The sequence below is a fragment of the Streptomyces sp. NPDC001832 genome, from assembly GCF_040297265.1.
GTDB lineage: Bacteria > Actinomycetota > Actinomycetes > Streptomycetales > Streptomycetaceae > Streptomyces.
Map to the genome: position 1 here is coordinate 1 of NZ_JBEOYU010000048.1, position 44,344 is coordinate 44,344.

A 44,344-nucleotide genomic window follows, 5' to 3' on the forward strand; every position below is an offset into this window, starting at 1 on the left:
AACACTTCGAGCATCACAGGCGGCCGCGCCTGCTGTCCGGCGCATGACGAACCCCGACAAGACATGATCTTGCCGGGGTTAAACGTCAAGCTGAGGCGGGACGCCATTCAGGGAGATTCGAGCCACCCGTCGTACTCCGCGACGAACGCATCGAGCGCCGAGGAGTCCAGCCGCCCCGACGGGTCCTCCACGACCACCAGCCACTGGGCGTCCTCGGCATCGTCCTCGCCGGCCAGTGCATCGCGTACGAGCTGGGGTTCCTCGGCGACCCCGAAACGGTCGCCGAGTTCTGCGGCCACCTCCTCCGCGGCATCGCGGTCGGGCAGCACCAGCACATGTCTCACATCGCTCACCTGCCCATTCTTCCGTACGGCGTACGCCGTTGCTCCGGCGACGGGGTTGTCAGTGGCGCGTGGGATGCTGGACGGCGATGGCCACCAGAAAGAATTCCAACGACGATCCGCTCGCCCCCGTCACGCTCGCTGTGGGTCAGGAGGACCTGCTTCTCGACCGTGCCGTGCAACAGGTGGTGGCGGCGGCCCGTGCCTTGGACCCCGACACGGATGTCCGCGACCTCACCTCCGACCAGCTTCAGCCCGGCACTCTTGCCGAGCTGACGAGCCCGTCGCTCTTCGCCGAGCGCAAGGTGGTGATTGTGCGCAATGCGCAGGATCTCTCCGCCGACACGATCAAGGACGTCAAGGCGTACCTCGGCGATCCGGTCGAGGAGATCACCCTTGTTCTGCTGCATGCGGGCGGAGCCAAGGGCAAGGGGCTGCTGGACGCGGCGCGCAAGGCCGGGGCGCGGGAGGTCGCGTGTCCGAAGACGACCAAGCCGGCCGAGCGGCTCTCGTTCGTGCGGTCGGAGTTCCGGACGCTGGGGCGCTCGGCGACGCCCGAGGCGTGCCAGGCGCTGGTCGAGTCCATCGGCAGCGATCTGCGGGAGCTGGCGAGTGCGGCATCGCAGCTTGTCGCGGATGTCGAGGGCACGATCGATGAGGCGGTCGTCGCCCGTTACTACACGGGCCGCGCAGAGGCGTCGAGTTTCACGGTCGCCGACCGCGCGGTGGAGGGGCGGGCCGCGGAGGCGCTCGAGGCGTTGCGCTGGTCGCTGTCGACCGGGGTGGCGCCTGTGCTGATCACCAGTGCGCTGGCGCAGGGCGTACGGGCGATCGGGAAGCTGTCCTCGGCGCGCGGAGGACGGCCTGCGGACCTCGCCCGTGAGCTGGGTATGCCGCCATGGAAGATCGACCGGGTGCGCCAGCAGATGCGTGGGTGGACGCCGGACGGGGTGGCCGTGGCGCTGCGGGCGGTCGCGGATGCGGACGCGGGCGTCAAGGGGGGCGGCGACGACCCGGAATACGCGTTGGAGAAGGCCGTGGTCGCGGTGGCGCGGGCGGCACGGTCAGGGCGGTAGCCGGGCGGAGTGAGGGTGCCGGGTTCGTCCGGCGATCGCTCCGTCCTCAATCTCCCCCATAGCCTCAAGGGCACTAGCCTCAAGGGCACGGCGGATCCCCTCGACAGGCTGAACAGGGAACGCCGAAGGCCCCGGGTCACGCTCTGGGGAGAGCGAGACCCGGGGCCTTCGGTTCACACTTGGTGCGCCGCACCCGCGTGGCGAACGCAGGTTCGGTGTGCGGCACGGGGGCCGGGCAGGGGCGGGAGAGAGGGCCCGCTGGTCCGTTCCGGCGGTTACATCAGAAAGCTCAGCCCTGGAGGGAGGCAACCTTGGAGGCCAGCGCCGACTTCTTGTTGGCGGCGGCGTTCTTGTGGATGACACCCTTCGAGACGGCCTTGTCGAGCGCGCGGGAGGCGTCGCGAGCGGCCGTGGTGGCCTTCTCGACATCACCCGCGGCGGCAGCCTCACGAGCCTTGCGGATAGCGGTCTTGAGCGAGGACTTGACGGCCTTGTTACGCAGGCGCGCCTTCTCGTTCGTCTTGTTCCGCTTGATCTGGGACTTGATGTTCGCCACGAAAGAGCCTTTTCAGGTTCGATGGATCTTCGATGTGCGCCGTACGACCCGAGAGAGTCGCGAGACACAGCTGTCAACGGTACCAGCCCCACTCCGACCGGCCCAAACCGGTCTCAGCCCCGCAACCATGGGACGATGGAGGCTACGTATCGATCCGACCGAACCGACATCGACCCGAGACACGGCGTTCGGCGTCTCAAGAATCAGGACCCTGCGTGCCCGCGACTCCTACCAACGTGCCCGAGCCGAGCCGTACCGACCCGGCGCTGATCCGCAACTTCTGCATCATCGCGCACATCGACCACGGCAAGTCGACCCTTGCCGACCGGATGCTTCAGCTCACGGGCGTGGTCGACCAGCGGCAGATGCGCGCTCAGTACCTCGACCGAATGGACATCGAGCGCGAGCGCGGCATCACCATCAAGTCCCAGGCGGTGCGTCTGCCCTGGGCGCCCACCACGGGCGAGGACCAGGGGCGCACCCACGTCCTCAACATGATCGACACCCCGGGCCACGTGGACTTCACCTACGAGGTCTCCCGCTCGCTCGCCGCCTGCGAGGGCACGATCCTGCTGGTCGACGCCGCGCAGGGCATCGAGGCCCAGACGCTGGCCAACCTCTACCTGGCGATGGAGAACGACCTCACCATCGTCCCGGTGCTGAACAAGATCGACCTGCCGGCCGCGCAGCCCGAGAAGTTCTCCGAGGAACTGGCCAACCTCATCGGCTGCCGGCCGGAGGACGTACTCAAGGTCTCCGCGAAGACCGGTGTCGGCGTGGACGCGCTGCTCGACCGGGTGGTCAAGGATGTCCCGGCCCCGATCGGCGAGGCCGACGCCCCCGCCCGCGCGATGATCTTCGACTCGGTCTACGACTCGTACCGCGGCGTCGTCACGTACGTCCGTGTCGTCGACGGTCAGCTCAACAAGCGCGAGCGCATCAAGATGATGTCCACCGGCGCCACCCATGAACTGCTGGAGATCGGGGTCTCCTCTCCGGAGATGACCCCGGCCGACGGGCTCGGTGTGGGCGAAGTGGGCTACATCATCACCGGTGTGAAGGACGTCCGGCAGTCCAAGGTCGGTGACACCATCACCTCCCTGAGCAAGGGTGCGACCGAGGCGCTGGGCGGCTACAAGGACCCCAAGCCGATGGTGTTCTCGGGCCTGTACCCGCTGGACGGCTCGGACTACCCGGACCTGCGCGAGGCGCTCGACAAGCTCCAGCTCAACGACGCCGCCCTGGTGTACGAGCCGGAGACCTCCGCCGCGCTCGGCTTCGGCTTCCGCGTCGGCTTCCTCGGCCTGCTCCACCTCGATGTGATCCGCGAGCGACTGGAGCGCGAGTTCGGTCTCGAACTCATCGCCACCGCGCCCAACGTGGTCTACCGCGTCGAGATGGAGGACGGCACCGAGCACACCGTCACCAACCCGAGCGAATTCCCCGAGGGCAAGATCGACAAGGTGCACGAGCCCGTCGTGCGCGCCACGGTCCTGGCCCCCAGCGAGTTCATCGGCGCGATCATGGAGCTCTGCCAGAACCGGCGCGGCACCCTGCTCGGCATGGACTACCTCTCCGAGGACCGGGTCGAGATCCGCTACACACTGCCGCTCGCCGAGATCGTTTTCGACTTCTTCGACCAGCTGAAGTCCAAGACGCGCGGTTACGCCTCGCTCGACTACGAGCCCACCGGCGAGCAGTCCGCCCAGCTCGTCAAGGTCGACATCCTGCTGCACGGCGACAAGGTCGATGCGTTCTCGGCGGTCACGCACAAGGACAAGGCGTACGCGTACGGCGTGCGGCTCGTCGCCAAGCTGCGCGAGCTGATCCCGCGGCAGAACTTCGAGGTGCCGATCCAGGCCGCCATCGGCTCCCGGGTCATCGCCCGTGAGACCGTCCGTGCCATCCGCAAGGATGTCCTCGCCAAGTGCTACGGCGGTGACATCTCCCGTAAGCGGAAGCTGCTGGAGAAGCAGAAGGAAGGCAAGAAGCGGATGAAGATGGTCGGCAATGTGGAGGTGCCGCAGGAGGCCTTCATCGCCGTGCTGTCGACGGACGAGTCGGGCGGGGACGGCAAGTCCAAGAAGTAGCTTCCGCCGCAAGGCCGAGAAGCAACTCCCACCCCGGCTCCGTCTGCCCCTGCACGGTGGCAGCCCGACGGGCCCCTGTGCCGCAGCGCGCTGTGGCACAGGGGCCCGTTTGTTATGAAGCGGCGGTCCATTGCCCCTTACGCGGCGGACGCGGGCGCTCTACCCTGATCAGGCCTGTAGTTACTCGCCAGTTAATCAAGCGGGGTGCGCGCCGCAGGACAAGCAACAGGACAAGCACCGCAGGACCAAGCGCACAGAGTGTGCGGGAACACCCGTAGGAACAAGCAGCAGCCAACAATCGGTCGTGAAGCACTGCCGCAGGCCCGGAGGATGTCGTGAGCGACACACAGACCTTGATCGATAACCGACCGCCCTCCGTGGCGAACCTCTTCATCGACCGCGTCGAGGCCACCCCGGACAGGGAGGCCTACCGCTATCCGGTCCCTGCGGCCGCCGGCGACGGACCGGATGAGTGGAAGTCGCTGAGCTGGGCACAGGCCGCCGAGCGCGTATACGCCGTCGCGGCAGGGCTGATCGATCTGGGTGTGCAGCCGGAGGAGCGGATCGCGCTCGCCGCCGGCACGCGAGTGGAGTGGATCCTCACCGACCTCGGCGTGATGTGCGCGGGCGCCGCCACCACGACGATCTACCCGTCGACCAACGCCGAGGAGTCGGCGTTCATCCTCTCCGACTCCGAGAGCCGGGTCCTGATCGCCGAGGACGCCGGCCAACTGGCCAAGGCCCGCGAACGCCGCGCCGAGCTGCCGAACCTCGCCCATGTCGTCGTCATCGACCCCGAGGACGCAGCGCCCGCCGAGGGCGACCCCGAGGGCTGGGTCCTCACGCTCGCAGATCTTGAGGCCCGCGGGGCCGAGCACCTGGCGAAGAACCCCGACACGATCAAGAAACGAGTCGCCGCCATCACGGCGGACCAGCTGGCCACCCTGATCTACACCTCGGGCACCACCGGACGCCCCAAGGGTGTACGCCTGCCGCACGACAACTGGTCGTACATGGCCAAGGCCACCGTGGCGACCGGCCTGATCACCAAGGACGACGTCCAGTACCTCTGGCTGCCGCTCGCACACGTCTTCGGCAAGGTCCTCACCTCCGGCCAGATCGAGGTCGGCCACGTCACCGCCGTCGACGGCCGGGTCGACAAGATCATCGAGAATCTGCCGGTCGTCCAGCCGACGTACATGGCCGCCGTCCCGCGTATCTTCGAAAAGGTCTACAACGGCGTCGCCGCCAAGGCACGGGCCGGTGGCGGGGCCAAGTACAAGATCTTCCAGTGGGCGGCCGGGGTCGCCCGCGAGTACGCGAAGGTCTCGCAGGACAACTTCCGGCGCACCGGCACGGCCGCCGTCCCGTTCGCTCTCGGTGCCAAGCACAAGGTCGCCGACGCCCTCGTCTTCGCCAAGATCCGCGAGGCCTTCGGCGGCCGGCTGCGCGCCTGTATCTCCGGCTCCGCGGCGCTCGCCCCCGACATCGGCTACTTCTTCGCGGGCGTCGGCATTCACATCCTGGAGGGCTACGGCCTCACTGAGACCAGCGCCGCCTCCTTCGTCAACCCGGGCGAGGCCTACCGCACCGGCACCGTGGGCAAGCCGCTCCCCGGCACCGAGGTGCGGATCGCCGACGACGGCGAGATCCTGTTGCGCGGCCCCGGCCTGATGGAGGGCTACCAGGGGCTCCCGGAGAAGACCGCCGAGGTGCTGGAGGCGGACGGCTGGTTCCACACCGGCGACATCGGCGAGCTGTCCGTGGACGGCTATCTCCGGATCACCGACCGCAAGAAGGACCTGATCAAGACGTCCGGCGGCAAATACATCGCCCCGGCGGAAATCGAGGGACAGTTCAAGGCGGTCTGCCCGTTCGTCTCCAACATCCTGGTGCACGGCGCGGACCGCAACTACTGCACCGCCCTGATCGCACTCGACGAGCCGACCATCCTCGGCTGGGCCGCCGAGAACGGTCTCGGCGGGAAGCCGTACGCCGAAGTGGTGGCGTCCCCGCAGGCCGTGCAGCTCATCGAGGGCTATGTGAAGCGGCTCAACAACGGACTGCAACGCTGGCAGACCATCAAGAAGTTCCGGCTGCTGCCCCGCGACCTCGACATCGAGCACGGCGAGCTGACGCCCAGTCTCAAGCTGAAGCGGCCGGTCGTCGAGCGTGAGTACAAGGCCCTCATCGACGACATGTACGTGGGGACCCGCGAGGTTTAGAAGCTGTTTCCCACCCCCCCCGAGCCCAGCGGGGGTTGGGCAACAGTTTCTTGGACCAACCGGCCCTATGGTGCGGCTGCTTCCGCTTTCTCTGCTCACTTTCTCGGCTCACTTTCTCTGCTCACTTCGGCAACTCGTCGCTTATGAGCGTGGTCCATCTGTCACTCTGTCGGTGTTGTCAGCGGCGCCCAGCGAGAACAGAACGAGAACAGACAGACAGAGCGAGAACAGGTCAGGAGCTGCACCGTGGGGCCCATTCCCTTGCAGCGGGACATCGTCCAGCGTCCCGGTATCACCATCGGCCATGCGGATGCGCGGCCGGCCGCCCGTACGTCCCTGCCCGGAAACCTCCTCGCGCCCTCCGCTGCCCGCCGGTTCGTCCTGGCAGCGCTCACCGACTGGACCGGGCTGGGACTGCCGGCGGCCGTGGGCTTCAGCGAACGTCTCGCCGATGACGCGGCGGTCGTCGTCAGCGAGCTGGTCACCAACGCGGTCGTGCATGCCGGAACCAATGTCGAGCTGATCTGCCGGCTCGAGGAGGCCGCCGAGGACGAGGCCGCGGCCCTGGTGCTGGAGGTCTCCGACCACCACCCGGCGCGTGCCGTACGCAGCGAACGCCCGGAGGCCGGCAGCGCGGCGGACGCGGTGGAGGGCGATGCCCCCACCGGCCCCGAGGAGCCCGCCGAGTACGGTCGCGGGCTCCAGCTCGTCGGCACCCTCGCCGAGCGCTGGGGCATCACCTACCGCACCGGCCTCAAGACCGTATGGGCCCGTCTTCCCGTCGACGACTGGAATCCGTTCCCCGAACCGTCGGCCGAGCCCGGATTCCAGCAGGGACTGCGTGCCGCCGAGCTGCTCGCCCCCAGTGCCCGACGGGCCCTGCGCGACGGCGCGGACTGGGCCGGCCGCGGCGCGCTCTCGTTCCTCGCCGAGGCCTCGGACCTGCTCGCAGGCCAGCTCGACGAGGACATTGTCGCGGCGCTCGCCGGACAGTTACTGGTGCCCAGACTCGCCGACTGGTGCGCGATCTGGCTGGAGCCCGAGAACGGCGGCCACGCCGCCGTTCCCCGGCTCGCCAGCGCCTGGCACCGGGACGAGGCCGAGACCGGGCAGTTGCGTACGGTGCTGGAGCAGGACCCGATCCGGTTGCCCGAGCGGGTGGGCACCGGACCCGTCTCCATGCCCTGGCCCGGGGGCGAGGAAGACGGCGAGGAATCCGACGGGTGCGCCGGATCCGCTCTCGCCTACCGGATCACATCGGGCGGCCGGACACTCGGCGCCGTACTCCTCGGCCGGGAGGGCATGGCACGCGTTCCCGACGAAGTGACCGCCCTGATCGAGGACTTCGTACGCCGTGTCGGCCTCGCCGTCGGTGCCGCCCGCGCCTACACCCGGCAGGCCACCATCAGCCGCATCCTGCAACGCGCACTGCTGCCCAGCAAGGTAGCCGACATACCCGGCGTCACCAGCTCACTGGTGTACGAACCCAGCGACGACGGGGTCGTCGGCGGCGACTTCTACGATGTCTTCCCGTGCCCCGGCGACCGCTGGTGCTTCGTCCTCGGCGATGTACAGGGCAGCGGCCCCGAAGCCGCCGTCGTCACCGGCCTCGCCCGGCCCTGGCTGCGGCTGCTGGCCCGTGAGGGTTTCGGGGTCGGCGAAGTGCTGGACCGGCTCAACCGGCTGCTCCTCGACGATGCCATGGAGGCTGCCGAGGCAGCCGCGCTCATGGTGGCCGCGGCGGGCGGCCAGCAGACGGCGGACACCGGGCAGTCCCGCTTCCTCTCCCTGCTGTACGGGGAACTCGTGCCGCTGCCCGGCGGCGGCGTGCGCTGCACCCTCGCCAGCGCCGGTCACCCGCTGCCGCTGCTGCTGCGCCCCGACGGCGAGGTGTGCCCGGCCGCAGAACCGCAGATGCTGCTCGGGATCTTCGACGACGTCGCGTACGAGAGCCAGAGCTTCGAGCTGGCGCCCGGCGACAGCCTGCTGTGTGTCACGGACGGCGTGACGGAGCGGCGCTCCGGGGTGTTGATGTTCGACGACGGGGACGGTCTGGCCCGGGCGCTGGCCGACTGTGCCGGGCTGTCGGCGGACGGGATCGCAGACCGGATCAAACGGGCCGTGCACGAATTCGCCGAACGGCCGCCCGATGACGATCTGGCGCTGCTGGTGCTGCAGGCGGGGTGAGGGCGCGGCAGGGCGGCAGGGGGTGCTTACCGCGGTTCGGGTCCGGCGGGGCGGCCCGTGGGTGCGAGGCCTTGATCGCGGACGTGGCTCGGAGGTCCCCGGCGGCGAGTCACAATGGGCGGTATGCCTTCCGTACTGCCCGATGGTGAACCCGTACCCGACGACGGGGCGCTGCCCCGCCACGCCCTGGAAGGCGCCGCCGACCGGCCGCTCGGCTTCTATCTGCATGTGCCGTACTGCGCGACCCGCTGCGGCTACTGCGACTTCAACACATACACCGCGACCGAGCTGCGCGGCTCCGGCGGTGTGCTGGCCTCCCGGGACAACTACGCCGCCCACCTGATCGGCGAGGTCCGCCAGGCCCGCAAGGTCCTCGGCGACGACCCGCGGCCGGTCCGAACGGTCTTCGTCGGCGGCGGCACTCCCACGCTGCTTGCTGCCGGGGATCTTGTACGGATGCTGGCGGCGATCCGTGACGAGTTCGGGCTCGCCGATGACGCGGAGATCACGACGGAGGCGAATCCGGAGTCCGTCGGCCCGGCGTATCTGTCGGAGCTGCGGGAAGGCGGCTTCAACCGGATCTCGTTCGGGATGCAGAGTGCGCGGCAGCACGTGCTGAAGATCCTGGAGCGTACGCATACGCCGGGGCGGCCCGAGGCGTGTGTCGCGGAGGCGAGGGCCGCGGGGTTCGAGCACGTCAACCTCGACCTGATCTACGGCACTCCCGGGGAATCCGACGACGACTGGCGGGCCTCGCTGGACGCTGCGATCGGTGCGGGGCCGGACCATGTGTCCGCGTACGCGCTGATCGTCGAGGAGGGCACCCGGCTGGCCCGGCGGATCCGGCGCGGCGAGATCCCGATGACCGATGACGACGCCCATGCGGACCGGTACCTGATCGCGGACGAGGCGATGGCCGCGGCGGGCTTCTCCTGGTACGAGGTGTCGAACTGGGCCCGTACGCCCGAGGGCCGGTGCCTGCACAACGAGCTGTACTGGCGCGGCGCCGACTGGTGGGGCGCCGGTCCCGGGGCGCACAGCCATGTCGGCGGGGTGCGCTGGTGGAACGTGAAGCATCCGGGGGCGTACGCACAGGCGCTGGCCGAGGGGCGGTCGCCGGGGGCCGGGCGCGAGATCCTTTCCGCGGAGGACCGGCGGGTCGAGCGGATTCTGCTGGAGCTGCGGCTCGCGGACGGGTGTCCGTTGTCGCTGCTGGCACCGGCGGGGCTGGCCGCGGCGGGGCGGGCGGTGCAGGACGGACTGCTGGAGCCGGTGCCGTATGGGGAGGGGCGGGCGGTGCTTACGTTGCGGGGGCGGTTGTTGGCGGATGCGGTGGTGCGGGATCTGGTGGACTGAGAGAGGCTGTCGGGTGGCCTCCGACCGGAACGCGTGCGTGCCAGGGCGTGGCTGCCCGGTCAGAGGTAACCCGAAAGCCAGCGGGGCGGGGGGCCGACGGAGAGGCTACTGAGGCGGCGCTGTCACGAAGTCGATCAGGTGTTCCACGGAGCCCAGCAGCGCCGGTTCCAGATCCCGGTACGAGCGCACCGCGGACAGGATTCGCTGCCAGGCCGCGCCCGTGCTCTCCGGCCAGCCCAGCGCGCGGCACACGCCCGTCTTCCAGTCCTCGCCACGCGGGACCACCGGCCAGGCGGCGATGCTCACGGACGACGGCTTCACCGCCTCCCACACGTCGATGTACGGGTGGCCGACCACCAGCACGTTCGCGTCCGAGACCTGGGACGCGATCCGGGACTCCTTGGAGCCCGGGACCAAGTGGTCGACCAGGACGCCCAGCCTGGCGTCCGGGCCGGGGGAGAACTCGCGCACGATGGCCGGGAGGTCGTCGATGCCCTCCAGGTATTCGACGACCACGCCCTCGATCCGCAGGTCGTCGCCCCAGACCCGCTCGACCAGCTCCGCGTCGTGGCGGCCCTCCACGTAGATCCGGCCCGCCCGCGCGACCCGGGCGCGCGCCCCGGGGACCGCGACCGAACCCGAGGCTGTGCGCGTGGGGCGTACCGGGCCGGCCGCCGACGGGCGTACGAGTGTGACCACCCGGCCCTCCAGCAGGAAGCCGCGCGGCTCCATCGGAAACACCCGGTGCTTGCCGAAGCGGTCCTCCAGGGTCACCGTCGGACCCTGGGCCGTCTTCTCGCAGCGGATCACCGCACCGCAGAATCCGGTGGAGACCTCTTCCACGACCAGATCGGGCTCGGCGGGGACTTCGGGAACGGGGGTGGACTTCTTCCACGGCGGGGTCAGGTCCGGCTGGTAGCTGCGCATTGGATGACGATAGGAGGGCAACACATCACGACACGCCGGAGGGGGCACCACCGATGCCTTCAGGGTCATGGAGGACGGCCAGTTGGTCGCGCTGGTGCCTGACGAACGCCGCGTCCACCACCGCGCCGTGCCCCGGAACGTACACCGCGTCCTCGCCGCCCAGCGCCAGCAGCCGGTCCAGCGCGGCCGGCCAGCGGGACGGGACGGCGTCCCGTCCCGCCTGCGGTTCGCCGGACTCCTCGACCAGGTCGCCGCAGAGCACCACCGCTGGGGAGCCGGGGACGAGCACCGCCAGATCGTGGCTGCTGTGGGCGGGGCCCACATTCACCAGCACCACCTGACGGCCGCCGCCCAGATCGAGCGTGCACTCGCCGCACACCTCGTGGTGCGGCGCCACCAGCGCATCAACAGCCTCGGCCGCATCGTGTTCGGACACTCCGTGGCGCACCGCGGAGGCGCGCAGATCGTCCGCCCCGAGCTTCAGCAGCCCGGCCATGCCGACCGCTCCGTACACCTGGGTGCCACAGAACGCGGCAGTGCCCAGTACATGGTCGAAATGGGGGTGGCTGAGTGCGATATGCGTCACCCTCCGGCCGAGCAGGGCCTGCGCCTGGGCCCGTACTTCCGCGCCTTCGCGAAGTGTTGATCCGGTGTCGTAGAGCAGCACTCCATCCGCTCCGGCCACCAGCGCGACTGTCGCATCCCATCCGGGAAGGCGGCGTCGGCCCACTCCGTGACCGAGTCGCTCCCAGCCGAACTCTTCCCAAGAGGCGTTCATACCGCGACGCTATCGGCAACGACCTGCGCAGTCCCGCGGTAACCCTTGCTAGGCCCCCACTCGACCGCCGTACACTGGGCGGGAGATTGCTGGCACTCGCGAGGACAGAGTGCCAGGGGGGTTCCTGGGAATGAAGCAGGAACGGCCCGAGAACCACCGAGGAAACACAGCTGGAGGTGTGCGCGATGCTCAGCGAACGCAGACTCGAAGTGCTGCGCGCCATCGTCCAGGACTATGTCGGCACGGAGGAGCCCGTGGGCTCCAAGGCGCTCACCGAGCGGCACAAGCTGGGGGTCTCCCCGGCCACTGTCCGCAACGACATGGCGGTGCTGGAGGACGAGGGCTTCATCGCCCAGCCCCACACCAGTGCGGGACGCATCCCGACGGACAAGGGCTACCGGCTCTTCGTCGACAAGCTTGCGGGCGTCAAGCCCCTCTCGTCGCCGGAACGTCGTGCCATTCATAATTTCCTCGACGGCGCGGTCGACCTCGACGATGTCGTGGGCCGCACCGTACGGCTGCTCGCGCAGCTGACCCGGCAGGTCGCCATCGTGCAGTACCCCTCGCTGACCCGGTCGACGGTTCGGCATGTGGAGCTGCTGTCACTGGCAGCCGCCCGGCTGATGCTCGTGCTGATCACGGACACCGGCCGGGTTGAGCAGCGCATGATCGACTGCCCCGCTCCGTTCGGTGAGACATCTCTCGCCGATCTGCGGGCCCGGCTCAACAGCCGGGTCGTCGGACGCCGTTTCACGGATGTTCCGCAGCTGGTGCAGGATCTGCCGGAATCCTTCGAGAGCGAGGACCGGGGAACCGTGTCCACCGTGCTCTCCACCCTGCTCGAAACCCTCGTCGAGGAGACGGAGGAGCGGCTGATGATCGGCGGCACCTCCAACCTCACCCGCTTCGGGCACGACTTCCCTGTGATGATCCGGCCGGTGCTGGAGGCACTGGAGGAACAGGTCGTGCTGCTGAAGCTGCTCGGCGAGGCCAAGGACTCAGGCATGACCGTACGGATCGGGCACGAGAACGCCCACGAGGGGCTCAACTCCACATCCGTCGTCGCGGTCGGCTACGGTTCGGGCGACGAGGCAGTCGCCAAACTCGGCGTGGTCGGACCGACCCGCATGGACTACCCCGGAACGATGGGAGCGGTACGCGCAGTGGCACGTTACGTCGGACAGATCCTGGCGGAGTCGTAAGTGGCCACGGACTACTACGCCGTACTCGGCGTGCGCCGCGACGCATCTCAGGACGAGATCAAGAAGGCATTCCGGCGGCTCGCTCGCGAGCTGCATCCGGATGTGAACCCCGATCCGAAGACCCAGGAGCGGTTCAAGGAGATCAACGCCGCCTACGAGGTGCTGTCGGACCCGCAGAAGAAGCAGGTCTACGACCTCGGCGGCGACCCGCTGTCCGCCTCGGGCGGCGGCGGCGCGGGCGGATTCGGGCAGGGTGGCTTCGGCAACTTCTCCGACATCATGGACGCGTTCTTCGGTACGTCGTCGCAGCGCGGACCCCGCTCGCGCACCCGGCGCGGCCAGGACGCGATGATCCGGCTGGAGATCGACCTCGCCGAGGCCGCGTTCGGCACCACCAAGGACATCCAGGTCGACACGGCCGTCGTCTGTACGACCTGCAGCGGCGAGGGCGCCGCACCCGGCACCTCCGCCCAGACCTGTGACATGTGCCGCGGCCGCGGCGAGGTCTCCCAGGTCACCCGGTCCTTCCTGGGCCAGGTCATGACCTCGCGGCCCTGCCCGCAGTGCCAGGGCTTCGGTACGGTCGTGCCGAGCCCGTGCCAGGAGTGCGCCGGTGACGGCCGCATCCGGTCGAGGCGCACGCTCACCGTGAAGATCCCCGCCGGTGTCGACAACGGCACCCGCATCCAGCTCGCGGGCGAGGGCGAGGTCGGCCCCGGCGGCGGCCCGGCCGGCGATCTGTACGTGGAGATTCATGAGCTGCCGCACTCGGTGTTCCAGCGCCGCGGTGACGATCTGCACTGCACGGTCACCATCCCCATGACGGCGGGCGCGCTCGGCACCAAGGTGCCGCTGGAGACGCTCGACGGCCTGGAGGAGGTCGACATCCGGCCCGGCACCCAGTCCGGCCAGTCGGTCCCGCTGCACGGCCGCGGCATCACGCATCTGCGGGGCGGCGGGCGTGGCGATCTGATCGTGCACGTCGAGGTGATGACCCCGACGAAGCTGGACCCGGAGCAGGAGCGACTGCTGCGGGACCTGGCGAAGGTGCGCGGCGAGGAGCGGCCCACCGGCCAGTTCCAGCCAGGGCAGCAGGGGCTGTTCTCCCGGCTGAAGGATGCCTTCAACGGCCGCTGACGGCCCTGCACACGGCCTCCGGACGGGCGCGCCTGCCGAGCCCGTCCGGAGTTTGAGCACGAATTGGACCGCAGGCCCCGCACGCCGAGGCACGCAGGACGTGACACGATGCGGTCATGTCATCCGTATTGACCGATCTCTGCCGGTATCCGATCGTGCAGGCCCCGATGGCGGGTGGTGCGTCCTCTCCGCAGCTCGTCGCGGCCGTCGCCGAAGCGGGCGGGCTGGGCTTCCTGGCCGCCGGGTACAAGACGGTGGACGGCATGTACAACGAGATCAAACAGCTGCGCGGGCTGACCGATCAGCCCTTCGGCGTCAATCTCTTCATGCCGCAGCCTGCTCTCGCCGACCCGAGCGCCGTCGAGGTGTACCGGCATCAGCTCGCCGGTGAGGCCGCCTGGTACGAGACCCCGCTCGGCGACCCGGACTCCAGTGCAGGCGACGACGGCTACGAGGCCAAGCTCGCCATCCTCCTGGAGGACCCGGTCCCGGCAGTCTCGTTCACCTTCGGCTGCCCGGCCCGCGACACCCTCGACGCGTTCGCCGCCGTCGGCACGTACACCGTAGTGACGGTCACCACACCCGAGGAGGCCCAGGCCGCCCAGCGGGCGGGCGCCGACGCGGTCTGTGTCCAGGGCATCGAGGCGGGCGGCCACCAGTCCACCCACCGCGACGACCCGCAGACCGACGGCACCGGGATCGGGCTGCTCTCCCTGGTGGCCCAGGTCCGCGAGACCGTGCAGGTGCCGATCATCGCCGCGGGCGGGCTGATGCGCGGGTCCCAGATCGCCGCGGTGCTCGCCGCGGGCGCGGAGGCGGCGCAGCTCGGCACGGCGTTCCTCATCTGCCCCGAGTCCGGGGCGAATCCGCTGCACAAGCAGGCACTGACCAACCCGCTGTTCGTACGGACCGCCCTGACCCGGGCGTTTTCCGGCCGCCCGGCCCGAGGTCTGGTCAACCGCTTCATGCTCGAACACGGCCCGTACGCCCCCGCCGCCTACCCGCAGGTCCACTGTCTGACGGCCGGGCTGCGCAAGGCGGCGGCAAAGGCCGGGGACGCCCAGGGCATGGCACTGTGGGCGGGGCAGGGGCATCGGATGGCACGCGAGCTGCCGGCCGGTCGGCTGATCGGACTGCTCGCCGAAGAACTGGACGCCGCACGGGCGGCAGTGAGCACAGGGAGTATGCAGTGACCGCACCGGTCTTCGTCGTCGAACAGGTCCCCGACGGGCCAGAGTTCGTCCTGGAAGGACCCGAGGGACGGCACGCCGTATCGGTGAAGCGGCTGCACGCCGGTGAGGACGTCGTGCTGACGGACGGCCACGGCCGTTGGACGGAAGGCATCGTCAGGGCCACCGAGGGCAAGGACCGGCTCGTGGTCGCCGGTCTGGCGACGGCCCATGAGGAGCAGTGGCCCACACCTCGTATCACCGTCGTCCAGGCCCTGCCCAAGGGTGACCGCGGCGAAGTCGCCGTCGAGACGATGACGGAGACCGGTGTCGACGCGATCGTGCCCTGGCAGGCATCGCGCTGCATCACGCAGTGGAAAGGCGATCGCGGACTCAAGTCCCTCGCGAAATGGCGCAGCACCGCCCGGGAAGCGGGCAAGCAGTCGCGCCGGGTGCGCTTCCCCGAGGTGGCGGACACACTGACGACCAAACAGGTCGCCGCACTTCTGGCCGCGGCGGACTTCGCCGCCGTCCTGCACGAGGACCGGGGCCACGACAGCGAGCCGCTGGCCACCGTTCAGCTCCCCACCCAGGGCGAGATCGTGCTGGTCGTCGGCCCCGAGGGCGGTGTGTCGCCGGACGAACTGGCGACCTTCGCCGCGGCGGGCGCCCGTACCTGCCGGCTCGGAATGTCAGTCCTGCGCACCTCGACGGCGGGCACGGCGGCGACGGCACTGCTGCTGGGGCGCACCGGCCGCTGGGCGTGAGCTCCCTTTGACGCGCCTGCGCCGCCCGTTGTGACCGCAAGCCGTCTACCGTCCCATGGGGGATCGATGGGAAGCTGCCCGTATGGGGACATCAAGGACATGTGGACATCAAGGGTCATGGGGGCAGGGAAGAACCCGTCGCTTTCTGGCCGCGTCCGCACTCGCGGGCGCGGCGGTCGCGGGCGCCGTGGCCTGTGAGCCGACGGGCAGCCTGAACTCGGCATCCATCGCAGTGACAACCGACCTGACCGGTACCAGCGCCCTGGAGCGCAACGGGGTCGATGTGCGGTGGCTGAACTGCACGGCCGACATCCACGGGAACCAGGTCGTGGGCGCGTTACCGTCCGCCTCCGCCTCCGCCTCCGCCTCCGCCTCCGCCTCCGCGCACGGCACCGCGGGCGTCGACTGCACCGGAAGGACCGGGAGCGGCAAGGACATCACGATCACCGGCGAGGTGACCCAGGCCCTGGACGGGCGGTGTGTGCGGGGTGACCTGACCGCCAGAACCGGCGGGAAGGCCGTCTTCCGGGCAGATGTGCTCGGCGACTGCAACGCCGCCCCGTCGACCATCGGGGCGAATCCTCCCCAGGGCGGCAGCAGCGGCAGCGCCCGGCCGGCGGTCACCGTGACGGTCACGGTGACCGAATCGCTCCGGGGCAAGTAGGACCGACCGGCAATTGGTGGGCGGCGTCGCGGCCCATTTGCCGGTCGGCCCAAGTGTGTCCGGCACCGGGCCACCCGGCGGACTCCGGCCAACCCAGTTCCGCGGAGCACGCCGGAAGCCTAGGGTGATCGGTGTGACACAGCCTGCCTACCTCCGATACCCCCATGTCCAGGGCGATTTGATCGCCTTCACCGCCGAGGACGACGTCTGGCTGGCGCCGCTGGACGGCGGCCGAGCCTGGCGCGTCAGCGCCGACAACCGGCCTGTCACCAACCCGCGTATATCTCCCGACGGAACCCGCGTCGCATGGACGTCCACCCGGGACGGGGCGCCCGAAGTGCACATCGCACCGGTCGACGGCGGCCCCTCCAAGCGGCTCACATACTGGGGCGACGCACGGACCTCCGTACGCGGCTGGACGCCCGACGGCGACGTACTGGTCATCAGCACCCAGGGCCAGGCATCGCTGCGGCGCAGCTGGGCCAGGGCCGTCCCGGTCGACGGCGGGCCCGCGCGGATCCTGCCATACGGGCCGGTCGGCGCCCTCGCGTACGGGCCCGGCGGACGGGTCCTGCTGCTCTCGGCCACCATGGGGCGCGAGGCCGCCGCCTGGAAGCGCTACCGGGGCGGCACCGCAGGCAAGTTGTGGATCGCGGAAGAGGGAACGACCGACGGCCCGGCGGAGTTCGTACGGCTCCACGAGGACCTCGACGGGAACATCGAATCCCCGATGTGGGTGGGCAGTGCGGACTCCCCTGCTCGAACGGAGTCGAGAGCTCAAAGACGAGTCGCCTTCCTCTCCGACCATGAAGGCGTGGGCGCGCTCTACTCCTCGCTCCCCGACGGCTCGGACCTGCGCCGGCACACCGGCATCGAAAGTTTCTACGCCCGCCACGCGACCACCGACGGCACCCGCGTCGCCTACGCCTCGGCCGGTGAACTCTGGCTGCTGGACGACCTCGAAGGCTCCGAGCCCCGCCGCATCGACATCCAGCTCGGCGGCCAGCGAGCCGACCTGCAGCCCCACCCCGTGCACGCCGGCAACCACCTCGACACCGCGTCCCCGGACCGTACGGGCCGCGGCAGCGCCGTCGCGACGCGCGGTGCCGTCCACTGGGTCACCCACCGCGAGGGACCGGCCCGCGCGCTCGCCGTCGAACCGGGCGTACGGGCCAGGATGCCCCGCACCTTCCAGGCCGACGGCGACCAGCACGTCGTCTGGGTCACCGACGCCGAGGGCGACGACGCCCTGGAGTGCGCCCCCGCCACCGGCACCGCACCGGGCGCCGTACCGCGCCGCCTCGCCGCGGGCCGTATCGGCAGGGTTCTCGACCTGGCAGCGGCCCCGGACGGCAGCCGGTTCGCCGTCGCCGCGCACGACGGGCGGGTACTGATCGTCGAGCGGGAGAGCGGCGAGGTCCACGAGGTGGACCGCAGCGAGCACGGCGACGTCTCCGGCCTCGTCTTCTCGCCCGACTCCGCCTGGCTTGCCTGGTCGCACCCCGGGCCCGATCCGCTCAGGCAGCTCAAGCTCGCGCATCTCGCCGATCTGTCGGTCGCCGAGGCCACTCCGCTGCGCTTCCGGGACTTCGCACCCGCGTTCACCACCGACGGCAAGCACCTCGCGTTCCTCTCCGAGCGGTCCTTCGACCCGGTCTACGACGCCCATGTCTTCGATCTGGCCTTCATCGGCGCCTGCCGTCCGCATCTGCTGACGCTCGCCGCCACCACGCCCTCCCCGTTCGGGCCGCAGCGCCACGGCCGCCCGACCGAGAAGGAGAAGAGCGGCGAGGGCGAGGACAACCCGACCGCGCTGCCCGTCACCCGGATCGACCTCGACGGACTCGCCGACCGGATCGTGCCGCTGCCCGTCGAGGCTGCCAGCTACTCCACGCTGCGCGCCGCGAAGGACGGGCTGCTGTGGCTGAGCCACCCGGTAACCGGAGTGCTCGGTACGAGCGGCGCCACGCCCGACTCCCGCCGACCCGAGACCGTCCTCGAACGGTACGACCTGGAGAAGCTGCGCTGCGAGGAACTCGCCTCGGACATCGGCGGCTTCGCGGTCAGCGGCGACGGCAAGCGGATCGTCCTGCACACCCGGGGCAAGCTGCGTGTCGTGCCGTCCGACAGCCGCGTCCCGGCCGGCGACGACGACCACGACGGGGGCAGCGACAGCAGCGTCACGGTCGACCTCTCCCGGATCCGCCGGACCCTCGACCCGGCCGCCGAGTGGCGCCAGATGTACGACGAGGCCGGGCGCATCATGCGGGACAACTTCTGGCGTCCCGACATGGGCGGCATCGACTGGGACGGAGTCCTGAACCGCTACCGGCCGGTGCTGGAGCGCGTCGCCACCCACGATGACCTGATGGACCTGCTGTGGGAGGTGCAGGGTGAGCTGGGCACCTCGCACGCCTATGTGACGCCGCCCGGCGGATGGCGCGACGACTCGGCCCTGCAGGGGCTGCTCGGCGCCGACATCTCCCGTACGGGTGAAGGGAGTTGGCGCATCGACCGGATCCTGCCGTCCGAGACCTCCGACCCGGCGGCCCGCTCGCCGCTCGCCGCACCCGGGGTGGCGGTGCGCGTCGGGGACGCGATCCTCGCCGTCGACGGGCACCCGGTCGACCCGGTGGCCGGGCCCGGACCGCTGCTCACCGGCTCGGCCGGCAAACCGGTCGAGCTGACCGTCTCACCCGTGGACGGCGGCGACCCGCGCCATGTGGTGGTCGTACCGGTCGCCGACGAGGAGGCGCTGCGCTACCACGCGTGGGTCGCCGACCGCCGAGCCTACGTCCACGAGCACTCCGGCGGACGCCTCGGCTATCTCCATGTCCCCGACATGGTCGGCTCGGGCTGGGCGCAGCTCCACCGCGACCTGCGGATCGAAGTGGCCCGCGAGGGGCTGGTCGTGGACGTCCGGGAGAACCGGGGCGGCCACACCTCGCAGCTGATCGTGGAGAAGCTCGCCCGCCGCATCGTCGGCTGGGACCTGCCGCGCGGCATGCAGCCGTACAGCTACCCGGAGGACGCGCCGCGCGGCCCCGTGGTCGCCGTCGCCAACGAGTTCTCCGGCTCGGACGGCGACATCGTGAACGCGGCGATCAAGGCGCTGCGCATCGGGCCGGTGGTCGGCACGCGTACCTGGGGCGGGGTGGTCGGCATCGACAGCCGGTACAAGCTCGTGGACGGGACGTCCGTCACCCAGCCCAAGTACGCGTTCTGGTTCGAGGGTTACGGCTGGGGTGTGGAGAACCACGGGGTCGATCCCGATGTAGAGGTCGTGATGGCGCCGCAGGACCATGCGGCGGGGCGGGATCCGCAGCTGGACGAGGCGATCCGGATCGCGCTCGCGTCGCTGGCGCAGACGCCGGCGAAGCGGGCACCGGAGCGGCCGGGGGCGTAGCGGGGCGGCGGGCCGGGTGCCTGTGCGGCGGGTACAAGGCCCGCCGCAGGGGCACCCGCACGTACATCGGGTGCCCCCCACCCCACCTCCGACCGCCCCGATACCATGCCGTACAACGATCATCACCGGACAACGATCACCACCGACCGAGGAGCCGACCCATGGCGGGAGAACCGCAGCCCGACTGCCTGTTCTGCAAGATCGTCTCGGGTGACATCCCGGCAACCATCGTCCGGGAGACCGAAACCACCGTCGCCTTCCGGGACATCAACCCGCAGGCCCCCACGCACGTACTCGTCATCCCTCGCGTCCACCACCGGGACGCCGCCGCCCTCGCCGCCGCCGAGCCGGGGATCGCTGCCGACATACTGCGCGAGGCCGGCCACGTAGCCGCCGACGAGAAGATCGTGGACAGCGGCTACCGGGTCGTCTTCAACACCGGCTCCGGCGCCGGCCAGACCGTCTTCCACGCGCACGCCCACGTTCTGGGCGGCCGCGGACTGCAGTGGCCCCCCGGCTAGAACGGTCGATCGCACACCGTGTCCGTACGCGAACTCGTGGTCCTCGGCACCGCCAGCCAGGTCCCGACCAGGCACCGCAATCACAACGGCTATCTCCTGCGCTGGGACGGCGAGGGCATCCTCTTCGACCCGGGTGAGGGCACCCAGCGCCAGATGCTGCGGGCAGGTGTCGCCGCGCACGACATCGACCGGATCTGTGTCACGCACTTCCACGGCGACCACTCGCTCGGCCTGGCCGGGGTGATCCAGCGGATCAACCTCGACCAGGTCCCGCACCCGGTCACCGCGCACTACCCGGCGAGCGGGCAGCGCTTCTTCGAGCGGCTGCGGTATGCGACCGCCTACCGCGAGACCGTCCAGCTGACCGAGGCCCCGGTCGCCGCCGACGGGGTGCTCGCCACCACGGACGCGTACACGCTCAGCAGCCACCGCCTCTCGCACCCCGTCGAGTCGTACGGCTACCGGCTCGTCGAGCCCGACAGGCGCCGCATGCTGCCCGCGAAGCTCGCCGAGCATGGCATCACGGGGCCGGACGTCGGCCGGATCCAGCGCGAGGGCGCCCTCGGCGGCGTCACGCTCGACGACGTCTCCGAGCGCAGGCGCGGGCAGCGGTTCGCGTTCATCATGGACACAAGGCTCTGCGACGGCGTGCACGTGCTCGCCGAGGGATGCGATTTGCTGGTCATCGAGTCGACCTTCCTCGACGAGGACGAGCGACTCGCCACCGACCACGGCCATCTGACCGCCGGGCAGGCAGCCCGGGTGGCCCGGGACGCGGGCGTACGGCACCTCGTGCTGACGCACTTCTCGCAGCGGTACGACGACCCGGCCGTCTTCGAAGCCCAGGCCCGCGCCGCGGGGTTCGAGGGCGAACTGACCGTCGCCCGGGACCTCAGCCGGATTCCCGTCCCCACCCGGCACCTCTGAAACACATCAGCACCACCATTTGTGAGCGTGAAAATCCCGTGCACCTCCCCAAGGCCGAACTCCACCTCCACATCGAAGGAACCCTCGAACCCGAGCTGGCCTTCGCGCTCGCCGAACGCAACGGCGTGCAGCTGCCCTACGCGAACACCGAAGAGCTCCGCACCGCCTACCTCTTCGACGATCTGCAGACCTTCCTCGATCTGTACTACGCCCTGATGGCGGTGCTCCGGACCGAGGAAGACTTCGAGGAGCTCGCCGACGCGTATCTCACCCGCGCCGCCGCCCAGGGCGTCCGGCACGCGGAGATCTTCTTCGACCCGCAGGCGCACACCGCCCGCGGCGTCCCGATCGGCACCGTCATCAAGGGGCTCGGCCGGGCGCTGGACCGCAGCGAGGAGAGGCACGGCATCTCCACCCAGCTGATCATGTGCTTCCTGCGCGACCAGTCCGCCGAATCGGCGCTGGAGACCCTTCAGGCCGCGAGGCCGTATCTGAACCGGATCAGCGCCGTGGGCCTGGACTCGGCGGAGGTCGGGCATCCGCCCGTCAAGTTCCGTGAGGTGTACGAGGCGGCCGGGGCGCTCGGGCTGCGCAAGGTCGCCCACGCCGGCGAGGAGGGCCCGCCCGAGTACATCCGGGAGGCCCTGGACGTCCTCGGGGTCGAGCGCATCGACCACGGCCTGCGCTGCATGGAGGACGCGGACCTGGTGAAGCGGCTGGCCGCCGCCCGTGTGCCGCTCACCCTCTGCCCACTGTCCAACGTACGGCTGCGCGCCATCGACACCCTGGAGCAGCACCCGCTGCCGGCCATGATGGCCGCCGGACTGCTCTGCACGGTGAACTCCGACGACCCCGCCTACTTCGGCGGATACGTCGGGGACACCTTCCACGCCGTCCACGAGGCGCTCGGCCTGGACCACGAGCAGCTGCGCACGCTGGCCCGCAACTCCTTCGAGGCGGCCTTCCTCGACCACGACGAGGAGCGCAGGGCGCGCTATCTGGCCGAGGTCGAGGCGTACGAGTTCGACTGACCGGCCCCACCCGACGGACCGGCCGTCCGGAACGCGTTCCTGCCCAGCCGCCTGCGACGCAGCGCGGGCAGGCTGATCTCCGTGACGGCCTGCTCCGGCGCGCCCAGCTCGGGCACGGCACCGGGCACCGCTCCGGTGGTGACAGCGAGCAGCGCGGCCGGGGCACCGCCCCTGCGGCGCACCGATCCCGGCACCAGCGGACGGCCACCGGTGTGCAGGGCGACGGCCGTGACCGGGACCGCGACCAGGAGCGTGACGGCGCCCAGGATCAGGCCCATGGCCGGGTAACCGGCCTGCTCGGACAGCACACTGCCGAGAACCGGTCCGCAGGCCACCCCGACGGATGAGGCGGAGCCCGCGAGTACCGCCCAGCGGCCGCGTACGTCCAGGGAAGCGGCCAGGCCGATCAGATACGACAGGACCACCGGGTAGACGGTGTTCCACAGGATCTCACCGGTCGCGAACGAACCGAGATTCCCGGCCGACGAGCTGAGCACGATGCTCGCCGCGATGATCACGGTGCCCAGGCCGATCGGCACCGCCCGGCCGAGCCTGGCGCCCAGCACCCCGGCGCCCATCACCCCGAGCAGACCCGCACCGAGCGCCGCGGCGAACACCGCACCGACGGCGACCTCGGAGAGGCCCGCCTGGACCACACCGATCCGGCCGCTGACGCCCCACAGCGCGTTCTGGGCCATGGACCAGACGAGCATTCCGCCCGCCAGCACCAGACCGGAACGGTGGTGCGGCAGCCGACGGGCGACGGGAGCGGCGCCGCCGCCGGGCGTGGTGCCGCCGAGCCGTGCGGTGGCAGGCCAGACGAGCAGGGCGGCCAGGGCGATCGAGGCGAACGGCAGCCGGTGGCCGCCGCCGAGGTGCGGGATCGTCAGATAGAGGGCGCCCGCCGTCGCGGAGACGCTGAGCAGACCGAGCGACGAGGTCCGGTGCGGATCGCGCTGGGCGGCGATGCCCGCCGCGGCCACCGCGGTCGCCGTGCCGGAGCCGAAGCCGCCGATCATCGCGCCGATGACCACCAGCGGCACGGAGCCCGCCAGCGCTGCGCAGCCGTATCCGGCCATGGCCAGCACCAGCCCGATCCGGGCCGACCTTCGCGGTCCGTACGTCTCGACCCGGCCAGCCAGCGTGAACCCGGCGGTGGCCGAGCTCAGCAGAAGGACGCTGCCCACCAGACCGGCCTGGGTCGTACTGAGGCCCAGACAGGCGGAGAGACGCCCGACGATGGTGGGGAGCAGATAGGCGGCGAGGTAACCGGCGGTGAACACGGCGACCAGGGGCCACGCGGCGCGAGGGCGCGAGGACATGGGCGTTCCTGAAGACATGCCGAAGAAGGCAGAGAAGGCAGGGGAGGGCAATGCGGGAAATACGGGGGGACGGGGCACACATCGGCGACTGTCGCCTACGGGGCTCGCGGGCCAATTTGTATCAACTGCTTCCCACTGTTCGAAAGGCTCCCCTGTGTGATCTGAGGCATATATGGGTTTGCTCTCCGGCTGTGCGGGTAGCAGCGATCGTTTATGCAGGTCGGCGCCTGTATGCGCGGGGCGTTCGCCGACCCTCCTGAAATGGCGGCGCGGACCCTGCGGTTACGGGCGGTGGATCGGGCACACTGGCCAGATCTGCCACGACCGGGGAGTGCAAGGTGAGCACAGACATTCCAGGCATCGACCCACTGGACGGGCTGCGCGCCCCGCAGGACCCGGACTGCGACGTCTTCCTCACCGGCACGGTCTTTCTCGACATCATCTTCACCGGCCTGGACAGCGCCCCGGTGCGCGGCACCGAGTCCTGGGCGCGCGGCATGGGTTCCAGCCCCGGCGGGGTCGCCAACATGGCCACCGCGCTGGCCCGGCTGGGACTGCACACCTCGCTGGCGGCGGCGTTCGGCGACGACCACTACGGGGAGTACTGCTGGGACGCCCTGGAACAGGGCGAGGGCATCGACCTGTCCATGTCGCACACCGTCCCCGGCTGGCACTCGCCGGTGACCGTCTCGATGGCATACGAGGGCGAGCGGACGATGGTCTCGCACGGCCACGAGGCCCCGGGCCCCGCGGGCACCCCCGGCCTCGCGATCCCCGCCGAGGAGCCCGCGTTCCCGAGCTGCCCGCCCCGCGCCCGGGCCGCCATCGCCTCGCTCGTCCCCGGCCGCAGCGAGCCCTGGGTCGCCGAGGCGGCCAGGCACGGCGCCCGGATCTTCGCCGGCGTCGGCTGGGACGAGACCGGCCGCTGGGATCTGGACGCCCTCGTCGACCTGGAGCACTGCCAGGCATTCCTTCCCAACGCTGAGGAGGCGATGCGCTACACCCGCACCGACTGCCCGCGCGCCGCTGCCCACGCCCTGGTCGAGCGGGTGCCGCTCGCCGTGGTCACCCTGGGCGCGGAGGGCGCGTACGCGGTGGACGCGGTGACAGGGGCGAGCGCCGAGGTACCCGCGATCGAGGTCGAGGCGCTGGATCCGACCGGGGCGGGCGATGTCTTCGTCGCCGGGTTCGTCACGGGCACCCTGGCCAACTGGCCGCTGGCCGACCGGCTGGCCTTCGCCGGACTCACCGCGGCGCTCTCGGTGCAGGAGTTCGGTGGATCGCTGTCGGCGCCGGACTGGGAGGAGATCGCCGCCTGGTGGCAGCAGGTCCGCACCTTCGCCGACCAGGACCCGGCGGCGCTCCAGCGGTACGCGTTCCTGGAGAAACTGCTGCCCGCCGCCGCCCGGCCGTGGCCGCTGCGCCGGGCCGTCCCGACGATCGGCTTCCGCCGCCCGGCGTAAACCTCGCCCACGATTGTCAGCGGCTGCCGATGGTGGGCGAGGTCGTTAGAAGCTGTTGTCCAACCCTGGGCACATGTGTTCGCAGCGCGTGCGAAAAAGGGCTCGGTGTTGTCGGCGCGGAGTCGTAGGCTTGGAAACCCAGAGGTTGTCGATCGGCGAGAACCTTGCAACGGGAGGTATGTGCAGGCCACAGAGCCGGCCCATGACTCAGACACCCACAGCCCAGACCCCTGCGCCGGGGCAGGCGCGAGCCCAGTTCACCGTTCCGGCCAAGCATCCGATGGTGACTGTCCTGGGCTCAGGAGACGCGCTGCTGCGCGTGATCGAGACGGCCTTCCCGGCGGCCGACATCCATGTCCGCGGAAATGAGGTCAGCGCTGCCGGAGACGCGACGGAAGTCGCCCTGATCCAGCGCCTGTTCGACGAGATGATGCTGGTGCTCCGCACCGGTCAGCCGATGACGGAGGACGCAGTGGAACGCTCGATCGCCATGCTCAGGGCGAGTGAGAGCGGCGAGGGGGACGGCCTGGAGACACCGGCCGAAGTGCTCACCCAGAACATCCTCTCCAGCCGCGGTCGCACGATCCGCCCCAAGACGCTCAACCAGAAGCGATACGTCGACGCCATCGACAGGCACACGGTCGTGTTCGGCATCGGCCCCGCAGGCACCGGCAAGACCTATCTCGCCATGGCGAAGGCGGTCCAGGCCCTGCAGTCCAAGCAGGTCAACCGGATCATCCTGACCCGTCCCGCCGTCGAGGCGGGTGAGCGGCTCGGATTCCTGCCGGGCACGCTCTACGAGAAGATCGACCCGTATCTGCGCCCGCTCTACGACGCGCTGCACGACATGCTCGACCCCGACTCGATCCCGCGGCTGATGGCGGCGGGCACGATCGAGGTCGCCCCCCTGGCATACATGCGCGGACGCACGCTCAATGACGCTTTCATCATTCTCGACGAGGCGCAGAACACCAGCGCCGAGCAGATGAAGATGTTCCTGACCCGGCTCGGCTTCGACTCGAAGATCGTCGTCACCGGTGACGTCACCCAGGTCGACCTGCCGAACGGGACCAGCAGCGGCCTGCGCCAGGTCCAGGAGATCCTGGACGGTGTCGAGGACGTGCACTTCTCCCGGCTCACCTCCCAGGATGTCGTCCGGCACAAGCTGGTCGGCCGTATCGTCGACGCGTACGAAAAATACGACAACCGAGACGGTCGCACCGGCCGGAACAGCCACAACGGGAAGTAGTCGCACCGCACCATGTCGATCGACGTCAACAACGAGTCCGGAACCGAGGTCGACGAGCAGGCGATCCTCGACATCGCCCGCTACGCGCTCGCGCGGATGCGGATCCACCCGCTCTCCGAACTCTCGGTGATCGTGGTGGACACCGACGCCATGGAGCAGCTCCACATCCAGTGGATGGACCTGCCGGGTCCCACCGATGTCATGTCCTTCCCGATGGACGAACTCCGTCCGCCGTCCAAGGATGACGAGGAGCCCCCGCAGGGGCTCCTCGGTGACATCGTGCTCTGCCCGGAGGTCGCCAAGAAGCAGGGGGAGGACGCGGAGACCCAGCACTCCATGGACGAGGAACTCCAGCTCCTCACCGTCCACGGAGTGCTGCATCTGCTCGGGTACGACCACGAGGAGCCGGACGAGAAGGTCGAGATGTTCGGCCTCCAGGCCGCGATCGTCGACGGCTGGCGCGCCGAGCACGGCCTGACCGGCCCGTCGCCCGCCCCCACCGTCTCATGAGCGTTCCCCTCGTCCTGGGTGCCGTCCTGCTGGTCGTCGTCGGCTGGCTGGCGGCCTGTGCGGAAGCGGGCATCGCCCGCACGTCGAGCTTCCGGGCCGCCGAGGCGGTCCGTTCCGGTCGGCGCGGCAGCCAGAAGCTGGAACAGGTCGCGGCGGATCCGACCCGCTATCTCAATGTCGCCCTGCTGGTGCGGGTCGCCTGCGAGATGTCGGCCGGTGTGCTCGTCACGTACGTCTGCCTGGAGGAGTTCCCGGAGACCTGGGAGGCGCTGGCCGTCGCCATGGCCGTGATGGTCCTCGTCTCCTATGTCGCCATCGGTGTGTCACCGCGCACCATCGGCCGTCAGCACCCCCTGAACACGGCCACGGCAGCGGCATACGTCCTGCTGCCGCTGGCCAGGGTCATGGGCCCGGTCCCGCAGCTGCTGATCCTCATCGGCAATGCGCTGACGCCGGGCAAGGGATTCCGCAAGGGTCCGTTCGCCAGCGAGGCGGAACTGCGGGCGATGGTCGACCTCGCCGAGCAGGAGTCGCTGATCGAGGACGAGGAGCGCCGCATGGTGCACTCGGTCTTCGAGCTCGGTGACACGCTCGCACGCGAAGTCATGGTGCCGCGGACCGATCTGGTCTGCATCGAGCGCTACAAGACGATCCGGCAGGCGCTGACCCTGGCGCTGCGCTCCGGCTTCTCGCGGATCCCCGTCACCGGGGAGAACGAGGACGACATCGTCGGCATCGTGTACCTCAAGGACCTGGTCCGCAAGACGCACATCAACCGCGGGTCGGAGGCCGACCCGGTCTCCACGGCGATGCGGCCGGCGGCGTTCGTGCCCGACACGAAGAACGCCGGCGATCTGCTGCGCGAGATGCAGCAGGACCGCAGCCATGTCGCGGTCGTGATCGACGAGTACGGCGGCACGGCAGGCATCGTCACCATCGAGGACATCCTCGAAGAGATCGTCGGCGAGATCACCGACGAGTACGACCGAGAACTCCCTCCCGTCCAGGAGCTGGAGAACGGCTGCTTCCGGGTGACCGCGCGCCTCGACATCGGCGACCTAGGGGAGCTGTTCGGCCTCGACGAGTACGACGACGAGGATGTGGAAACGGTCGGCGGACTGCTCGCGAAGGCGCTGGGTCGGGTGCCGATCGCCGGCGCGTCGTCGGTCGTCGACCTGCCGGACGGCCGCCGGCTGCGGCTGACGGCGGAGTCCCCGGCGGGCCGCCGGAACAAGATCGTCACGGTGCTGGTGGAGCCCTCTCCAGGGGTGGACGCGGGGTGACTCCGCAGCAGCTGAGGGTGTTCTGCCTGGAGTTCAACGCGAGCGTCGAGGAGTTCCCGTTCGGACCGGAGACGTCCGTCTTCAAGGTGCTCGGCAAGATGTTCGCGCTCAGCACGCTGGATGCGCGTCCGCTCACGGTGAACCTCAAGTGCGATCCGGACGAGGCGGTGCGGCTGCGGGAGGTGTACGACGCGGTGGTGCCGGGCTGGCACATGAACAAGCGGCACTGGAACACGGTGACGGTCTCCGGCGTCCCGGACCGAGTACTCCGCGAACTGATCGAGGACTCCTACGACCTGGTGGTGGCGGGGCTGCCGAAGGCGGAGCGGTTGCGGCTGGACCGGGCGTAGGCGGTACACGGGTGGGTGCGACCGTATGCTCGCCACATGACTGAGAGCACCGACCTCGGCCCCGAGGACCGCAAGATCGTCACGCTGGCGCGCAGCGCCCGCGCCCGCAACGGTGTCCCGGAGGGCGCGGCCGTACGGGACGAGACCGGACGTACGTACGTGGCGGGCACTGTGCAGCTGGAGTCACTGAAGCTCAGCGCGCTGCAGACCGCCGTGGCGATGGCCGTGGCCAGCGGCGCCACCTCGCTGGAGGCGGCCGCGGTCGTCTCCGAGGCGCAGACCCCGTCGGACGCGGACCGCGCCGCCGTACGGGACCTGGGCGGCCCGGACACACCGGTACTGCTCGCCGGACCCGACGGCACGCTGCGGGTCAGCGTGACGGCGGGCTGACGCCGACAGAAGCCACACACTGTGTGCGAACGCCCCGCACCCCACCGGCGCGGGGCGTTCGCACACCATGTGCGGGGATGAGGATCTTGACAGCATCTGATGGCCCATCAGTCGGCGCGTTTCGCTTCCATTGACTTCTCTTCGGCCGGAGTCGTCAATGGCCCCCCGTCGGCGCAGAAGAGCCGCTGCGCCGCATCCGGCAGGAGGGGGCTCCATGCGTCCGACCGTTCGAAGATTCAGTCTGCGAAGATCCGATGCCCGAAAAAGTCTCCCGCGTGGCCGCCGCTGGGCCGCCGTGCTGGGCGTGGGCGCGCTCGTCGTCGCCGGGGGAGGGGGGCTCGCAGGCCCCGCGCAGGCCATGGTCACGGCCTCCGTGCCGGTGGACTTCCCCACCCACTGCATTCCGCCGGCCATCGCGGGCATCCCGCCGATCGACGGGACCACCAAGGCCGAGATCACCGTCGACAACGCCGCCCCGATGGTGGGCGACACGGTCACCGTCACGTACACCGTGGTCAAGCCGGCCGCGAGCAACCCGGTCGATCTGGCGCTGCCCGCCGACATCATGACGCCGACCGGCAAGGTCACCGTCGGCGGTGCGCAGTCCGCGAGTGTCACCGTCGCGGGTCCGAAGAAGAACGACCCCGTACCCGGCAAGGGCGAATTCCCGCAGTTCTCGATGACCGGCACCTTCACGGTCACCGCGCCCGGTCAGATCACGCTGTCGCCCGGCGACTACAACATCCACACCAGTTACATCATGGAGCTGGACACTCCCTGCACCGTGACGAACCCGCCCGCCCCCGTCTCCGAGACGATCATCGCCACGGACGGCGGCGGCCAGGTCAACGAGCGTGCCATCCAGCTCGGGTCCGCATCCGGCAAGGCGGGCGACGCGGTCACCGTGACCGGGTCCGAATTCACCGCGGGCGCGGACATCACACTCGCGGGCCGGGCCGGTGACACCCAGACCGCCGACACGGCCACCGTCAAGGCGGACGGCTCCGGCGGCTTCAGCGGCCGGCTCACCGTCAACGATCCGGCGACCACCGGCATCGTCGCCTACGAGGGCGGCAGCTGGGACGCGGCCAAGGGCGCAGGCCCGCAGGCCTACACCGTCACCGGCGGTGGCGAGATCCCGGACGGCAGCCAGCGGCTCAACTCGTCCGTCAAGGCGGGCACGCTGTCCATGGTCCAGGCCGGGGACACCGTCGAGATGTCGGCGGTCGACTTCGGGAGGGGCGGCGCCTCCCGTGGCTCCCTGCAGACGGTGACGGTCGAGGACTACCGAGGCGGCCCCGCCGGCTGGTCGCTGACCGGCAAGGTCACCGACTTCAAGGGACCCGGTGGCGCGACGATCGGCGCATCCGCACTCGGCTGGACCCCGGTCTGTGCGACGAAGGCCGGCAGCCCCAGCACGTGTGCGGCCGGTTCTCCGGGACCTGTCGGCAGCGCGGGCGCCACGCTGGCGTCCACGCCGAACGGGACCTTCACCGGCGGTGAGTTCACCGTCGACGCCCGGCTCGCACTGAACATACCGGCCTACACCGCCCCCGGCGCGTACTCCGGCGTGCTCACCCTCACTCTCACGTGACCCCCGATCAACCGGTGGACCGGGCGCGCACCCGCCCGGACGCCCCGTCCAGAGACCAACCGACCAACCCGGAGGCCCTGCACCGTGCGCAAGCTGTACGTACTCCTCCTGGCCGGCGCCCTCCTGCTGATCGGAGCCCCCGCGGCCCACGCCGCGGACAACGGCAGCTGGTCGGTCTACCCGGCCACCACACAGGCCGGTCAGCGCCCGTACTTCTACCTCTCCGCCGACCCCGGCGCCACGCTCGACGACAAGGTCACCGTCACCAACAAGACGGACCGGCCGCAGACCTTCCGGCTGTACGCGGCCGACGCCTACAACACCGCACGCGACGGCGGATTCGCCGTCCGCGCCCAGAACGAGAAACAGCGCTCGGTCGGCGCCTGGGCGAGGACCGACCGCGAACGGGTCACCGTGCGGCCGCACGCCTCCGTCACCGTCCCGGTCACCATCACCGTTCCCAAGGACGCCGAGCCGGGCGACCACCCCGGCGCACTCGTCGCACTCGACGAACGCATCGACCCCGCCGACGCGGGAGCCGTCGCCGTCGGCATCCAGAAGGCGGTCGGTGCCCGGATCTATCTGCGGGTCAACGGACCGACCATGCCCGCCCTCTCCGTGGACGACGTCAAGGTCGAGCACACCCAGCCGCTGGTCCCGGGCACCGGCAAGAGCCGGGCCGTCATCTCGTACACACTCCACAACCGGGGCAATGTCACCCTCGACCCCAAGGTCGCCCTCAAGGCCGAGGGCCTTTTCGGCCGCACCCTGCTCGCCCGCGATCTCAAGAAGATCCCCTCCGAACTGCTGCCCCGCCAGCAGGTCCGACTGACCGAACAGTGGGCCGGCGCGCCCCAGCTCGAATGGGGCGAGATCGAGCTGACCGCGAGCGCCCGCGACACGCGCGAGTCCGCCGCCGTCTCCTACTTCGCACTGCCCTGGCTGGTGGCCGGGGCCCTGCTGGTGGTTGTCGGCGGAAGTACTGGGATGTGGATACGGGCCCGTCGGAACCGCACCCGCAGGGCCTGAGACGACGCGCGGCAGGACCCGCCGCGGCCCTTGGTGCGGTGGGGCCGCCGGCATCGGGGACAATGGGCGCCATGAGCGTTCGACCTGACACAGAAGCCGCTGCAAAGCAGGCTGCGAACAACGCCCCCCACCGGGCCGGTTTCGCCTGCTTCGTGGGCCGCCCCAACGCGGGCAAGTCCACCCTCACGAACGCTCTGGTCGGCCAGAAGGTGGCGATCACCTCCAATAGGCCCCAGACCACCCGGCACACCGTGCGCGGCATCGTGCACCGCGAAGACGCGCAGCTGATCCTGGTCGACACCCCCGGCCTCCACAAGCCGCGCACGCTGCTGGGCGAGCGTCTCAACGACGTCGTGCGGACCACCTGGGCCGAGGTCGACGTCATCGGCTTCTGTCTGCCCGCCGACCAGAAGCTCGGCCCTGGCGACAAGTACATCGTCAAGGAACTCGCGGGCATAAAGAAGACCCCGAAGATCGCCGTCATCACCAAGACCGACCTGGTCGACTCCAAGCAACTTGCCGAACAGCTGCTCGCCGTCTCCCGCCTCGGTGAGGAGCTCGGCTTCGAGTGGGCGGAGATCATCCCGGTCTCCGCGGTCAAGGACCGGCAGGTGGATCTGCTGGCCGACCTGATCGCACCGCTGCTCCCGGAGAGCCCGCCGCTCTACCCGGAGGGCGACCTCACCGACGAGCCCGAGATGGTCATGGTCGCGGAGCTGATCCGCGAGGCCGCGCTCGAAGGCGTACGGGACGAGCTGCCGCACTCCATCGCGGTCGTCGTCGAGGAGATGCTGCCGCGCGAGGGCCGTCCGGCGGACAAGCCGCTGCTCGACATCCACGCCAATGTCTACATCGAGCGCCCCAGCCAGAAGGGCATCATCATCGGCCCGAAGGGCAAGCGGCTGAAGGACGTCGGTACGAAGTCGCGCAAGCACATCGAGGCGCTGCTTGGTACACCGGTCTTCCTGGACCTGCATGTGAAGGTCGCCAAGGACTGGCAGCGCGATCCGAAGCAGCTGCGCAAGCTGGGGTTCTGACCGCCGTCCGAGTCCGGCCGTGGATTCAGACCGGTCTCGGCTTCTCAGCCGTACGCGCTCCCACGTGAGACCGGAGTCAGCGGCAGGCCCGTCTCACGCGCCCTCCTTCAGGACGCGTGAGACCAGTGTGCGCTGGGCTTCGGTCAGCTTCGGGTCCGCGCAGTGGACCGTCCGGTCGCCGACCGTGATCCGGTACCGGAAGCCGTCCGGTACGCCCGCGGGCGGGGTGCCGTGGCCCGCGGCCAGTGCCGATTCGGCCAGTGCCTCCCACTGGGCGGCGTCGGCCCGTCCGGTGGTGTCGACCTCGCGGTGGCGTGCGATGCCGGCGAAGCCGCCGGTCCTGCTGACCTGAATCCGCATGCGGTGTCCTCCATTGCCGGACGGGCCCGGGATTGTTCTACGCGGTCGGGACGCCCACCTCCGACCACGCCTTCAGGACCGCCTCCGCCTCGTCACCTTCCCCGAAGCGGCTGCGAGCCGCAGCCACCGTCAGCCGGGCGAAGGACGTGAAGTCCGCGTCCACGGCCAGTTGACCACCTGTGAGCACATCGAACCAGAGCTGCCCGGCCCGCTCCCACGCATTGCCGCCGAGTGCCGTCGCCAGCAGATAGAACGCGCGGTTCGGGATGCCCGAGTTGAGGTGCACCCCGCCGTTGTCCTCGCTGGTGTGGACGTAGTCCTCCATCGACGCGGGCTGCGGGTCCTTGCCGAGTACGTCGTCGTCGTACGCGGTTCCCGGCGCCTTCATCGAGCGCAGGGCGACACCCTGGACCCGGGGAGCCAGCAGTCCGGCACCGATCAGCCAGTCGCCCTGGTCGGCGCTCTGGCCCAGGGAGTACTGCTTGACCAGGGAACCGAAGACGTCGGACACCGATTCGTTGAGCGCGCCGGACTGGCCGTAGTAGCTCAGGTTGGCGGTGTGCTGGGTCAGGCCGTGCGCCAGCTCGTGGGCGATCACATCGATGGCGACGGTGAAGTCCAGGAAGATCTCCCCGTCCCCGTCGCCGAAGACCATCTGCTCGCCGTCGAAGAAGGCGTTGTTGTACTTCTCGTCGTAGTGCACGGAGCCGATCAGCGGCAGCCCGTTGCCGTCGATCGAACGGCGTCCGTACGCCTTGAGCAGCAGTTCGAAGGTGGCGCCGAGTCCCGCGTATGCGCGGTTGACGCTTGCGTCCTTCGTCGGCTCCTGCCCCTCGGCGCGGACCTTGGTGCCAGGCAGTTGGGTGCGGTGGCGGCAGTCGTACAGCGTCCGGTCGGGCTTGTCGGACGCCTCCCCCTCGGTCGCGGGGGCGACAGGAACGGTGACGACCGTTGCCATCTGGCGGCGGGTGCGACGGGCGGCGTCGCCCTCCAGGGTGCGGCGGGCCGGGCCTGCGAGATCTGGGTTGTCGGACTGCGACAGCTTGTCGAGGACATGGGGCGGCACGATGGTGCAGAAGACGGGGTGGAACCCGTGCTGAGACTGAGGCTGCATGAAGCCGACTGTGGCACCAGGTAATCGCAATGTCACTGGTTGCGACCAGAATTGACGAAATGGAGTGATCGATCACTGTTGGCCGTTTCCGGCGTCCGGTCCCGCATGCTGATACGGGAGGGGTGCATCAGGCGCCTCTCGGCTACTCTCGTCGCATCATGCGTTTCGGGCTGCTTCTTCTTAGCTGCCGCGGCGAGGGCCTGTAGTCGTAGGCCGACCCCCTCCCCGCGGAGTCTGGTGTTGCAGCGACACAGTCGGCCGTCCCATTGGTTGGACCCCCGAGGAGCCGTACGCCATGACCGCCGCAATTCCCGCCGAGACCGCTGTTGGCCGCCCGACGCCGATCACCAACGCGACCCAGCTGCAGAAGCCGTCCGGGATGCCGATCCACAAGTACGGCCGCTACGAGGCCGTCGAGATCCCCGACCGCACCTGGCCGGACAACCGGATCAACGTCGCGCCCCGCTGGCTGTCCACCGATCTGCGCGACGGCAACCAGGCCCTGATCGACCCGATGTCGCCGGCCCGCAAGCGCGAGATGTTCGATCTGCTCGTACGCATGGGCTACAAGGAGATCGAGGTCGGTTTCCCGTCCTCCGGTGAGACCGACTTCGCGTTCGTCCGCTCCATCATCGAAGAGGGCGCGATCCCCGAGGACGTGACGATCTCCGTACTGACGCAGGCCCGCGAGGACCTGATCGAGCGGACCGTCGAGTCGATCATCGGCGCCCGCCGTGCGACCGTGCACCTGTACAACGCGACGGCACCCACCTTCCGCCGGGTCGTCTTCCGCGGCTCGAAGGACGACATCAAGCAGATCGCCGTGGACGGCACCCGGCTGGTCATGGAGTACGCGGAGAAGCTGCTGGGCCCGGAGACGATCTTCGGTTACCAGTACAGCCCCGAGATCTTCACCGACACCGAGCTGGACTTCGCCCTGGAGGTCTGTGAGGCGGTCTGTGACGTCTGGCAGCCGGAGGAGGGCCGCGAGATCATCCTCAACCTGCCCGCCACCGTGGAGCGTTCGACCCCGTCCACGCACGCGGACCGGTTCGAGTGGATGTCGCGCAACCTGTCGCGCCGCGAGTTCGTCTGCCTGTCGGTCCACCCGCACAACGACCGCGGCACCGCCGTCGCCGCCGCCGAACTGGCCATCATGGCCGGTGCCGACCGGATCGAGGGCTGCCTGTTCGGCCAGGGCGAGCGCACCGGCAATGTCGACCTGGTCACCCTGGGGATGAACCTGTTCTCGCAGGGCGTCGACCCGCAGATCGACTTCTCGCAGATCGACGAGGTCCGCCGCACCAGCGAGTACTGCAACCAGATGGAGGTCCACCCGCGCCACCCCTACGCGGGCGACCTGGTCTACACCGCCTTCTCCGGCTCCCACCAGGACGCCATCAAGAAGGGCTTCGACGCCATGGAGGCCGACGCGGCCGCCCAGGGCAAGACGGTCGACGAGATCGAGTGGGCGGTGCCCTACCTGCCGATCGACCCGAAGGACGTCGGCCGCAGTTACGAGGCCGTCATCCGGGTCAACTCGCAGTCCGGCAAGGGCGGGATTGCCTACGTCCTGAAGAACGACCACAAGCTGGATCTGCCGCGCCGGATGCAGATCGAGTTCTCCCGGATCATTCAGGCCAAGACCGACGCCGAGGGCGGCGAGGTGACGCCGGCCCAGATCTGGTCCACGTTCCAGGACGAATACCTGCCGAACCCGCACAACTCCGCGGCCCAGTGGGGGCGTGTACAGCTCCGCTCCGGCCAGACCACGACCGGCTCCGACGGCCAGGACACCATCACCGTCGAGGCGACGGTGGACGGCACGGACACCGTGCTCAGCGGCACCGGCAACGGCCCGATCTCCGCGTTCTTCGAAGCGCTGCAGGCCATCGGCATCGACGCCCGTCTGCTGGACTACACCGAGCACACCATGAGCGAGGGCGCCAGCTCCCAGGCCGCCTCGTACATCGAGTGCGCGATCGACGGAAAGGTTCTGTGGGGCATCGGCATCGACGCCAACACAATGCGTGCCTCGCTGAAGGCGGTCGTCTCCGCCGTCAACCGCGCCACCCGCTGACCCGGTGCCCGAAAGGGCCTGAATGCGCACGGCCGAAGACCCCGCCCACCCTTAGAACTGCTTCTTATGGCCTCACCCACGAACGGCAGCGGCCCACTGCCAATCGTGGGTGAGGTCGCTATCCGGGGGGCGGGGTTCGGCCATCTCCGGCGGTTATGGCGATCGAGGTGCTGACGCCACGTCATCACTGTGGTTAACATCACGTCGACACGGCAATGTTGCCGAAGGGGGCACCTCCCGTGCCCTTGGGGCTACGGGGGAGTTACGGAGGTGTGCGACGTGCGGTCAGCCCTGGGACAACGCGCCATGAAGATGCGTATCTGCGGCATCCGCACCATCTGGGACACCGTCGGTGACGGCGAGTTCTTCTGCCCCGGCTGCGGCGGCGACCGCAACTACCGTCGGCTCACCGGCCGTCGGCGCCTCACGGTGCTCGGTGTCCCGGTGCTGAGGCGCGGCACCGCGGGTCCCGTCGTCGAATGCGCCGCCTGCCGGGCCCACTTCGACACCGATGTGCTCGACCACCCCACCACCACCCGGTTCTCCGCCATGCTCCGGGACGCCGTTCACACGGTCGTGCTCGGTGTCCTCGCGGCCGGCGGCACCGCCTCCCGTACGGTCCTGGAGACCGCGGCCGCCGCCGTGCGCGGCGCCGGGTTCGACGACTGCACCGAGGAACAGCTCTCCACCGTCGTCGAGGTCCTCTCCACCGACATCGGCCACGGATCCGCCTTCGACCCGGCGGCCGAGGCCTGCGGCGCGGCCCTCGCCATCGAACTGCACGAGGCGCTGGAACCCCTCGCTCCGCATCTGGCCCCCGCCGGACGCGAAGCGATCCTGCTGCAGGGCGCCAGGATCGCGCTCGCCGACGGCCCGTACGGGCCGTCGGAGCGGGAGGTGCTGACGACGGTCGGCGGAGCGCTGCAGCTCTGCGCCGAGGACACCGCCCGACTGCTCGCCGCGGCGGCGCGTACCCCCTCCTGAAGGCCGGCGCCCGCGACCGGGCCCGGCTGGTGACCATCGTGTGTGCCGGCGGGGCGGACGGGCGCTGAGACCGGCCGGTTGCGGGATGGGGCCGATGAGTCGTCCCGGTACCGGACAATGGACGCATGAGCTTGTTCCGGGACGACGGCGTGGTGCTGCGCACGCAGAAGCTGGGCGAGGCCGACCGGATCATCACGATCCTGACCCGCGGCCACGGCCGGGTGCGGGCCGTCGCGCGCGGCGTACGGCGTACGAAGTCCAAGTTCGGGGCACGGCTGGAACCCTTCTCCCACGTCGATGTGCAGTTCTTCGCCCGGGGCAGCGAGCTGATCGGCCGCGGTCTGCCGCTCTGTACCCAGAGCGAGACGATCGCCCCGTACGGCGGCGGCATCGTCACCGACTACGCCCGCTACACTGCGGGCACCGCGATGCTGGAGACCGCCGAGCGGTTCACCGACCACGAGGGCGAGCCCGCGGTCCAGCAGTATCTGCTGCTCGTCGGAGGGCTGCGCACCCTCGCCCGTGGCGAACACGAGCCGCATCTCGTCCTCGACGCCTTCCTGCTGCGTTCGCTCGCCGTCAACGGCTACGCACCCAGCTTCGAGGACTGCGCGAAGTGCGGCATGCCCGGACCCAACCGGTTCTTCTCCGTCGCGGCGGGCGGTGTCATATGCGGCGACTGCCGGGTACCCGGCAGCGTCGTACCCTCGGCTGAGGCCGTCACCCTGCTGAGCGCACTGCTCACCGGCGACTGGGAGACGGCGGATGCGTGTGATGCGCGTCATGTCAGGGAGGGGAGCGGACTGGTGTCCGCCTATCTGCACTGGCATCTGGAGCGCGGGCTGCGCTCACTGCGGTACGTAGAGAATTGACACAGGCAGATCAGGCACAGGGAGCGAGACAGTTCATGGCAGTACGCGGGATGCTCGGCGGCCGTAACCGGCGCGACTACAAGGCCCCGGAGCCGCACCCCTCCGGCGCCACGCCCCCGAAGATCCCCGACGAGCTGGTGCCCAAGCACGTCGCCGTCGTGATGGACGGCAATGGCCGCTGGGCCAAGGAACGCGGCCTCCCGCGCACCGAGGGCCACAAGGTCGGCGAAGGCGTCGTGATGGACGTCCTCAAGGGCTGCATCGAGATGGGCGTCAAGAACCTCTCGCTGTACGCGTTCTCCACCGAGAACTGGAAGCGGTCCCCGGAGGAAGTGAAGTTCCTGATGAACTTCAACCGGGACGTCATCCGCCGCCGCCGTGACGAGATGGACGAGCTGGGCATCCGTATCCGCTGGGTGGGGCGCATGCCGAAGCTGTGGAAGTCCGTCGTCCAGGAGCTCCAGGTCGCCCAGGAGCAGACGAAGGACAACGACAGGATGACGCTGTACTTCTGCGTCAACTACGGCGGCCGCGCCGAGATCGCCGACGCCGCACAGCGCATCGCGCAGGACGTCGCAGCCGGGAAGCTGGACCCGTCCAAGGTCAACGAGAAGACGTTCGCGAAGTACATCTACTACCCGGACATGCCGGACGTCGACCTCTTCGTCCGCCCCAGCGGCGAGCAGCGCACATCCAACTACCTGATCTGGCAGAGCGCATACGCCGAGATGGTCTTCCAGGACGTGCTCTGGCCGGACTTCGACCGCCGCGACCTGTGGCGGGCCTGCCTGGAGTACGCCCAGCGGGACCGGCGCTTCGGCGGTGCGGTGGAGACGGCTCAGGAGCCTACGGGCTGACCGGGGCGCCCCGGGCGGCCCTTACGGCCTCACCCACGATTGCCAGTGGGCGAGGCCGTTACTCCTTCGCGTTCGCGCACTCCGCGCACGTCCCGAAGATCTCCACCGTGTGGGCCACGTTCACATAACCGTGCTGCGCGGCGATCGTCTCCGCCCACTGCTCGACCGCGGGTCCCTCGACCTCCACGGCTTTGCCGCACATCCGGCACACCAGATGGTGGTGGTGTTCCCCGGTCGAGCAGCGCCGGTACACGGACTCGCCGTCCGTGGTGCGCAGCACATCGACCTCGCCCGCATCGGCGAGGGACTGGAGTGTGCGGTAGACGGTGGTCAGACCGACCGAGTCGCCGCGGTGCTTGAGCACATCGTGCAGCTCCTGGGCGCTGCGGAACTCGTCCACCTCGTCGAGCGCCGCAGCCACCGCCGCCCGCTGTCGGGTCGACCGGCCGCGTACCGGAGCCGCGTTCGTTCCACTGATCGGCGCCGTCGCCACAGCAGCCTCCTCGTGTCGCCCGTACCTGTGTCGGGCCATTGTGCCAGCCCGTCCGGGCGTCACGGCCGAACCGGGAGTTCGTCCGTCGCCGGACGGGAGGCCGGTACCTCAAGAGTGCACTCCTCCAACGCCGCTTCGCTCCGGCGGCCGCGCCTTCTGGCCAGCGGGGCCGCGAGCAGCGTCAGAACGACGAAGACCACGATGGCGAGCAGCACGATCGTCGCGCCGGGCGGGACGTCCTGGTAGTACGAGGTCACGGTGCCGGCCAGGGCCACCGCCGTACCGATGACGACGGACAGTACGAACGTCGCCTTGAAGGACCTGGAGATCTGCTGCGCGGCCGCGACCGGTACCACCATCAGCGCGCTGACCAGCAGCAGCCCGACGACCCGCATCGCCACGGTGACCGTCACCGCCGCCGTCACGGCTACCAGCAGATTCAGCGCGCGCACCGGCAGCCCGGTGACCCGGGCGAACTCCTCGTCCTGGCTGACCGCGAACAGTTGCCGGCGCAGCCCCAGCGTCACCAGCAGCACGAAGGCGGCCAGCAGACAGATCGCGGTGATGTCCTCGGTGGAGACCGTGGAGAGGGAGCCGAAGAGGTACGAGGTGAGGTTGGCGTTGGAGCCGGTGTCGGAGAGGTTGATCAGCAGGACACCGCCTGCCATACCGCCGTAGAACAGCATGGCCAGCGCGATGTCGCCGCGGGTGCGTCCGTACCACCGGATCAGCTCCATCACGACGGCGCCGACGACGGCGACCGCCGTGGCCATCCACACCGGGCTGGTGGAGAGCAGGAAGCCGAGGCCGACACCGGTCATCGCGATATGGCCGATGCCGTCGCCCATCAGGGCCTGTCGGCGCTGGACGAGATAGATGCCGACGGCGGGGGCGATGACGCCGACCAGGACGGCGGCGAGCAGGGCCCGCTGCATGAACGGAGGGTTGAGGAATTCCATGATCAGCTCAGCAGTCCCGTCCGGACGGGCTCGGAGGCCGCGTGGGGGTGTACATGGTCGTGTCCGGGCAGGGCGTGCTGGCCCAGCGCCTTCGGGGGCGGCCCGTCGTGCATCACACAGCCGTCGCGCAGCACGATCGCACGGTCGATCAGCGGCTCCAGCGGCCCGAGCTCATGCAGCACGAGCAGCACGGTGGTGCCGGCCGCGACCTGCGCGCGGAGCGTCGAGGCGAGGATCTCCTGGCTGGCCAGGTCGACGCCGGCCATCGGCTCGTCCATGATCAGCAGCTCTGGTTCGGCGGCCAGCGCCCGGGCGATCAGCACCCGCTGATGCTGCCCGCCGGAGAGCGCGTCCACCGAGTCCTCGGCCCGGTCGGCGAGGCCCACGAGGTCGATGGCCCGGTCGACGGCGGCCCGGTCGGCCTTGCGGAGCAGGCCCAGCTTCGTACGGGAGAGGCGCCCGGAGGAGACGACCTCACGGATGGTGGCGGGGACGCCGCCGGCCGCCGTGGTGCGCTGGGGTACGTAACCGATGCGCGCCCAGGCGCGGAAGCGGCGCAGCGGGGTCCCGAACAGCTCGATGGAGCCGCCGGTGAGTGGTACCTGGCCGATGACGGAGCGTACGGCGGTCGACTTGCCGGAGCCGTTGGCGCCGAGCAGGGCGACGACCTCGCCGCGGTGGACGGTCACGTCGATGCCGCGCAGCACCGGACGCGCGCCGAGCGTGGCCGTTGCGCCGCGCAGGGCTATCACGGGTTCAGTCGTGGTGCTCCCGGGCTCGGGCATGTGCGCCTCCGGTGCTGCTGTGGTGGGTGTTACGTGGGTCACTTCGCGCCGAGCGCCTTCTGCAGGGCTGCGAGATTGGACTGCATGACCTCGAAGTAGTCGTCGCCTTTGGACTTGTCCGTGATTCCCTCCAGCGGGTCCAGGACGTCGGTCTTCAGGCCGGTGTCCTTGGCGAGGGTCTTCGCGGTCTTGTCGCTGGCGAGCGTCTCGAAGAACACGGTGGTGACCTTGTTCTTCTCCGCGATGGTGTGGATCTCGTTGATCCGGGCCGGGCTGGGCTCGGCCTCGGGGTCGATGCCGGCGATGCCCTCCTGAGTCAGGCCGTAGCGCTCGGCGAGGTACCCGAAGCTGGAGTGGGTGGTGATGAAGGTCTTGGTCGCGGTGTCCTTCAGACCCGTCTCGTACGCCGTGTTCAGCGCGTCGAGCTTGTCGACCAGCGCGTCCGTGTTCTTGCGGTAGTCCGCGGCGTGGTCGGGGTCGGTCTTCTCCAGGGACTTCCCGACGCCCTCGGCGACCTCGGCGTACTTCACCGGGTCCAGCCAGATGTGGGGGTCGGCTCCGGCCTCGTCGCCGTGGTGCTCATGACCGTGTTCGCCGGCGCCGGCCTCGGTGCCGTGGTCTTCCATCGCGGTGAGCTTCGAGGCGTCGACGACATGCTTCGAGCCGGACTGCTTGATGGCGTCGTCGACGGCGGGCTGGATGCCCTTGAGGTACAGGATGTAGTCGGCGTCGCTGAGTCCGCCGATCTGTCGCGGGGTGAGCTCCAGGTCGTGCGGCTCGACGCCCGGCTTGGTCAGCGTGGTGACGGAGACGTGCTTCCCGCCTATCTGCTCGGCCAGGAACTGCATCGGATAGAACGAGGCCACCACATTCAGCTTGTCGCCGTTCTTGTGGTCGGCGGCATCCGAGGCGGAGCAGGCGGTGAGGGCGGTGAGGCCGAGGACGACTGTTCCGACGACGGTGACGGTGGGTATGAGGCGGCTTACGTTCATGACAGTCATTTTCAATGAAATTGGAAACGATTGTCAACAAGGCTGATCGGGTGCCCCCTCGGCCGACTGTGCCGGTACTGATTTGATACAGGGGGCATGCCCGCCGGTAATCTGAAGCATTCGCCCGCCCGTCTCCCGACCACCACCCCCCACCTAGGCGCTTCGCGCCACCCCTGTCCAAATTTCGTCGTCGTAATGAAGAGAGCACCGTGGCCGCCGACAAGATCGACTCCATCGTCAGCCTGAGCAAGCGCCGTGGCTTCGTCTATCCCTGCAGTGAGATCTACGGCGGTCAGCGTGCCGCCTGGGACTACGGGCCGCTGGGCGTGGAGATGAAGGAGAACCTCAAGCGCCAGTGGTGGCGCTACATGGTCACCTCGCGCGAGGACGTGGTCGGCCTCGACTCGTCGGTCATCCTGGCCCCCGAGGCGTGGGTTGCCTCCGGTCACGTCGCCACGTTCACCGACCCGCTGACCGAGTGCACCTCCTGCCACAAGCGCTTCCGCGCCGACCACCTGGAGGAGGCGTACGAGGAGAAGCACGGCCACGCGCCCGCGAACGGCCTGACCGAGCTCAACTGCCCCAACTGCGGCAACAAGGGCACCTTCACCGAGCCCAAGCAGTTCTCGGGTCTGCTCTCCACCCACCTCGGCCCGACCCAGGACTCCGGTTCGGTCGCTTACCTGCGTCCCGAGACCGCCCAGGGCATCTTCACCAACTTCGGCCAGGTGCAGCAGACGTCGCGCAAGAAGCCGCCGTTCGGCATCGCCCAGATGGGCAAGTCCTTCCGGAACGAGATCACTCCGGGCAACTTCATCTTCCGCACCCGCGAGTTCGAGCAGATGGAGATGGAGTTCTTCGTCAAGCCGGGCGAGGACGAGAAGTGGCACGAGTACTGGATGGAGCAGCGCTGGAACTGGTACACCGGCCTGGGTCTGCGCGAGGAGAACATGCGGTGGTACGACCACCCCGCGGAGAAGCTCTCGCACTACTCCAAGCGCACCGCTGACATCGAGTACCGCTTCCGCTTCGGCGGCAGCGAGTGGGGCGAGCTGGAGGGCGTCGCCAACCGCACGGACTACGACCTCAAGGCGCACTCCGAGGCCTCGGGCACGGACCTGTCCTTCTTCGACCAGGAGGCCGGCGAGCGCTGGACTCCGTACGTCATCGAGCCGGCAGCCGGTGTCGGCCGCGCGATGCTCGCCTTCCTTCTCGACGCGTACATCGAGGACGAGGCGCCCAACGCCAAGGGCGTCATGGAGAAGCGCACCGTGATGCGTCTTGACCCGCGCCTCGCGCCGGTCAAGGTCGCCGTCCTGCCGCTGTCCCGCAACCCGCAGCTGTCGCCGAAGGCCAAGGGCCTCGCGACCGACCTGCGGAAGAACTGGAACATCGAGTTCGACGACGCGGGCGCCATCGGCCGCCGCTACCGCCGCCAGGACGAGATCGGTACGCCGTTCTGCGTCACCGTCGACTTCGACACCCTCGACGACAACGCGGTGACCGTCCGCGAGCGCGACACCATGAAGCAGGAGCGTGTCTCCCTGGACCAGATCCAGGCGTACCTCGGCGCCCGTCTGCTGGGCTGCTGACGCACCACGGCTTTACGGCGAAGCCCCCGGTTCCTCGCATGGAACCGGGGGCTTCGCCGCGCACTGTCCACGCTGAGCGTTCGCGGCCACGCGCGGGAAAACCGGGTGCGGCGGCCGATGGGGCCGGGGTACGGTTTCGGCATGTATTCGTTCTTCCAGATCTACGAGTGAGAGCACGGCGGGTCCGACCACCCGCCGCCCATCGGATCGATTCCGCTTCAAACCTCACTTCTCACCACGAATGGGAGAACGCCGTGGCCAAGAGCCGCAACAACCTCCTCGGTGTGGGCGGACAGCGCAAGAAGCTGTCCCGCGCCGAGCAGCAGGGCGCGGGCCCTGCGCGCAACGCCGACCGCAAGACGGCTGCCGACCAGAAGCAGGAGCTGCTGCGCAAGATGCGTGAGCGCGCTCAGTCAAAACCGGCCTCCACGCAGGCTGCCTCGACCGCCGCGCAGACCGGGCCGTCGTCCGACGACTCCGCGCAGCCGAGTCCGTCCGAGCAGGACACCCCGGCACAGAGCTGACGCCCCTCAACACCCGTACGACCGTGGGCCCGGATCACCTGGAGTGATCCGCCGGCCCCGGGTAAGGGCTGTCCCGCAGCCACCACCCGAAACAACCGACCCTCCCGGCAAGCCTCGGCCATTCCCGGCACACCTCGTCCGCGCC

At 69.7% G+C, this 44,344-nt stretch carries 40 protein-coding genes; 29 read left to right on the forward strand and 11 right to left on the reverse strand.

Going from position 1 to position 44,344, the window contains the following annotated elements; translation table 11 throughout:
* Positions 1–107 precede the first annotated feature (107 nt).
* On the reverse strand, positions 108–353 hold the full coding sequence (locus tag ABT115_RS26650) for a hypothetical protein (RefSeq protein ID WP_351794720.1): 246 nt from the start codon (positions 351–353) through the stop codon (positions 108–110).
* A 77-nt stretch (positions 354–430) separates the two neighbouring features.
* Between ABT115_RS26650 and holA the strand changes: the two genes are divergently transcribed.
* Complete coding sequence (gene holA, locus ABT115_RS26655) at positions 431–1,417, forward strand: DNA polymerase III subunit delta (RefSeq protein WP_351794723.1); 987 nt, start codon at positions 431–433, stop codon at positions 1,415–1,417.
* Between the two features lie 289 nt (positions 1,418–1,706).
* Here holA and rpsT read toward each other — a convergent pair whose 3' ends face one another.
* A complete protein-coding gene (gene rpsT, locus ABT115_RS26660) occupies positions 1,707–1,973 on the reverse strand; it encodes a 30S ribosomal protein S20 (RefSeq protein WP_124717766.1) in 267 nt (88 codons plus the stop codon).
* A 215-nt stretch (positions 1,974–2,188) separates the two neighbouring features.
* On the opposite strand from rpsT, the gene lepA reads away from it, so the two are divergent.
* The 4 genes from lepA (at position 2,189) to hemW (ending at position 9,831) form a co-directional block, all read left to right on the forward strand.
* Entirely contained in the window at positions 2,189–4,063 is a 1,875-nt protein-coding gene (gene lepA / locus ABT115_RS26665; RefSeq protein ID WP_351794725.1) for a translation elongation factor 4, read from the forward strand.
* 335 nt (positions 4,064–4,398) lie between these two features.
* The gene (locus ABT115_RS26670; protein ID WP_351794727.1) at positions 4,399–6,288 is read left to right on the forward strand and encodes an AMP-dependent synthetase/ligase; all 1,890 of its coding nucleotides are present in this window, start codon (positions 4,399–4,401) and stop codon (positions 6,286–6,288) included.
* A gap of 261 nt (positions 6,289–6,549) precedes the next feature.
* The gene (locus tag ABT115_RS26675; RefSeq protein WP_351794819.1) at positions 6,550–8,475 is read left to right on the forward strand and encodes a SpoIIE family protein phosphatase; all 1,926 of its coding nucleotides are present in this window, start codon (positions 6,550–6,552) and stop codon (positions 8,473–8,475) included.
* 114 nt (positions 8,476–8,589) lie between these two features.
* Positions 8,590–9,831, forward strand: coding sequence for a radical SAM family heme chaperone HemW (gene hemW, locus ABT115_RS26680; protein WP_351794730.1), 1,242 nt, complete (start codon positions 8,590–8,592; stop codon positions 9,829–9,831).
* A gap of 105 nt (positions 9,832–9,936) precedes the next feature.
* On the opposite strand, the gene ABT115_RS26685 is transcribed toward hemW, so the two are convergent.
* Positions 9,937–10,758, reverse strand: a complete 822-nt coding sequence (locus ABT115_RS26685) for a DUF3097 domain-containing protein (RefSeq protein WP_351794733.1) — start codon at positions 10,756–10,758, stop codon at positions 9,937–9,939.
* A 25-nt stretch (positions 10,759–10,783) separates the two neighbouring features.
* Positions 10,784–11,536, reverse strand: a complete 753-nt coding sequence (locus ABT115_RS26690; RefSeq protein ID WP_351794735.1) for an MBL fold metallo-hydrolase — start codon at positions 11,534–11,536, stop codon at positions 10,784–10,786.
* A gap of 185 nt (positions 11,537–11,721) precedes the next feature.
* Here ABT115_RS26690 and hrcA point away from each other — a divergent pair, with 185 nt between their 5' ends.
* From hrcA to ABT115_RS26735, 9 genes are all read left to right on the forward strand, one after another.
* Positions 11,722–12,738 carry a heat-inducible transcriptional repressor HrcA gene (hrcA, locus tag ABT115_RS26695; RefSeq protein WP_351794738.1) on the forward strand — a complete coding sequence of 339 codons (1,017 nt, stop codon included), beginning with the start codon at positions 11,722–11,724 and terminating at the stop codon, positions 12,736–12,738.
* Positions 12,739–13,875, forward strand: coding sequence for a molecular chaperone DnaJ (gene dnaJ, locus ABT115_RS26700; protein WP_351794741.1), 1,137 nt, complete (start codon positions 12,739–12,741; stop codon positions 13,873–13,875).
* Between the two features lie 116 nt (positions 13,876–13,991).
* Positions 13,992–15,068: a nitronate monooxygenase gene (locus ABT115_RS26705; protein ID WP_351794744.1), complete on the forward strand. Its 1,077-nt coding sequence runs from the start codon at positions 13,992–13,994 to the stop codon at positions 15,066–15,068.
* Positions 15,065–15,811 (forward strand): 16S rRNA (uracil(1498)-N(3))-methyltransferase, encoded by a 747-nt coding sequence (locus ABT115_RS26710; protein ID WP_351794747.1) that lies wholly within the window; start codon positions 15,065–15,067, stop codon positions 15,809–15,811. Before ABT115_RS26705 ends, ABT115_RS26710 begins: the two co-directional genes overlap by 4 nt.
* A gap of 232 nt (positions 15,812–16,043) precedes the next feature.
* A complete protein-coding gene (locus ABT115_RS26715; protein WP_351794750.1) occupies positions 16,044–16,475 on the forward strand; it encodes a hypothetical protein in 432 nt (143 codons plus the stop codon).
* A 133-nt stretch (positions 16,476–16,608) separates the two neighbouring features.
* The gene (locus ABT115_RS26720) at positions 16,609–19,881 is read left to right on the forward strand and encodes a S41 family peptidase (protein ID WP_351794753.1); all 3,273 of its coding nucleotides are present in this window, start codon (positions 16,609–16,611) and stop codon (positions 19,879–19,881) included.
* A 161-nt stretch (positions 19,882–20,042) separates the two neighbouring features.
* Complete coding sequence (locus tag ABT115_RS26725; RefSeq protein ID WP_351794756.1) at positions 20,043–20,402, forward strand: histidine triad nucleotide-binding protein; 360 nt, start codon at positions 20,043–20,045, stop codon at positions 20,400–20,402.
* Between the two features lie 18 nt (positions 20,403–20,420).
* A complete protein-coding gene (locus tag ABT115_RS26730; RefSeq protein ID WP_351794758.1) occupies positions 20,421–21,329 on the forward strand; it encodes a ribonuclease Z in 909 nt (302 codons plus the stop codon).
* 38 nt (positions 21,330–21,367) lie between these two features.
* The gene (locus ABT115_RS26735) at positions 21,368–22,360 is read left to right on the forward strand and encodes an adenosine deaminase (protein WP_351794761.1); all 993 of its coding nucleotides are present in this window, start codon (positions 21,368–21,370) and stop codon (positions 22,358–22,360) included.
* On the opposite strand, the gene ABT115_RS26740 is transcribed toward ABT115_RS26735, so the two are convergent.
* Positions 22,324–23,682 carry an MFS transporter gene (locus tag ABT115_RS26740; protein WP_351794763.1) on the reverse strand — a complete coding sequence of 453 codons (1,359 nt, stop codon included), beginning with the start codon at positions 23,680–23,682 and terminating at the stop codon, positions 22,324–22,326. The genes ABT115_RS26735 and ABT115_RS26740 overlap by 37 nt on opposite strands.
* 338 nt (positions 23,683–24,020) lie before the next feature.
* Here ABT115_RS26740 and ABT115_RS26745 point away from each other — a divergent pair, with 338 nt between their 5' ends.
* The 9 genes from ABT115_RS26745 to era all read left to right on the forward strand — a co-directional run bounded on the left by ABT115_RS26745 (position 24,021) and on the right by era (position 32,587).
* Positions 24,021–25,145: a carbohydrate kinase family protein gene (locus tag ABT115_RS26745; protein ID WP_351794766.1), complete on the forward strand. Its 1,125-nt coding sequence runs from the start codon at positions 24,021–24,023 to the stop codon at positions 25,143–25,145.
* A gap of 202 nt (positions 25,146–25,347) precedes the next feature.
* Complete coding sequence (locus ABT115_RS26750; RefSeq protein WP_351794768.1) at positions 25,348–26,394, forward strand: PhoH family protein; 1,047 nt, start codon at positions 25,348–25,350, stop codon at positions 26,392–26,394.
* A gap of 12 nt (positions 26,395–26,406) precedes the next feature.
* Positions 26,407–26,904, forward strand: a complete 498-nt coding sequence (ybeY, locus tag ABT115_RS26755) for an rRNA maturation RNase YbeY (protein ID WP_351794771.1) — start codon at positions 26,407–26,409, stop codon at positions 26,902–26,904.
* A complete protein-coding gene (locus tag ABT115_RS26760) occupies positions 26,901–28,187 on the forward strand; it encodes a hemolysin family protein (RefSeq protein WP_351794774.1) in 1,287 nt (428 codons plus the stop codon). The genes ybeY and ABT115_RS26760 overlap by 4 nt, the downstream gene beginning before the upstream one ends.
* Positions 28,184–28,537 carry an MmcQ/YjbR family DNA-binding protein gene (locus ABT115_RS26765; protein ID WP_351794777.1) on the forward strand — a complete coding sequence of 118 codons (354 nt, stop codon included), beginning with the start codon at positions 28,184–28,186 and terminating at the stop codon, positions 28,535–28,537. Before ABT115_RS26760 ends, ABT115_RS26765 begins: the two co-directional genes overlap by 4 nt.
* A 36-nt stretch (positions 28,538–28,573) precedes the next feature.
* Positions 28,574–28,927 carry a cytidine deaminase-like protein gene (locus tag ABT115_RS26770; RefSeq protein WP_266361613.1) on the forward strand — a complete coding sequence of 118 codons (354 nt, stop codon included), beginning with the start codon at positions 28,574–28,576 and terminating at the stop codon, positions 28,925–28,927.
* Positions 28,928–29,141: 214 nt separating this feature from the next.
* A complete protein-coding gene (locus tag ABT115_RS26775; protein ID WP_351794781.1) occupies positions 29,142–30,521 on the forward strand; it encodes a WxL domain-containing protein in 1,380 nt (459 codons plus the stop codon).
* An 84-nt stretch (positions 30,522–30,605) separates the two neighbouring features.
* Positions 30,606–31,550, forward strand: a complete 945-nt coding sequence (locus ABT115_RS26780; protein ID WP_351794784.1) for a WxL protein peptidoglycan domain-containing protein — start codon at positions 30,606–30,608, stop codon at positions 31,548–31,550.
* Positions 31,551–31,612: 62 nt separating this feature from the next.
* Entirely contained in the window at positions 31,613–32,587 is a 975-nt protein-coding gene (gene era, locus ABT115_RS26785) for a GTPase Era (RefSeq protein WP_351794787.1), read from the forward strand.
* A 93-nt stretch (positions 32,588–32,680) separates the two neighbouring features.
* Here era and ABT115_RS26790 read toward each other — a convergent pair whose 3' ends face one another.
* Complete coding sequence (locus ABT115_RS26790; RefSeq protein WP_351794790.1) at positions 32,681–32,947, reverse strand: protealysin inhibitor emfourin; 267 nt, start codon at positions 32,945–32,947, stop codon at positions 32,681–32,683.
* A 37-nt stretch (positions 32,948–32,984) separates the two neighbouring features.
* Positions 32,985–34,061, reverse strand: a complete 1,077-nt coding sequence (locus ABT115_RS26795; protein WP_351794793.1) for a M4 family metallopeptidase — start codon at positions 34,059–34,061, stop codon at positions 32,985–32,987.
* A 295-nt stretch (positions 34,062–34,356) separates the two neighbouring features.
* Here ABT115_RS26795 and leuA point away from each other — a divergent pair, with 295 nt between their 5' ends.
* The 4 genes from leuA to ABT115_RS26815 all read left to right on the forward strand — a co-directional run bounded on the left by leuA (position 34,357) and on the right by ABT115_RS26815 (position 38,854).
* Positions 34,357–36,141, forward strand: coding sequence for a 2-isopropylmalate synthase (gene leuA, locus ABT115_RS26800; protein WP_351794795.1), 1,785 nt, complete (start codon positions 34,357–34,359; stop codon positions 36,139–36,141).
* Positions 36,142–36,447: 306 nt separating this feature from the next.
* Positions 36,448–37,125 (forward strand): TerB family tellurite resistance protein, encoded by a 678-nt coding sequence (locus tag ABT115_RS26805; RefSeq protein ID WP_351794822.1) that lies wholly within the window; start codon positions 36,448–36,450, stop codon positions 37,123–37,125.
* Positions 37,126–37,250: 125 nt separating this feature from the next.
* A complete protein-coding gene (gene recO, locus ABT115_RS26810) occupies positions 37,251–37,997 on the forward strand; it encodes a DNA repair protein RecO (RefSeq protein WP_351794798.1) in 747 nt (248 codons plus the stop codon).
* A gap of 35 nt (positions 37,998–38,032) precedes the next feature.
* On the forward strand, positions 38,033–38,854 hold the full coding sequence (locus ABT115_RS26815; protein ID WP_351794801.1) for an isoprenyl transferase: 822 nt from the start codon (positions 38,033–38,035) through the stop codon (positions 38,852–38,854).
* A gap of 58 nt (positions 38,855–38,912) precedes the next feature.
* Here the strand turns inward: ABT115_RS26815 and ABT115_RS26820 are convergent, their stop codons facing one another.
* Genes ABT115_RS26820 through ABT115_RS26835 form a run of 4 tightly spaced genes read right to left on the reverse strand, consistent with a single transcriptional unit; the run spans position 38,913 to position 42,083 of the window.
* Positions 38,913–39,347, reverse strand: coding sequence for a Fur family transcriptional regulator (locus ABT115_RS26820; protein ID WP_351794803.1), 435 nt, complete (start codon positions 39,345–39,347; stop codon positions 38,913–38,915).
* A gap of 59 nt (positions 39,348–39,406) precedes the next feature.
* The gene (locus ABT115_RS26825; protein WP_351794806.1) at positions 39,407–40,306 is read right to left on the reverse strand and encodes a metal ABC transporter permease; all 900 of its coding nucleotides are present in this window, start codon (positions 40,304–40,306) and stop codon (positions 39,407–39,409) included.
* A gap of 2 nt (positions 40,307–40,308) precedes the next feature.
* Complete coding sequence (locus ABT115_RS26830) at positions 40,309–41,091, reverse strand: metal ABC transporter ATP-binding protein (protein WP_351794808.1); 783 nt, start codon at positions 41,089–41,091, stop codon at positions 40,309–40,311.
* Positions 41,092–41,129: 38 nt separating this feature from the next.
* A complete protein-coding gene (locus ABT115_RS26835; RefSeq protein WP_351794811.1) occupies positions 41,130–42,083 on the reverse strand; it encodes a metal ABC transporter substrate-binding protein in 954 nt (317 codons plus the stop codon).
* Between the two features lie 209 nt (positions 42,084–42,292).
* Between ABT115_RS26835 and ABT115_RS26840 the strand changes: the two genes are divergently transcribed.
* Together ABT115_RS26840 and ABT115_RS26845 are read left to right on the forward strand one after the other, a co-directional pair.
* Complete coding sequence (locus ABT115_RS26840; RefSeq protein WP_351794814.1) at positions 42,293–43,675, forward strand: glycine--tRNA ligase; 1,383 nt, start codon at positions 42,293–42,295, stop codon at positions 43,673–43,675.
* Positions 43,676–43,929: 254 nt separating this feature from the next.
* Entirely contained in the window at positions 43,930–44,199 is a 270-nt protein-coding gene (locus tag ABT115_RS26845) for a DUF6243 family protein (protein ID WP_351794817.1), read from the forward strand.
* The last annotated feature ends 145 nt before the right edge of the window (positions 44,200–44,344 follow it).

Excerpts from the sequence above, each read along its gene's own strand:
- holA (WP_351794723.1), top strand. The coding sequence starts at position 431 with ATGGCCACCAGAAAGAATTCCAACGACGATCCGCTCGCCCCCGTCACG.
- hemW (WP_351794730.1), top strand. The coding sequence starts at position 8,590 with ATGGGCGGTATGCCTTCCGTACTGCCCGATGGTGAACCCGTACCCGAC.
- ABT115_RS26685 (WP_351794733.1), bottom strand. The coding sequence starts at position 10,758 with ATGCGCAGCTACCAGCCGGACCTGACCCCGCCGTGGAAGAAGTCCACC.
- ABT115_RS26690 (WP_351794735.1), bottom strand. The coding sequence starts at position 11,536 with ATGAACGCCTCTTGGGAAGAGTTCGGCTGGGAGCGACTCGGTCACGGA.
- hrcA (WP_351794738.1), top strand. The coding sequence starts at position 11,722 with ATGCTCAGCGAACGCAGACTCGAAGTGCTGCGCGCCATCGTCCAGGAC.
- ABT115_RS26705 (WP_351794744.1), top strand. The coding sequence starts at position 13,992 with ATGTCATCCGTATTGACCGATCTCTGCCGGTATCCGATCGTGCAGGCC.
- ABT115_RS26725 (WP_351794756.1), top strand. The coding sequence starts at position 20,043 with ATGGCGGGAGAACCGCAGCCCGACTGCCTGTTCTGCAAGATCGTCTCG.
- ABT115_RS26740 (WP_351794763.1), bottom strand. The coding sequence starts at position 23,682 with ATGTCCTCGCGCCCTCGCGCCGCGTGGCCCCTGGTCGCCGTGTTCACC.
- ABT115_RS26750 (WP_351794768.1), top strand. The coding sequence starts at position 25,348 with ATGACTCAGACACCCACAGCCCAGACCCCTGCGCCGGGGCAGGCGCGA.
- ybeY (WP_351794771.1), top strand. The coding sequence starts at position 26,407 with ATGTCGATCGACGTCAACAACGAGTCCGGAACCGAGGTCGACGAGCAG.
- ABT115_RS26760 (WP_351794774.1), top strand. The coding sequence starts at position 26,901 with ATGAGCGTTCCCCTCGTCCTGGGTGCCGTCCTGCTGGTCGTCGTCGGC.
- ABT115_RS26770 (WP_266361613.1), top strand. The coding sequence starts at position 28,574 with ATGACTGAGAGCACCGACCTCGGCCCCGAGGACCGCAAGATCGTCACG.
- ABT115_RS26775 (WP_351794781.1), top strand. The coding sequence starts at position 29,142 with ATGCGTCCGACCGTTCGAAGATTCAGTCTGCGAAGATCCGATGCCCGA.
- era (WP_351794787.1), top strand. The coding sequence starts at position 31,613 with ATGGGCGCCATGAGCGTTCGACCTGACACAGAAGCCGCTGCAAAGCAG.
- ABT115_RS26790 (WP_351794790.1), bottom strand. The coding sequence starts at position 32,947 with ATGCGGATTCAGGTCAGCAGGACCGGCGGCTTCGCCGGCATCGCACGC.
- ABT115_RS26795 (WP_351794793.1), bottom strand. The coding sequence starts at position 34,061 with ATGCAGCCTCAGTCTCAGCACGGGTTCCACCCCGTCTTCTGCACCATC.
- leuA (WP_351794795.1), top strand. The coding sequence starts at position 34,357 with ATGACCGCCGCAATTCCCGCCGAGACCGCTGTTGGCCGCCCGACGCCG.
- ABT115_RS26805 (WP_351794822.1), top strand. The coding sequence starts at position 36,448 with ATGAAGATGCGTATCTGCGGCATCCGCACCATCTGGGACACCGTCGGT.
- recO (WP_351794798.1), top strand. The coding sequence starts at position 37,251 with ATGAGCTTGTTCCGGGACGACGGCGTGGTGCTGCGCACGCAGAAGCTG.
- ABT115_RS26815 (WP_351794801.1), top strand. The coding sequence starts at position 38,033 with ATGGCAGTACGCGGGATGCTCGGCGGCCGTAACCGGCGCGACTACAAG.
- ABT115_RS26825 (WP_351794806.1), bottom strand. The coding sequence starts at position 40,306 with ATGGAATTCCTCAACCCTCCGTTCATGCAGCGGGCCCTGCTCGCCGCC.
- ABT115_RS26830 (WP_351794808.1), bottom strand. The coding sequence starts at position 41,091 with ATGCCCGAGCCCGGGAGCACCACGACTGAACCCGTGATAGCCCTGCGC.
- ABT115_RS26835 (WP_351794811.1), bottom strand. The coding sequence starts at position 42,083 with ATGAACGTAAGCCGCCTCATACCCACCGTCACCGTCGTCGGAACAGTC.